The organism is Herpetosiphon geysericola, assembly GCF_001306135.1.
Taxonomy (GTDB): Bacteria; Chloroflexota; Chloroflexia; order Chloroflexales; family Herpetosiphonaceae; genus Herpetosiphon; species Herpetosiphon geysericola.
On the sequence record NZ_LGKP01000022.1, the window covers coordinates 459,043 to 516,553 of the forward strand.

General features: G+C 50.9%; 57 protein-coding genes (2 of these 57 running past the window's edge). 33 read left to right on the forward strand and 24 right to left on the reverse strand.

What is annotated here, in order from left to right:
* The 18 genes from SE18_RS14970 to SE18_RS28250 form a co-directional block, all read left to right on the forward strand.
* Positions 1–283: the final stretch of a minor capsid protein gene (locus SE18_RS14970; RefSeq protein WP_054535267.1), read on the forward strand. It extends 713 nt beyond the left edge of the window; 283 of the gene's 996 nt are visible here — the last part of the coding sequence; the start codon falls outside the window, past its left edge; its stop codon occupies positions 281–283.
* The gene (locus SE18_RS14975) at positions 280–558 is read left to right on the forward strand and encodes a hypothetical protein (RefSeq protein WP_152976666.1); all 279 of its coding nucleotides are present in this window, start codon (positions 280–282) and stop codon (positions 556–558) included. The genes SE18_RS14970 and SE18_RS14975 overlap by 4 nt, the downstream gene beginning before the upstream one ends.
* Before the next feature lie 31 nt (positions 559–589).
* Complete coding sequence (locus SE18_RS14980; protein ID WP_054535269.1) at positions 590–1,321, forward strand: hypothetical protein; 732 nt, start codon at positions 590–592, stop codon at positions 1,319–1,321.
* Positions 1,321–1,941, forward strand: a complete 621-nt coding sequence (locus tag SE18_RS14985) for a hypothetical protein (protein WP_054535270.1) — start codon at positions 1,321–1,323, stop codon at positions 1,939–1,941. The genes SE18_RS14980 and SE18_RS14985 overlap by 1 nt, the downstream gene beginning before the upstream one ends.
* 53 nt (positions 1,942–1,994) lie before the next feature.
* Entirely contained in the window at positions 1,995–3,080 is a 1,086-nt protein-coding gene (locus SE18_RS14990) for a major capsid protein (RefSeq protein ID WP_054535271.1), read from the forward strand.
* Positions 3,081–3,129: 49 nt separating this feature from the next.
* Positions 3,130–3,552 (forward strand): helix-hairpin-helix domain-containing protein, encoded by a 423-nt coding sequence (locus SE18_RS14995; RefSeq protein ID WP_054535272.1) that lies wholly within the window; start codon positions 3,130–3,132, stop codon positions 3,550–3,552.
* Positions 3,553–3,554: 2 nt separating this feature from the next.
* Entirely contained in the window at positions 3,555–3,947 is a 393-nt protein-coding gene (locus SE18_RS15000) for a hypothetical protein (protein WP_054535273.1), read from the forward strand.
* Between the two features lie 9 nt (positions 3,948–3,956).
* The gene (locus tag SE18_RS15005; RefSeq protein ID WP_054535274.1) at positions 3,957–4,361 is read left to right on the forward strand and encodes a hypothetical protein; all 405 of its coding nucleotides are present in this window, start codon (positions 3,957–3,959) and stop codon (positions 4,359–4,361) included.
* A 2-nt stretch (positions 4,362–4,363) separates the two neighbouring features.
* Positions 4,364–4,795 carry a hypothetical protein gene (locus SE18_RS15010; protein ID WP_054535275.1) on the forward strand — a complete coding sequence of 144 codons (432 nt, stop codon included), beginning with the start codon at positions 4,364–4,366 and terminating at the stop codon, positions 4,793–4,795.
* A complete protein-coding gene (locus tag SE18_RS15015) occupies positions 4,796–5,182 on the forward strand; it encodes a hypothetical protein (protein WP_054535276.1) in 387 nt (128 codons plus the stop codon).
* Positions 5,183–5,203: 21 nt separating this feature from the next.
* Entirely contained in the window at positions 5,204–5,803 is a 600-nt protein-coding gene (locus tag SE18_RS15020; protein ID WP_054535277.1) for a phage tail tube protein, read from the forward strand.
* A gap of 58 nt (positions 5,804–5,861) precedes the next feature.
* Entirely contained in the window at positions 5,862–6,260 is a 399-nt protein-coding gene (locus SE18_RS15025; RefSeq protein ID WP_054535278.1) for a hypothetical protein, read from the forward strand.
* A 35-nt stretch (positions 6,261–6,295) separates the two neighbouring features.
* On the forward strand, positions 6,296–6,583 hold the full coding sequence (locus SE18_RS15030; RefSeq protein WP_054535279.1) for a hypothetical protein: 288 nt from the start codon (positions 6,296–6,298) through the stop codon (positions 6,581–6,583).
* Between the two features lie 25 nt (positions 6,584–6,608).
* Positions 6,609–6,788, forward strand: a complete 180-nt coding sequence (locus tag SE18_RS15035; protein ID WP_054535280.1) for a hypothetical protein — start codon at positions 6,609–6,611, stop codon at positions 6,786–6,788.
* A gap of 286 nt (positions 6,789–7,074) precedes the next feature.
* Entirely contained in the window at positions 7,075–11,127 is a 4,053-nt protein-coding gene (locus SE18_RS15040; RefSeq protein ID WP_054535281.1) for a phage tail tape measure protein, read from the forward strand.
* A gap of 51 nt (positions 11,128–11,178) precedes the next feature.
* The gene (locus tag SE18_RS15045) at positions 11,179–12,543 is read left to right on the forward strand and encodes a hypothetical protein (RefSeq protein WP_054535282.1); all 1,365 of its coding nucleotides are present in this window, start codon (positions 11,179–11,181) and stop codon (positions 12,541–12,543) included.
* Between the two features lie 9 nt (positions 12,544–12,552).
* Positions 12,553–14,232, forward strand: a complete 1,680-nt coding sequence (locus tag SE18_RS15050) for a hypothetical protein (protein ID WP_054535283.1) — start codon at positions 12,553–12,555, stop codon at positions 14,230–14,232.
* Positions 14,233–14,914: 682 nt separating this feature from the next.
* Entirely contained in the window at positions 14,915–16,564 is a 1,650-nt protein-coding gene (locus SE18_RS28250) for a DNA methyltransferase (protein WP_054535284.1), read from the forward strand.
* A gap of 437 nt (positions 16,565–17,001) precedes the next feature.
* On the opposite strand, the gene SE18_RS15060 is transcribed toward SE18_RS28250, so the two are convergent.
* Positions 17,002–18,378 (reverse strand): PIN-like domain-containing protein, encoded by a 1,377-nt coding sequence (locus SE18_RS15060; protein WP_054535285.1) that lies wholly within the window; start codon positions 18,376–18,378, stop codon positions 17,002–17,004.
* A gap of 748 nt (positions 18,379–19,126) precedes the next feature.
* On the opposite strand from SE18_RS15060, the gene SE18_RS15065 reads away from it, so the two are divergent.
* The gene (locus SE18_RS15065) at positions 19,127–19,903 is read left to right on the forward strand and encodes an RNA polymerase sigma factor (RefSeq protein WP_054535286.1); all 777 of its coding nucleotides are present in this window, start codon (positions 19,127–19,129) and stop codon (positions 19,901–19,903) included.
* A 76-nt stretch (positions 19,904–19,979) separates the two neighbouring features.
* Here the strand turns inward: SE18_RS15065 and SE18_RS15070 are convergent, their stop codons facing one another.
* The 9 genes from SE18_RS15070 to SE18_RS15105 all read right to left on the reverse strand — a co-directional run bounded on the left by SE18_RS15070 (position 19,980) and on the right by SE18_RS15105 (position 26,509).
* On the reverse strand, positions 19,980–21,638 hold the full coding sequence (locus SE18_RS15070) for a DNA cytosine methyltransferase (protein WP_054535287.1): 1,659 nt from the start codon (positions 21,636–21,638) through the stop codon (positions 19,980–19,982).
* A 56-nt stretch (positions 21,639–21,694) separates the two neighbouring features.
* A complete protein-coding gene (locus tag SE18_RS15075) occupies positions 21,695–22,633 on the reverse strand; it encodes a replication-relaxation family protein (protein WP_054535288.1) in 939 nt (312 codons plus the stop codon).
* Between the two features lie 242 nt (positions 22,634–22,875).
* Positions 22,876–23,142, reverse strand: coding sequence for a hypothetical protein (locus SE18_RS15080; protein ID WP_054535289.1), 267 nt, complete (start codon positions 23,140–23,142; stop codon positions 22,876–22,878).
* Positions 23,143–23,742 (reverse strand): hypothetical protein, encoded by a 600-nt coding sequence (locus SE18_RS15085; protein ID WP_054535290.1) that lies wholly within the window; start codon positions 23,740–23,742, stop codon positions 23,143–23,145.
* 2 nt (positions 23,743–23,744) lie between these two features.
* Complete coding sequence (locus SE18_RS27535) at positions 23,745–23,888, reverse strand: hypothetical protein (RefSeq protein WP_160319517.1); 144 nt, start codon at positions 23,886–23,888, stop codon at positions 23,745–23,747.
* Positions 23,889–23,961: 73 nt separating this feature from the next.
* Positions 23,962–24,714, reverse strand: a complete 753-nt coding sequence (locus SE18_RS15090; protein WP_054535291.1) for a hypothetical protein — start codon at positions 24,712–24,714, stop codon at positions 23,962–23,964.
* Positions 24,711–24,923 carry a hypothetical protein gene (locus tag SE18_RS15095; RefSeq protein WP_054535292.1) on the reverse strand — a complete coding sequence of 71 codons (213 nt, stop codon included), beginning with the start codon at positions 24,921–24,923 and terminating at the stop codon, positions 24,711–24,713. Before SE18_RS15095 ends, SE18_RS15090 begins: the two co-directional genes overlap by 4 nt.
* A 200-nt stretch (positions 24,924–25,123) precedes the next feature.
* On the reverse strand, positions 25,124–25,624 hold the full coding sequence (locus SE18_RS15100; RefSeq protein ID WP_054535293.1) for a DinB family protein: 501 nt from the start codon (positions 25,622–25,624) through the stop codon (positions 25,124–25,126).
* Positions 25,625–25,732: 108 nt separating this feature from the next.
* Complete coding sequence (locus tag SE18_RS15105; protein ID WP_054535294.1) at positions 25,733–26,509, reverse strand: ArsR/SmtB family transcription factor; 777 nt, start codon at positions 26,507–26,509, stop codon at positions 25,733–25,735.
* Positions 26,510–26,765: 256 nt separating this feature from the next.
* Here SE18_RS15105 and SE18_RS15110 point away from each other — a divergent pair, with 256 nt between their 5' ends.
* A complete protein-coding gene (locus SE18_RS15110; RefSeq protein WP_054535295.1) occupies positions 26,766–27,323 on the forward strand; it encodes a pyridoxamine 5'-phosphate oxidase family protein in 558 nt (185 codons plus the stop codon).
* 53 nt (positions 27,324–27,376) lie between these two features.
* Here SE18_RS15110 and cmr6 read toward each other — a convergent pair whose 3' ends face one another.
* The 10 genes from cmr6 to SE18_RS15160 form a co-directional block, all read right to left on the reverse strand.
* Positions 27,377–28,375 (reverse strand): type III-B CRISPR module RAMP protein Cmr6, encoded by a 999-nt coding sequence (cmr6, locus tag SE18_RS15115; protein ID WP_054535296.1) that lies wholly within the window; start codon positions 28,373–28,375, stop codon positions 27,377–27,379.
* 9 nt (positions 28,376–28,384) lie between these two features.
* Positions 28,385–28,777, reverse strand: a complete 393-nt coding sequence (locus tag SE18_RS15120) for a type III-B CRISPR module-associated protein Cmr5 (protein ID WP_054535297.1) — start codon at positions 28,775–28,777, stop codon at positions 28,385–28,387.
* A 2-nt stretch (positions 28,778–28,779) separates the two neighbouring features.
* Positions 28,780–29,754, reverse strand: coding sequence for a type III-B CRISPR module RAMP protein Cmr4 (gene cmr4, locus SE18_RS15125; RefSeq protein ID WP_083469924.1), 975 nt, complete (start codon positions 29,752–29,754; stop codon positions 28,780–28,782).
* A gap of 2 nt (positions 29,755–29,756) precedes the next feature.
* Positions 29,757–31,046 (reverse strand): type III-B CRISPR module RAMP protein Cmr1, encoded by a 1,290-nt coding sequence (gene cmr1, locus SE18_RS15130; RefSeq protein WP_054535298.1) that lies wholly within the window; start codon positions 31,044–31,046, stop codon positions 29,757–29,759.
* A complete protein-coding gene (locus SE18_RS15135; protein ID WP_054535299.1) occupies positions 31,046–32,254 on the reverse strand; it encodes a type III-B CRISPR module-associated protein Cmr3 in 1,209 nt (402 codons plus the stop codon). The genes cmr1 and SE18_RS15135 overlap by 1 nt, the downstream gene beginning before the upstream one ends.
* The gene (gene cas10, locus SE18_RS15140; RefSeq protein ID WP_054535300.1) at positions 32,254–34,158 is read right to left on the reverse strand and encodes a type III-B CRISPR-associated protein Cas10/Cmr2; all 1,905 of its coding nucleotides are present in this window, start codon (positions 34,156–34,158) and stop codon (positions 32,254–32,256) included. Before cas10 ends, SE18_RS15135 begins: the two co-directional genes overlap by 1 nt.
* Positions 34,159–34,420: 262 nt before the next feature.
* Positions 34,421–35,182, reverse strand: a complete 762-nt coding sequence (locus SE18_RS27840; RefSeq protein ID WP_054535301.1) for a hypothetical protein — start codon at positions 35,180–35,182, stop codon at positions 34,421–34,423.
* 81 nt (positions 35,183–35,263) lie between these two features.
* Positions 35,264–36,232, reverse strand: coding sequence for an HNH endonuclease (locus SE18_RS15150; RefSeq protein WP_054535302.1), 969 nt, complete (start codon positions 36,230–36,232; stop codon positions 35,264–35,266).
* Between the two features lie 97 nt (positions 36,233–36,329).
* Positions 36,330–37,082: a response regulator gene (locus tag SE18_RS15155; RefSeq protein WP_054535303.1), complete on the reverse strand. Its 753-nt coding sequence runs from the start codon at positions 37,080–37,082 to the stop codon at positions 36,330–36,332.
* Positions 37,079–40,963, reverse strand: coding sequence for a HEAT repeat domain-containing protein (locus SE18_RS15160; RefSeq protein WP_054535304.1), 3,885 nt, complete (start codon positions 40,961–40,963; stop codon positions 37,079–37,081). The genes SE18_RS15155 and SE18_RS15160 overlap by 4 nt, the downstream gene beginning before the upstream one ends.
* Before the next feature lie 169 nt (positions 40,964–41,132).
* On the opposite strand from SE18_RS15160, the gene SE18_RS15165 reads away from it, so the two are divergent.
* The 5 genes from SE18_RS15165 (at position 41,133) to SE18_RS15185 (ending at position 45,854) form a co-directional block, all read left to right on the forward strand.
* Complete coding sequence (locus tag SE18_RS15165) at positions 41,133–42,032, forward strand: oxidoreductase (RefSeq protein WP_054535305.1); 900 nt, start codon at positions 41,133–41,135, stop codon at positions 42,030–42,032.
* A gap of 63 nt (positions 42,033–42,095) precedes the next feature.
* Positions 42,096–42,461, forward strand: a complete 366-nt coding sequence (locus SE18_RS15170; RefSeq protein ID WP_012188143.1) for a response regulator — start codon at positions 42,096–42,098, stop codon at positions 42,459–42,461.
* Positions 42,462–42,703: 242 nt separating this feature from the next.
* Complete coding sequence (locus SE18_RS15175) at positions 42,704–43,480, forward strand: hypothetical protein (RefSeq protein WP_054535306.1); 777 nt, start codon at positions 42,704–42,706, stop codon at positions 43,478–43,480.
* A 49-nt stretch (positions 43,481–43,529) separates the two neighbouring features.
* Entirely contained in the window at positions 43,530–44,285 is a 756-nt protein-coding gene (locus SE18_RS15180; protein ID WP_054535307.1) for a GNAT family N-acetyltransferase, read from the forward strand.
* A 3-nt stretch (positions 44,286–44,288) separates the two neighbouring features.
* Positions 44,289–45,854: a M1 family metallopeptidase gene (locus SE18_RS15185; protein ID WP_054535308.1), complete on the forward strand. Its 1,566-nt coding sequence runs from the start codon at positions 44,289–44,291 to the stop codon at positions 45,852–45,854.
* On the opposite strand, the gene SE18_RS15190 is transcribed toward SE18_RS15185, so the two are convergent.
* The 4 genes from SE18_RS15190 to SE18_RS15205 form a co-directional block, all read right to left on the reverse strand.
* A complete protein-coding gene (locus tag SE18_RS15190; protein WP_054535309.1) occupies positions 45,819–46,790 on the reverse strand; it encodes an MBL fold metallo-hydrolase in 972 nt (323 codons plus the stop codon). The genes SE18_RS15185 and SE18_RS15190 overlap by 36 nt on opposite strands.
* Positions 46,791–46,813: 23 nt before the next feature.
* Positions 46,814–47,101, reverse strand: a complete 288-nt coding sequence (locus tag SE18_RS15195) for a (2Fe-2S) ferredoxin domain-containing protein (RefSeq protein ID WP_054535310.1) — start codon at positions 47,099–47,101, stop codon at positions 46,814–46,816.
* 200 nt (positions 47,102–47,301) lie between these two features.
* A complete protein-coding gene (locus tag SE18_RS15200) occupies positions 47,302–48,495 on the reverse strand; it encodes a hybrid sensor histidine kinase/response regulator (RefSeq protein ID WP_054535311.1) in 1,194 nt (397 codons plus the stop codon).
* Positions 48,496–48,519: 24 nt separating this feature from the next.
* A complete protein-coding gene (locus SE18_RS15205) occupies positions 48,520–51,153 on the reverse strand; it encodes a sensor histidine kinase (protein ID WP_054535312.1) in 2,634 nt (877 codons plus the stop codon).
* A gap of 587 nt (positions 51,154–51,740) precedes the next feature.
* Here SE18_RS15205 and SE18_RS15215 point away from each other — a divergent pair.
* The 8 genes from SE18_RS15215 to SE18_RS15250 all read left to right on the forward strand — a co-directional run.
* Positions 51,741–52,916, forward strand: a complete 1,176-nt coding sequence (locus SE18_RS15215) for a hypothetical protein (RefSeq protein WP_054535314.1) — start codon at positions 51,741–51,743, stop codon at positions 52,914–52,916.
* An 8-nt stretch (positions 52,917–52,924) separates the two neighbouring features.
* Positions 52,925–53,755, forward strand: a complete 831-nt coding sequence (locus SE18_RS15220) for a universal stress protein (protein WP_054535315.1) — start codon at positions 52,925–52,927, stop codon at positions 53,753–53,755.
* Between the two features lie 21 nt (positions 53,756–53,776).
* Positions 53,777–54,376 (forward strand): anthranilate synthase component II, encoded by a 600-nt coding sequence (locus SE18_RS15225; protein WP_054535316.1) that lies wholly within the window; start codon positions 53,777–53,779, stop codon positions 54,374–54,376.
* Positions 54,377–54,692: 316 nt separating this feature from the next.
* On the forward strand, positions 54,693–54,905 hold the full coding sequence (locus SE18_RS15230; protein ID WP_054535317.1) for a hypothetical protein: 213 nt from the start codon (positions 54,693–54,695) through the stop codon (positions 54,903–54,905).
* Positions 54,902–55,300 (forward strand): type II toxin-antitoxin system death-on-curing family toxin, encoded by a 399-nt coding sequence (locus SE18_RS15235; RefSeq protein WP_054535318.1) that lies wholly within the window; start codon positions 54,902–54,904, stop codon positions 55,298–55,300. The genes SE18_RS15230 and SE18_RS15235 overlap by 4 nt, the downstream gene beginning before the upstream one ends.
* Complete coding sequence (locus SE18_RS15240; RefSeq protein ID WP_054535319.1) at positions 55,297–55,713, forward strand: type II toxin-antitoxin system death-on-curing family toxin; 417 nt, start codon at positions 55,297–55,299, stop codon at positions 55,711–55,713. The genes SE18_RS15235 and SE18_RS15240 overlap by 4 nt, the downstream gene beginning before the upstream one ends.
* 77 nt (positions 55,714–55,790) lie before the next feature.
* Positions 55,791–56,402 carry an RNA polymerase sigma factor gene (locus SE18_RS15245; RefSeq protein WP_054535320.1) on the forward strand — a complete coding sequence of 204 codons (612 nt, stop codon included), beginning with the start codon at positions 55,791–55,793 and terminating at the stop codon, positions 56,400–56,402.
* A gap of 30 nt (positions 56,403–56,432) precedes the next feature.
* A protein-coding gene (locus SE18_RS15250) for a GAF domain-containing sensor histidine kinase (RefSeq protein ID WP_083469927.1) crosses the window boundary here: on the forward strand, positions 56,433–57,511 show its 5' portion. Its footprint extends 676 nt past the window's final position; 1,079 of the gene's 1,755 nt are visible here — the first part of the coding sequence; the start codon lies at positions 56,433–56,435; its stop codon lies off the right edge, out of view.

The following is a 57,511-nucleotide window of genomic DNA, read 5'->3' on the forward strand; positions in this document are numbered from 1 at the left end:
GGTGTACCCAACCAATGTGATGATGCCGCTGCACCCGCAATGCCGATGTGCTGTACTCCCAATTTTAAGGAACCGCGAGCCGCTGGCGATGCCAACAGGTAAGCAATGGTTTCTGGAGCAGAGCGCAGACACGCAACGGAAGATGCTTGGCCCAGGTCGGTATGGGCTATGGGAACGTGGCGCGTTTCAATTCGAGGATTTAGCGACGGTGCACAGCGGTGGGGTTTGGGGCGCAAATGCCCAAGTTACCACGGTGGCCGCACTGCAAAGGATAGGACGATGATGGAACCTAATGATCTCATGCAGGCACTACGTGTAGCGATTCCAACAGAACAGGTGATTCATGAATCACTGCGTGAATCGTTTCAAAAATTGAGCCACAGCCTTGAAGGGTTTGTGGTACTCAATCCACCACCGCAACTATTCGATGATTTCATGCATCCACGCATCCATCCATCCCGCGTTGGTGATCCACCAGCGCAAGGGTGTGACGCGGCACCAAATCGCAAACCAAAACCATGGGAATCGGTTCGCTGGCAGCCACGCCGGAAATACTAAAAGCAGTCTAGTCATACAGGAGTAAATCGCAATGGTTCGCTTTTTTCGCTCAGTCAAACTTTTTACCGCTGATAACGGTGGCGGCGGCTCTGGCGGCGCTAGTGGTAATCCAGCACCAGCAACCCCGCCTGCCAATCCACCGGCGAACCCGCCCGCTAGTGGCAGTGGTAATCAACCCGATATTGCGGGGCAAATTGCCAATCTCGTTGCCCGCCAAGGTGGCCCAGATGCAGCGCTCATGCTGTTGATGCAGGAGAACTATCAATACCGCGATCAGAATCGCCAGCTGCGCGAGCGCACGCCGGAGGGTTCTGTAGTACTCAGCGGCGATGATGTACAGCGCTGGCGGGATTATCAGGCACTTGGGCAGCTCGATGAATTACGCATCCGTTTGACCGAGCGCGAGCAAGCCCAAACCGAGCTCGCCACGTTGCGCACCCAAGCGACCATTCGCGGCGTTGCCGAAGCGATGCAGTGGAAACCAAGTGTCTTAGAGCGCTTGGCAGGCAATGTCACCTTTGTCACCAAAACCGAGGGCGATACAACCACGATCAGCGTCAAGGACGGCGACGTGGAAACCTCACTCCAAGCCTATGCCGACAAGCACTGGAGTGAATTCATGCCCGCCCTCACGACTGATACAGCCCCTGCACGGAGGGGAACGAACTTTGTCCAGCAAGGTGCTGGCAATGTCAAAAAGACCGATGTTATGACAACCCATAACCAAAAGATGGGTTATAGCGTCCCAAAGCGAGGTAATTAATGGCCGACGTAAACACCTATGCAAACCAACTGACCAGCCCAGCATGGGCGGGCGACTTTCTCAATCGTGAACACCTGATGCCTGGCGGTGCAAAGGTCGATGCAAACCAGTTCATGGCAACCGATGGCGCTGTGGTCACATTGACCGCCAACGCCTTAGTCAATGCTGTGAGCATCGCGGTTTCAGCCTTGGCGAACCCAATCCCGAGCGGCACGCAGCTGCGCTTTGGTGCTGGCAAGTATGCCTACACGACTGCCAATGCAACGGCGGGCGCAGTGACCATTGCGGTCGAAGCGTTGCCGGTGGCGCTGACCAACGGCGATAAGGCCACCTATAAGGGCACAGGCATGAAGCCCGTCACCATCGTGAGCGGTACGTTGCTTGGCCGCACGTGGGCCGAGCGCGATGCAGGCACGGCCTTTGGCCCCGCTGCTGATATCGATGAAGATATTTTCTTCTTGGCTCAAGACATTACCGATGCCAGCAAAAACAATGATGCTGACTTGTATCGCCATGGTGGCATCGTGAAAGAAAACTTTGTACCAGGCTGGGCGAATCTGAGTAGCACGTTGAAGGCGTTTGTGCGCAGCCGTTACCAATGCACCGTTGGCAAAGCCTAAGCAGGGCGAAGGCAACCTAGTTTATTCATCAATCTGTTTAGGAGTTTCGTTCGATGGATTTAGCAACCTTAATTGCTCAAGCTCGCGCTGATGGCACGCTCATCAATTTAGCGCGGAATGTGTTGGCCCAGTTCGGGCGGCCACAACGGCGCTATCTTGGCGCGGAGTTATTGCCCGAGCGTACCGTGGAAGAAAACCAATATACCGAGGATGCGATTCGCTATCGCACCGTCGTGGCCAATGGTGGCACACGGTATAGCCCCGCGCAAAAGAAGGGGGGCGACCTGATCGGAACGTTCGATGTCAAACTGGCCCATAGCGATATTGCCCGCGAATTGACGGGTCGCGACTATGACATCCTGTTGCGCTACTTGGGCCGCAATGCCTCGATGGAAGCGATTGCCGCGCTGACGAATTGGGCTGAAACCACCATTAACTTGGCGTTGATTGAGGTCAACGAAGTTTGGCGCTGGCAAGCGATTGTCGATGCTGCTGTGGTTATTGAGGGTGATAACGCCTTCAAAGAAACCGTGCAATTTGCCAATCCTGCTGGTCATCGGGTCAACGTGGCGGGCGATTGGGCCAATGATAGTTACGATCCCTTCCAAGATATTTACGCCATGGCGAATTTGCTGCAAGGCAAAGGCTACACCGTGGGTCGGATTATCACCGGCACGCCCGCGCTCACCAAGTTGTCGCTCAACAAAAACGTGCGTGCCCGCACCAGCCACTATGTAACCAACAATGGAGGCGCGTTAGAGTTGGCCGCTGGGAGCGCGAGCTTGGCCGGAATCAATGCGGCCTTGCAATTGAATAATTTGCCGCCAATTGAGCGCTATGACCTGCGCTATCGCACCCAACAAGGCGATGTGCGATTCCTGCACGAACAAGCCTTCGTGATGGTGGCCCTCACAGGGCAAAACGAAGAACTTGATTTGCCGGATGCTGAACAAAACCTCATCACCGACACCTTGGGCTATACCGCGATTGGTCGGGCCGCTGGCCAAAGCGAGCCAGGCCGCGTGATTCGAACTGAGCACTTTGAAAACAAACCACCGCGGATCGAAGGCGAAGGCTGGCAGTCCTCGATGGTCGTAATCACCGACCCTGAAGCAATCGCGGTGTTGAAAAACATCTAGGTAGAGCGGAGAAGGTTTACTAATTCAGTTCTTTCAAAGGAGCAATCTCATGGCTGATGTAAAACTCACCTTAACCGAGGCGTGGATTCTGAGCGGCACGACCTATGAGCCTGGCACACATACGCTCGATGAATCAATTGCCAACATTTTGATTAAAGCCGAAGCGGCGAAGAATCCAACACCCGTTGAGCCAATCCCCGTCGCAGCCGTGCAGCGCGCCAACAATCCTGCAACACCCAACGCCGACGGGAATGCTGCATCGGGCACACCCAGTGGCGAACAACCAAGCGGCGAGCCAGAAGGCACACCAGTGCTCGAAGCAATTGTTGGTAGTAAGGCTGCCGCCAGCTTGGCCGCAGCGGGCTATACCAGCTATGGCGATGCGATTGCCGCTGATGATGCCACATTGAGCGCCATTGATGGCATTGGCGAAGCCACGATCAAGAAATTGCGCGAGCACAAGGCGGCCTAAGTATGGCACACACGGACGCTTCGATTAAAGAAGTCATGCAGGAAGAGTTACTGGAAACCGCGACTGTCCTGAACTGGACGGACGTGGAGAACCCAGGCTACAAAAGCGCATTACGACGCACATTGCGACGGCTGAATCTGCCAAATGTCGCAGCATCAGCCAATGATCCGCTGCTCGAAACCGTGGCCATCATTGAAGTCTGGCGCAGCGTGGCCAATGCGACCGTCACCGCGATTAATTACGAAGCCGACGGCGGGTCGTTCAATCGCAAAGATATGCACGACCATGCGGTGCGCATGCTGCGCCAGCTCGAAGCCGAGTTTGTCACTAATCAACCCGTTGTCGTCGAAGAAGCACCGATCAGCGGCACGCTCGATACCTTTAGTCGGTGGTAGGAGAACCCAATGTTGCCGATGCACCCCAATGAAGTAGCAGCAATGCAGCAACCGCACATCGATGCGATGCGCGACCAGTGTGTGCTCATGGAGCCACAGAAAACAGCGAGCCGCTACAACAAACCTGTGACTGCCTACATCGATGCAGGGTCAACGGTGTGTGGGTTCAACCCGAGTGCAGCCAATGGGAGTGCAAGCGACGAGGTGTTAGACACCACAGCGGTTGTGCTGACGAAGCCAACCCTGCGCTTGCCTGCCGGAACTGTGATTGCCGCGTCATGGCGCGTGCGCATCACCCATCGGAATGGGCAGGCACTGACGACCGCTTTATTGTTCGATGTGGTTGGCGATCCGGCGACGATTGGCACGGCCATCGTTGTGGAGCTGGCCACCGTGACTCGCGAGGAGGTGTAGCCATGGCGAAGCGCGGCAAGGGCACGGCCCACTATCAATCCTTCGCCAAGCAATTCCGCGTGCGCATCGAAGATGCGACTCGTGATCTGTTGAACGAAGCGGCCATTGCGGGTGCTGGCTATGCCCAGCAAAACATGGTGGCCAACGATTCGATTGATACAGGCTTTGCGTTGAATAGTATTCACGCGGTCTTGGTCAATGGGCAAGCGGTTGCGGCATCCAGCGTGGAATTGACCGATAAACAAGGCGAGCTGGTGCAGCGCACATCCGCTGGGCTGCCTGCCATGGGCGACAACACCAGCGCGGTCGGCTGTGCTGCCAGCTATGCCATCTTTATTGAGATTCGCGAGCCGTTTTTATTTCCCGCTATCGATCAGGTGAAACAAGACTTTGGCGGGATTGTGCAGGTCGTGCGCCGGAAGCGAGGCCGCTAAATGGTTGATCTATTCGCCGCGATTATCGACTTCATGGGCACGCCTGCTGTGACCGCCATCGTTGCAGATCGGATATGGCCTGGTCCAGACTTGCCCGAAGGCTATACGCCGGATGTTGGCCCAGCCATTCTGTTCGTGGTGCGCGGTGGTGGCTTCGATTACAACCGCCGCGTGCTCAATCCATCGTTGTATGTGCGCATGTATGGCAAGGATGATGGCACGTGCATCGACCTGTGGCAGGTGTGCTGCGATGCGTGGATGGATAAAGGCAATGGCGTAACGCGCTGTAGGCCGGATAGCACGGCAATGCCGCGCCTGCTCCGCACGCAAGAAACCCACTGGTTGTTCGCCCTCAGTGGGTGGACGTTTCACATCAAAAACTATTAGTTCATGTAGAAGGAGGCTGCAATGCCAGTCGATGTTGCCGCAATTACCATGACCAATGCGGTGCTGTATTACGCGCCCTTAGGCACAACCCTGCCTGCTGACACGCTTGTCGCTGGCGGCACATGGCCTGTGGGCTGGGTGCGCTTGGGTTTATCCAGTGCCCCGCTCGTGTTTGCCTATAACTACGAAACCAAAGCACCCGAAATCCAAGAAGCCATGGGTGCAGTCAAGCGCAAAAAGGTCAGCGAAGAAGGCACGCTCGAAACCACCATGGCCCAACTCGATTTTGCTGGTTTACCCCAAATCTGGGGCGGCTCCAATGTGGTGACTGCACCTGGCGTTGGCCAAGTGGGCAAAGAAACCTTCAAAATCGGCGGCGCGAGCCAAATGCCCGTGCGCATGTGGGGCTTTGAGGGTGAGCAAGAGGACGACAACGGCCTCGTATTCCCCGTGCGCGGTTTTATCTATCGTGGCACCGGTGAAGAAGGTGGTGAGTTGGAATTCAGCAAAGAAGATTGGCTGGGCGTTCCCTTCAAAATCTCAGCCCTGGAAGATTTATCGAAGCCCAAGGGCGAGCGCCTGCTTCAGCTCGTGCGCGTGACTGCACCCGCAACCGTCTAGTTCGCAGGGAGCGTGAGAAGGTTTTTGTTTGTTTTCTAGCATATAAAGGATAAAGACCATGGCTCAGGTAATGTTGTCGTTAACCATTGGCCGCGAAGTCAAAGAGATTCGCAAGCTGCCTTTTCGAGAGAATCAGGTATTCAAAAAGAAACTGATCGAGGTAGCCAAAAAGGTCATGCCCCAGATCGGTCAGATGGGCAAACCGCCCGAAAAAGACGAAGATGGCAACCAATCAGGCGAAGCCTTGACCGCCTACATTGTGTCGATGCTGGAATCCGTCGATGGCTTGCTCGAAGAGGCCTTTAACCTTATCGTCGATTACGGCAGACTGCCTCAGTCAACGGGTGATGAAATTCTTGATGAAGAAATTATTGACGCATTTCTGTGTGTAGCAAGCGCAGCCGTACCGTTGGGAAAGTTGAAAGTTTTGGCAGCGGGCTTTTCGAGCATTGGCTAAATAAAGCGACGTATACCAGCGATGTCATTGAACTAATGTATGCCGTGTATGGAATTCCGCCCGATCAGCTCTATGAAGAAACCGTGCTGGAATTACTCCCATCCTATTTAAGCCGAACCTATAACGAACGCGAACAACAGGCTATCTTGGTTGCGAATAAGGTTGGGACGATGCTGTTTGGCGATGACAAGGGGAAAGGAAAAGGCAAAAAGAAAAAGGGTACAACAACCCAGTCAACCCAATCGAAAACCCGATCGGATGTCACCTATATGAGTGCATCGCAGCTCATGGCGAGTATGAAAGCGCGATCGGTCCAAGCGTAATCAAAACCAATTGGAGAATTGCCCAATGACGACAAAACAACGATTTTTGAATACCATCGCTCGCATGCTAATTATTCTTGCAACAGCCATCATCGCGCTTGCGAAGAGCATCACGACGAAGCCAGCCCCGCGTCACCATGTCATCAACTATATGACTGCGCGCCAACTGATGGCAAGCATGAAAGCCCGCTCAGTCGAAGTCTAAACACGAATCGGAGAACAAACTTTATGGATGCAGATACCACGATGTGGATCGCCATCCATCGCGCGTTGATAGCCATTGCCAAAGCGATCGACACCTACAAAATTAAGCCTGGTCGCAAGGCACAACCCAAAACCAAATAGTTCTATGCAACCCGCGCACCTGCGCCGCTTCATAGGAAACAAAGCCGCCGCGATGGATTAGCCCACGCGCCCGCTTTTCACGATTCAGTCAGTAATCGTGGGATGGGCGCGTGGGCGTTCTATTCCCCCAGTAAAGGCGGACGGCTATGGCCGATGAAGAAGAACTAGGGCGTGCCATTATTAAAATCGGCGCGGATGATGCCGAGCTTGACCGCTCAATCAGCAACGCCGAGAACAAAGCCAAAGGCTTCGCGCAATCACTGGCGGAGAGCTTAAGTAGCGCCATTACCACGGCGGTGACTGGAGCCGTGGCCGCCGCCAGCGCTGCGCTGGCAGCTCTGGCCGTGACCGGCGTAAACGCCTTCGCCGGATTCCAGCAACAAATGAACAGCGTGTTCACGCTCTTGCCAGGCATTTCGCAACAGGCCATGCAGGAGATGGGCGAGCAGGTCAAAGACTTTGCCGTGGAGTTTGGCGCGCTGCCTGAGAAGGTGATCCCCGCGCTCTATGAAGCGTTGTCCTCAGGCGTACCCAAAGACAATGTATTTTCCTTCCTTGCTACGGCGCAGAAAGCGGCTATTGGCGGCGTAACCGACACCCAAACCACGGTGGACGGCCTGACGAGCGTGGTTAATGCCTACGGCGCGGACGTACTCAGTGTGCAAGCGGCGAGCGACCAAATGTTCACCGCTGTAGCCTATGGCAAAACCACGTTTGCAGAGATGGCAAGCACGCTCTACAACGTCAACCCCATTGCGGCCAGCTTGGGCGTATCGTTCAGCGATGTATCAGCCGCCATTGCCGCCATGACCGCGCAAGGCGTACCGACCGCGCAAACCACCACGATGCTGCGCCAGCTGTTTGTGGAATTATCACAATCCGGTGGCGAAGTCTCTGATTTATTCCAGCAACTGTCTGGCACCTCGTTCAAGAGCTTTGTTGCCAGTGGCGGCGATGTGCAGCAAGCACTCCAGCTGCTGGAGCAGCACGCCAATTCCAGCGGCGTGGGCATCAATGATCTGTTCAGCAGTGTCGAAGCAGGCAGCGCAGCGCTCACCTTAACAGGCCGTGGCACGGAGATGTTCACGGGCGCACTGGAATCCATGCAGAACAGCGCAGGCGCAACCGAAGCTGCCTACCAGCAAATGGATCAGGGCTTGACGCGCTCGATGGATTACCTCAAAGCCGAATTCAAGGTTTTGCAAACCGATGTGGGCAATGCCCTAGCACCCACAGTGCAGGCCTTCGCTGATTGGCTACACGAGGCCATGCCCCGCATCAGTGCTGTGGTCGTGGGAGCCTTCGAGCGCATTGGTTCAGCGGTGCAAACCGTTGGCCCGTATTTCGCGCAATTTGCCAGCACTGCCAGCGAAGCCTTTGGCCTGTTTATCGATTTAGCATCGAGCGCAATTCAGTGGGGCAGCAACATTGCCACGCAGTTGGCCAATGGGATTATGGGCGGAGCAGGAGCCGTCGTCGATAGTCTTTCGTACATTGGCGACCTCGTGACCTACTGGCTCGAACCCCATTCGCCGCCCAAACTGTTGCCCAATATCGACACATGGGGCCGCGATACGGCGCAAGTGTGGATGGATGGCTGGAATGATGCGCGGCTGCCCACCGATGGGCTACTGGCCTACCTCGAAAGCGAACTGAAATCCATTGAGGATGCGCAGCAGCGGGTCAAGGAAGCGGCGCAAGAAAAGCAGCTGTTGGCCATGATCAACAGCACCGGCGGCAAAGACAGCGACCGCGAGCAGGCCAAGCTGGAGTTGGCCGCGCTGAAGCTGCGCCAAAAGATTCGCGAGGAGCAGGCCAAGGCCGCTGAACAAGAGGTTAAAAAGCCCAAGGCAACCGGTGGCGGGGGTGGCGGCGGTGGCAAATCGCCCATGGACGACGCGGCCAAGAAAGCCGAAGCCGCTGCCCGTGCGCAATGGGAATACAACTTCAGCGTGGCCGGAACGGCTGACCGTTTGCAGATGCTTAAGGACAAACAAGCAGGCTATGCCACGACTGACGCGGAATACTGGCGCTTGCAAGGCCAAATCAATCAGGAGGAACAAAAACGCCAAGCTGAGCTGGACAAACTGGCCAAGGAACAACGCGAATACGAATTGAGCCTCATGTCCACCGAGGATCAGCTGGCACGCTTGCGCCAAGAGCAGAGCCAGTACGCCGAAGGCAGCGAAGAATACAACGCCATTCAGAAGGATATCAATAAGGCCGAGCAGCAACGCCAACGCGAGCTGGATGAAGTCAAGCGCAAGCAAGAGGAAGCGGCCAAAGCCGAGCGTGATTATCAGTATGCCACGGCTGATACTGCTGGCAAGCTGGCAATCTTGCAAGGTGAGCTGGCCAACACCAATGCCGACCAATCCGAATACTGGCGCATCAAAACCCAAATCTCGCAGCTCGAAGCCCAGCAACAAAAGGAGTTAGAAGCTTCCGCCGAGAAGATGAAGGGTGTGGGCGGCGCGGCCAAGGGCGCAGCCAAAGGCGTGGGTGCATTAATTCCACCGTTGGGTGGGATCAAAGACAAAGCCGAGGAAGCCAACCAAGCGCTGAACGATGCGTCGAACGGCGCAAGCGCTGCCACTGATCGCTACACCGACCTGAAGGATCGCCAGCAAGAATTCGTTGCGACCGCTGCACCTGTGCCTTCGCTGATCGACCGGATTCGCAGCGCCTTTACCCAGGCAGCGCCCTTCATCGAATTGGTAAAAGGCGCATTGGGCGGGATTGCGGTGCTCTTCACTGGGATGCAGCTCGTATCGCTGTTCCAAGGCTTAGGCGTAGCGGTGGCCGCACTCGTGTCACCGATGGGCTTGCTCGTGGCTGGCGCGGCAGCGCTTGGGCTGGCATGGCAAACCAACTTTGGCAATATCCGCACGATTACCACCGAGGTGTTCACATCCATTCAGACCACGGTGCAAACCGCGTGGGGCATTATCACCGGCTGGTTCCGCGAGAACGGCGAGCAGGTGGTGACATTCCTGCGCGATGCGTGGGGACGGATTGAAGGTATTGTCAGCACCGTGCTTGGCGCGGTTGGCACGGTCATTCAAACCGCGCTTGGCGCCATTAGAACCTTCCTGCAGGAGCATGGCGAGGAAATCAAGGGCACGCTCTCGCTGGCGTGGGAGACGATTCAAACCGTCATCGATGGTGCACTCGACATTATTGATGGCGCGATTGTTCCGGCATTCCAAGGCATTGCGACCTTCATCAGCGAGCATAAAGACCAGATCACGGGCGTGCTGAGTGGCGCGTGGTCGATTATCAAGGGTATCGTCGAAGCCGCCATGAGCGTGATCCAAGGCGTGATTAAAACCGTGAGCGCCGTGATCAAAGGCGATTGGTCAGGGGCATGGACGGCGATTAAGGATATGTTCGCGGGTATCTGGAATGGCATCGTTGATGTTGTGACCGGAGCGCTCGAAGGTATTTGGAATCTGCTGGTCATTGCGTGGGATCTGATTGGCACGGGCATCAGCACGGCGTGGGACGGGATCAGCGGCTACTTCAGCACGATGTTCGGTGGCGTGCTCGACAACCTGAGCGGGTTCCTCACCAAGTTCAAGGACATGATTGGCGGCGCGTGGGACTGGGTGAAAAAGGCCTGTGACTGGCTCTGGGAGAACATCGCAGGCGGGATGGTCAAATCCTTTGAGGGCATTCTGAATGACTTGAAAAAGCCCATCAATGCCGTGATTTGGGCCGTCAATAAGTTGATTGAAGGAGCCAATACCGTCAGTTCGTCCCTCGGCATGGGCACGATTCCGCTGATTCCGACCTTGGCCGAAGGCGCGAAGAACTGGGCGGGGGGCTTGGCCTTCGCGTCCGAGCCGTGGCTGGGCGTGGAGGCGATGCGAACGCCAAGCGGCGACTTTGCATTGCTCCCGCCGGGTATCAGCAACATTCCCCGTGGCGCGGAGGTATTCACGGCTGAGGAAACCCGAGGCATGGCGGCGCGCATGCGTGTTCCGCAAGGCGGGATGGTTGGCGCACACGGCCTTGACGGAGCAGGTGGACCAACCATCATCAATAACTACTACACCTACACCACGAATGTCGATGCACGCGAGGCCATGAATCCCGCAGCTATCGAAGCCGCCGCCATCCGTGGCGCTGAAAAGGCCATCAAGAAATATACCGAAAAAGCCACTATGCAGAAGAAAACCAATCCATTTGGCAAATAACCAATCGACCTATTAACCAAACCAAAACCCCGCCTAAAGGAGGCGGCCTGTATGACCACAATGCAACTGTTACGCAATGGCAGCGTCGTGATTGACCTCATGCCAGGCGTGAATCCAACCGAAGGAACGACCAGTTATTGGCTCGTCGATGGCTCGTGGCAACCCCACGTGCCCCAACGCGATCGGCGCTTGATCTCCAATGGCGAACAATTCATGCCCAGTGTGCAATCGTTCGCCGTGAACATCTTTGGCGGCACGAATGAAGATCAAGCGTGGACAGCCTATCACGCGCTCATGGCGTTGCTCGATGATGCTGAGCGCTTCTATGAAGAAGGCTATAGCAGCGCGGTGGTATGGCGCACCAAACCAAGCGACAACACGGTGCATAGCGACATGCAGGTGATTGGGCGCGCTGGTGATACACCGATGGTTGGCACATCGCCATCCTTGATCCAAGACAATGATGCCTGGTGGATTCTCAACGTGCCCGTGACCTTCTTGGCGCGCCCGTTGCGCTGCGCAGCGGCAGCAAGCACGAGCAGCACCACTGCCAGCGCGGATGTTGCGCTGATTCACCAACCAAACTTTAGCGGCAGCGCCGCACCGCTCGAAAGCCCAACCAATCTCACGTTTAATGTGGCCGCAGCAGCGTCTGGGGGTGCAGCCACTGGCCTGATTGCCATTGCCCCACGCGGCAAAATGGTCAAAAGTGCCGCATGGAATTTTGCCGATAATTCGGCCAACTGGGTGCAACAAAACCAAGCCGCAGGCGTGTATGCGATGAACAACCGGCTGCTCTTCTATAATGCGCCGTTCGCAACCTATCAAACATCGCCGAACGTGATGAATGATGTTGGCATACTGAATAGCCGCTCGATTATCCAATGGGCCAGCATTCGCACGACCGCACCATTTCTGATTACGCCGATTATCCGCAGCAATGGCGCATCGATTGAAGGCCGCGCCACGTTGGTGGATAGTGCCACACCCATCATTGTGCCCTTGGGCCAAATCAGCTCGCCAACCGTGATCACGGCCCACCACCTTAAGCTGTTGAACCTGACCAATTCGGGAGCCATCTACATCAATGCGATTCTTTCGATTGCCGCCGATGCAGGGGGCTGGGGTGTCATTCCATTTGCATCAATTCCACTCCCAACCGCAGCCACAACGATCAGCGTTGATGCGCGCTACCTCAGCAATCCCGATGCGAACCTGACATACACCAGCGGCGGGGTAACGCAGCCTGTCGCAACCGATACCAACCCGCTGCTCTTAACCAAAGACCTGCAGCTCGATGTGAATCTGTTCGCCGTCAATGGCAGCTCGTGGAGTCCAACCGGACTGAACGCTGCCAGCGCCCGTACCATGACCGTCCAAGCATCACGCCTCAACAGCGCGATCGTTCCCTGTTAGGAGGCTGGAATGCAGTATGCAATTGCTCTTTATGATCCAGCAACGAACGTGCAGGTGGCGCGCTTTGATCGCCACGTCACCGATGCGCAGCTGAGCACCAATGGCTTAACCGCCAGCGTGCGCCTTGCGCCATTCACGGCCAAAACCTTGTATGCCCAATCCCGCATCCTGACCGCGGTCGTCTCACGGAGCGATGGTAAAATTCTGCGCTATCGCACTGTGACGTTGCGCCTGATTGACCAAGGCTTAGCCATCGAATGCCACAACCTGATTGTCGCACTCGATGATCTGGAGTACGATGGCTGGTGGTCAGTCACCAAGCTCGATGGCTGGCTGCCTGTGGAAACCGCCTCATCGACCCCCGAGCGCTGGGAAATGCGGCACGACGATGGCACAATCAGCATGTCACCGCGCAAAAATGAACAATTCAGCAACGCCAAAGGCATTGGCCGCCAATCCTTGTTTATTCCGGCGAATCTCAACAGTACCGGCTTTCAGGTGATCCAATTCGATTGGCGCGCCAAAGGCCCAACCAACTGGTTGGCAACCTTTCTGGCTGCTGAGCGGGACTACACCAGCCAAACGGGCGTGACCACCATCTCCAGCGGCAACAACGTCGCGCAAACAGGCTCGATGTGCTTTACGTTTGGCGCGCGGCCACTCGTCAGTTTTGCGATGTATTTCAACGCGGCAGCGGCGCTCTACATTGGCGAAACGGGCGACGATTATTTGAAGATTAGCAACCTGCGCGTGGCCACCACGTTTGCAAACATGGTCAACACGACCACGAGCGGCGCGATTGCCGTTGGCACCGCCTTCGTCACCGTGGCCAGCACCGCCAACATCAGCGTGGGCCAACGCCTGACCATCGAAAGCGGCGGAGCCAATAGTGAGAGTGTGATTGTCTTAGCGGTTAATGCGACCCAATTCCAAGCAGCATTTACCAAGACCCACGTGCTGGGCGTGACCGTGCGCGGGATTGTCGTGACCGATAAAGAGATCGTCGAAGATGTGGTGATCAAAACGCTGGCAACCAATCCCAATACGGGCATCAAGCAAAGCACGGCGCGCGTCAGCAAGAGTGGCCGTGATTGCCAAGAGGCGGCATGGTCAGCGAAATCGGGGTTAAGCGTCGTGCAGGAATTGGCCGACTGTGCACGCTTCGTGACCTATGTCGATGATGCGCAGTATTTCTACTATGGTCTCAAAGAAGTGGGCCGCACCTTCGCGCTCGTCGATGGCGCGATTGAGCTTGAAAAGGAGCTGGGCGACGCGACCAATCAAGTGCGCGTGGCCTACAAGAACGCCAGTAACCAGCCCATCTATACCGCCTTTGCCGAGAATACCAGCGAGCGCTATGCTCTAGGCACAGTCCGCCAACGCACGATTGCGAGCGAAACCACCGACGCAACCGAAGCGGCCACGTTGCGCAGTGTGGCCTTGCTCGATGCTGCGCCCACCATTCGCTCAAGCCTGACCGTGCGCGCCGTGCGCAACGAATACAACGTGCGCGAGCCGCTCGACATCCTTGCACGGGGCGATACGATTACCGTCGGCGATTTTTCCGGCGCAATCAATAAGCGTAGCTATACGCTCGCGGAAACAGCGGTTAATCTCATCAGCGGCGAAGTGACCGTGACACCCGAGGCCCCGATCAAGCAGCTCGACCTGTGGCTGGCGCAGGGCTAAAACAAGCGAGCACTTGGGAATTTCCCAAGTGCTCCAGCCATTTGCTCAATCCCCAACTGCATTGCACTACCGTTTCACTACCATTGCAGTACCGTTGCACTACGGCTTCACTACCACAAACATCTATCAACCCACTGCCAGAGCGGCCTAGACGGTCATTTAGTACCCCCAACACTCTTAATAGCGACTCATGACCACACCTTGACCGAATCACGTCCTTATCTTGTCCGAATCATACGAGTGTGTGAGCCTGCTGCCAGAGTGGCTAGTCGGCCATTTCGTGGGGCCAACACTCTTAATAGGGCGCTGTTAGGGCTATCAGGCTGGAGGAAACCAAAAGCGATTCTGGTATCCAGTAGGAATATCAATATTTAAATTATCTCAGTGATTAAAAATTTCAATCATCATTATCAAATGCTTTTTATCGTTATTCTTTATTCAAAGTAATCAATAATTTAATCAAATAAGAACATTTGTTCTATTATATCAAGTATAAAATCATTGAAATACAAATATACATTAGTCCTATTTCTTAATAGGACTTGAATAATATCTATTGCTATTTCGATATGTTTCCTATATAACCATACTAGACCTCCTTTCCCTAACATAGAAATCCCGTCAAAACATTTGTTCGTTATTCCTTACCTCGTTGTAATCCTTTTGAATTATGGGAGTGATTATGCAACTTGGGGAATCTAACATCCTCTATTACGGTGATAACCTTCATGTTCTGCGTAAGGATATTCCCGATGCAAGCATCGATCTTATCTACCTTGATCCTCCATTCAACTCGCAGCGAAATTATAATGTTCTCTTTAAAAATGAGTCAGGCTTTGATAGTGAAGCTCAGATTATGGCATTTGAAGATACATGGCATTGGTCTATCTCTGCTGAACAAACATATAATGAAATTGTACAAAATTCCTCGTTTCTTTTATCATCATTCATGACATCATTACGCCAAAGCTACGGAACCAATCAAATGCTCGCCTATCTTGTCATGATGACCGCTCGACTTATTGAGCTGCATCGGGTGTTGAAGCCAACCGGAAGTCTCTACCTTCATTGCGATCCAACCGCTAGCCACTATTTAAAGATTATTTTGGATATGATTTTTGGGGCTGAAAACTATCGTAATGAAATCGTCTGGAAGCGACGGCAAGGAATGCACAATACCTCACGCCGCTTTGGTTCTGTAACGGATACCATCTTTTTCTACACCAAATCAAATAAGTATGTTTTTAATAAGCAATTTGGGGAGTATAACCCCGAATACATCAAAAAGTTTTTTCGTTTTGAGGATGACAAGGGTGTCTACGCGCTAGCCGATCTTACAAACCCAGCAGACAGACCGAATTTAAAATATGAATATAAAGGCTATCCGTCGCCCCCAAAAGGATGGGCTGTTTCTCGGGAACGAATGGAGCAAATGGATCGAGAGGGAAGACTCTATTTCCCGCCCGATCCACAAGGAAGGATACGGCGCAAGCGCTATCTTGATGAGTTAGAGGGTCAACCGATTGAATCGTTATGGGATGATATTCAACCAATTTCCCCTCATTCAGCCGAAAAACTTGGTTATCCTACCCAAAAACCATTAGTTTTGCTCGAACGAATTATCCAAGCAAGCAGCAAAGAGGGTGACGTTATCCTTGATCCGTTTTGTGGCTGTGGCACCGCTGTTGCAGCAGCTCAGAAACTTGGCCGACGCTGGATCGGAATTGATATCACGAGTCTTGGTATATCCTTACAAAAATATCGGCTCCAAGCGATGTTCCCCGGCATCGAATTCAATGTTGAAGGGTTTCCCAAAGATGTTGATGGCGCAAAGACCTTGTTACAAACGGATCGCTATCAATTCCAGTGGTGGGCGTTATCGCTCGTTCGTGCCCGGCCAATGGGCGGGGAAGAAGGCAAACCCGGGAAGAAAGGGCGCGATCGCGGGATTGATGGCATCATTCATTTTATTGAAGAAATCAATGGGCAACCAAAAACAGTCATCGTTCAAGTAAAAAGTGGGCATGTGAAAAGTGGCGATATTCGCGATTTACGCGGCGTTATCGAACGTGAGCAGGCTGCCATTGGCGTGTTCCTGACGTTCGAACCTCCAACAAAGGAAATGCTTAACGAAGCACACAAGGCTGGCGTTTACGAAGCTCGTGGATGGTCTCTTGAATGCCCTCGTATTCAAATTCTGACCATTGCAGAGCTGCTTGATCCCAAAAATAAACGGCAGGTCATCATGCCACCATCATATCGAACGTTCCAAGAAGCTCCTCGCGTCATGGCGAAGCCGCAGGTTGTGCAGCATGCCCTAGATATCGCATGAACAGGTTTGATATCTAAAGTATACTGCAATCGTTCGTAGGATACTGCGCAGGCACACGAGCAAAATGACAATTCACACCACACCCCTGATCGATTGTACAGCCTGAATCAGGGGTGTGGTGTTTTAGCACTCAAATTCCAGTATCTTGAGGGATAGTGGACAAATGAAAAACCCACGCCGTGTGGTGTGGGTTTTGTGATCCCCGCGAGAGGATTCAGGTTTTTCGACTGGTAGTTGTACCTGCCCAGCAGGCGAGAACAAGCGCTACTGGTTTTAATCCCCCAACGAGGATACCGAGACTATACACGATGCGCCCAGCTGGCGCAAGCCCCGCTAAAACCACAAACGGCTCGCAAAACGGAGCCGCTTGTGGGAGAGAAGAGAGAGGAGAAGGTTTGGCCTAAGTTTAGCAAAAATAGGCTAAATGTCAATTCCAACTATCTATCATATAGATTAATCACCTCGTCAAATTGACTCCTGATACTTTCCAATTTTATTTCAAGACCATCTGACATATTATGCAAATTTCTAAAATAATCTATAGAAATTTCATATTTATTACGTGTATGGAATAGACTATAGGAAATCTTTTTATTTATATTTTGATTAAAAAAATTATGATCATCTTTTACTATAGTATATAAATCTTTCATCATATATAAAACACCATTTACCCTATTCAATATATAATGTATATTTTCATCGATTATAACTGGGTTATGTGTTTGCGTAAGTTCTTGTAAAATACTTACTTCATTATCAATATAACCTAAACTTGAATCAATAACGGAATTTATTGATGGTGACTCATTTTTTCTAGGCGGAGAATGAGTTAATTGATTTCGATATCTTCGTTCAATCTCCATCATTCTTCCAAATGCTGTATCTTGCTTCTTATCCAGAATAATTTTTTCATTAGTTGATATATCTTGTAAATCAGATAAATCTATGTTTAAGTCGAAATATTTCTTTGATGATTTAGAGAAGTCATCAAAACTATATATCATAAAGTAGTTAATACCTTTATTACACACCTCTTCAACTAGCTCTCTCCTTGCTCGTTTTTCATCCATCCAATCACTTTTATTGTCATCTGTTATCAATATAATACTATGTATATCACTATGAAATGATTCAACATGGTTAAGTATTTGTTTCCATATAAAAAAATCACCATACTTTGTAGGATATTTTTTACCATTAAAGGATAGGAAATCACCAATACTATCCTTTTTATCATCGTTGAATCCCGGTGGTATCTTTTCCGTGAAACGCCCTTCCGCCTCCCTACAAAGCGGCTCTATATCACTAACAGAAAAATTACCTCCAATATTAGTAAATATATCAAGTATTTTATTCAAAATATTAGTATTTCGTTGAATATGAGTTTTATTTTTCCGAAATTCATTAATGTCATTTATTGATTTATCGATATTAGATATCAGGGATGATAATGTTTTATCTTTTATAATCTTCAAGTTTCTTTTAGATAATTCATCTAATTTATTTTTAATATCGGATTTTGATTTTTCTAATAAATTTATAAAGTTTTGAATATCTTTTTTCGATATATTTTGATTCATAGTACTATGTATTGCTGAAAATTCTAGAGCAACATGATGTGGTATCCATAATCGACCCGCCTTATTGAGATCCTCAAATAATTTCAGATATTTCTCTAGTGTTTGATCTGTCATATAAAAAAACTTTCGTAAGATATTAGTATCGACTATAAATAGGCAATTTTCCCATACCGCATCGATTTCATCATCACTGTATGAATAAAAGCTAGGGAATAGTGATCTCATTGTCATTCTGCAATCCTCCTAAGAACCAAAGATGCCAAATAATCTTAGCAATCCCTTCGCAAGGATTAAGAACTGTATATACATATTGGCTGATGAAAAACCTTGATAGTACCAACAGGGGAAGATCCGCTGCAATCCCCTCACAAGGATGCACCTACTATAGCGCATTGGATTACAGCATGCAATATTCATTTAACATATTCAGTTTGAGTTTAAATAAAAAAGCGCCCTAGCCAGTCACGGCTAGGGCTGCTCTAGCATTTAATCTTCAAATTTGATCGTTGACTTTTACATACCACATTGTTAGGATTATCTGCAATACAAAGAACCACCTATAAAGTGGCTTTTGCGTAGAACGATAATTTGTTTATCCCTCACCGTGCTGAACTTTCCTAGGGCCAAGCACGGTAAGGGAGGAGCACAGCGTCATGAATGGTTCACCGTCCACGACCGCCAGTGATGAGCAGCTAACGCCACCCGAAGATCTAACGAACCCAAAACACCGTAACTGGATGCAAAAGGTACGTGACTTTTTTGCTTGGCTCGTACCAATTGTTACGGTTATAAAATTGCTTTGGGATCTCTTCAAGTCCATTATAAAGTAGATAGACTTGTCAGCATCTGTGGGTCTGTACAATCCACAGATGCCTCTACTTATATTAGATGCAAACGATCTAGATTTTTCCAATTGTTCTCCAGTATTTAAGCAAACTCAAGGTTAAGTTAAGGTTATAGTAAGAGTTTAGTGAAATTTATGAGTACACCATATCACAAAGATAATGACCAAGATAATATACTGGATGCAACATCATCCAACAATGTATCGAGCCTGTCTCCATCTGAAATTGAAGAATATTCTAAATCTATTAATATTCCTCAAAATTTCAATAAAAAAGAAATAGAAAGAATTATTATGAATTATCATCGTGAACATAAAATGATAGAGTCATTGATAAATAGAGATAATTATGATCATTTACAACAATGGAATAATTTATATATAATGTCAAAAAATTTTGTTGATAAATATTATAATGAAATCTTTGATTTGAATGAAATTAGGCGTTATTCTGAAGATATAGTACAAGATATTATGTTAAATATTTATAATGGATTAGATGGCTTCAGATATTATTCGAGGTTTAAAACGTGGTTTTATAAAGTTTCTATTAATACCATTTTGCAAGATTTCAGAAAAAGAGGATCTATTTCAAGAATAGGTGATTATAGATATTTTTATGACTCAGAGTATATATCATACCCAGACAATTCTGATGAAATTATAGATAACATATTTATGGATAATATATTATCTTCCTTAAAGGAAGCTCCTGATGAGAGGTTGCAGCAGGTCGCTCGTCTTTATTTTATAGAGGACAAGAATATTTATCAGATATCAAGTATACTCAATATAGGTAAAAGTCGAATCCATCAATTGTTGCAAATGGCTAGATCACTTTTACAAGATCAAGTTCGATTGAATTATACCGATGATCTTGACCTTGTAAAATTTGATCAATCTAATGAGTAATTAGAAAGAATTTCTAATTACTTCTAAATCCTTGTATCAAGTAATGCACGACATACACAGCAATCATCGCAGTAGATTAACTTAATGATGCCATCACCTGACCAACGATCCACTGCATGACTGGTGGTGTGACGGCATTGCCGTATTGCTTCACCTGCTCGCGCGCATTGCCCAGCACCACATACTCACGCGGAAAGGCCATCGCTGCACCCACTTCATGCGGCTGCAACATTCTGAACCCACAATCATCAACACTTGGCGTTTGCGGTTGCGCCAAATAATGCACGGCCATGCCAGGCACGGTTGGCAGAGCCTTGCCTAAATCATTGGTGCGATGGTCGCCATCACCACCATAGTATGAAACCGTGAAGGGTTGCGGTGAAACAAGGCCATATTGGCCGCTGGTGGTTTGGGTTGGGTGTGGGCTATCAATGCTCACATCAGGGCGAAAATAATTCACTGAAGTCAGGAAGGGTGGTACAACCACGGCATGGCGATCGCGCGTGGTCACTGTGCCCAGTGCATCACTCTGATGGTTGGTTGTATCATTGCCATAGTAGCTGGTAATGAACGGTTGGACTAAAGCATGATGGACACCACTGACACACACCGTTGCTAATGCTGAATCAACACCACGAGCAGTTGAGTTATTGTGTAGCTCGGCAATGAATGGCGGAACAACTAAGCCCCGATTCCATCCAGCCGTTTGCGTTGGCATGGCATCGCTCACATTGGTTGCGCGCAAGTCACTGTGATTTGGGCTAACCATAAATGGCGCGCATAACCCAAGCTCTTGGCGGGTACTTTGGGTTGGTAGAGGCTCGGTGCTTGACGTGCTACGGCGATCATGAGTTTCGTGAGTATAGCCCATTGGGATAAATAAGGCGTTCGGCGCAAAGGGGTGGTTGGCATATTTTTCAAGCCCATAGCGAATACGCGCCATGGTCTTTTCTTTGAGTGGCCGCTTTCGATCGGCAATGCGGGTGATGGGCAGTGACCAGTCAATAGCGTTGGCGGCGCAAAAGTAGAAGGGCTGCACCGCGCTGGCACACTGTGGGCACAAGTAGCGATATTGGGCTTTGTATTTCCCGAAGGGCTTAGCGGGATTCTTCCAGACCTGTACAGCTCGCACGTTGGTAGCGCATTTTTCACAGCGTGCCACGGGGTGATAATCCAAAACAGGCGCGCGGTTGCCTTTGCGCCAGAACACGACATACATGCGATCGCGCGATTGTGGCGTTGGCCACACAAACATGGAATTCAAGAAGACTTCTTTATGCGCATAGCCCAAGTCGTGCATGGCCTTGAGCCATGCGTCATAGAGAATCCATGAGCGTGCATCGGGCACGTTCTCAACAATCACCACCTTATATTGGTGATGCTCGGTGAACCGCACCACGTCCCACATCGTGGCGCGTGAGCGCTCTGCCGATGGGTCAGGCTGGCCATTATCCAAGAGCGAGATTTGGCGTGTTGGGCGCTTCACACCTTTAGCAAGAGAATGGTTTGTGCACTCAGGGCTAGCAATAAGAATCGTCGTGCGTGGGTAGCGTCGTGGATCGCAGGCTTGAATATCCGTGCAATCGTGGTCGGTGTCAGGGTGATTGGTGTTATGGGTTTCGATTGCCAGCTTCCAATGGTTCAACGCCATGCGCACGTTGGCCCCAGCGTTGACCGCGCCTGTGCTTGAACCGCCAGCACCACAAAACAAGTCCGTCACGGTAATATCGCTCATTGGCTGATTGCTCCTAAAACAAAACCGCGCCTCGGAGTGAAGCGCGGTTGGTATATTTATGCGATGATCTTCTCAAACCACGCCGCTCGTAAAAAGCGATGTGGTTGCTGAATGCGTTGCCCTTCTTTTGTATATTGGGTTGTCCAGATCGGTGCAAGCACCTCCGATGCACGAACATCGTCGATAGTGGCAATGAGTAATTGACTGCCAGGCCAGCCCATTTCCCACGCATCAAGCACGGCCCTTTTGCGGCGTTCGCTCGGCACCGTAAAGGCAATCAATGGCCAGTTATAGCGCCCTTCCCAATAGCGCGATCGATATAATTCACGATACGAGTTGGCTTTGCCAGTAATAATGCTCAGTTCCTCGGTGCCACGATCGATTTCAATCGCATAGAGTTGATCAATCTGCCCTGGCTGTTGGCCAAGACCGAGCCACGGATACATAGACGAGCGCTCACAATCGGGCAGTGTCGCATCAGCCCAGCGGCGCACCACCACAATCCCGTCAGCACGTGGCCGCGCGTTTGGGCCCAAGTCCATCTCAATATAACTACTCATGCCGACAATGCCAGGCACATACGACAGCGATTGAATCAAACTGGTGATGACCTCGGCATATTCAATCTGGTGTTCAGCTTGATGTTGGGGATTGAACATCGTTGGAGCCAAGCGTTCGATCCCTTCCTCTAATATTGGAAAGGCCTGTTTGACGATCTCCCAACCCAAGGGCGTGAGGCTATACAAGCGGCCATGGCGCGTCCAGCCGAGTGCACCACGTGGGTCATAGCCGTGGGATTGAAAGTGTTCGCAGTAGGTAATAAGTTTGGCATCGACGAGTTTCGCCAAGGTGCGATTAACCGTCTGGATGGTCACCGTAAACGGATGGCCCCATGCCGTGCCAAGGTGGCGCGAGAGTAAGCGCCCAATGCGGGCAATCAAGAGTAAGACCTGCATCTCGATCGAATTAAGACCAATCGATGTGGAATGAGCCATGGAATACCCTCCTCAGCATGAGAACGGTGGCTGTGCAGCCTGTTAAAGAATGTCAGCACGACTAAACGGCCATTTTAGGCCATTCTGATGGGCTATTTTATTTTTGGCGGTTTGTGTGTGGTAGCAATGCAGAAAGAACACGGAATGAACACGATTTGAATGCGTCTATTCCATCAATACCAAATGACAGCGCTCAAATACGAAAACCGCGCCTCGTGCGCTGAAGCGCGGTTTTGCCCCATTTAATTGTGGGAGACGGCTACTTGTTCACAGCGATACTGATGGTAGAGCAAGAGCATGAACAATTTCGTATATTCTTGTTGATATTGCTGGTGGATGCGCTGGGTTCGTTTTAAATACCGACGCTTCATCATGCGAATGTTGATTGGCTGGCGTTTGATTGCTGGCTTGTGGCGCTTGGGCGTAATGAATGGCTTTTGGCGACTATTGATCACCACTACTGACGCAATAAGTGCGATCAGCGTGGTGACAATGATGAGTCCTTGCATTTATGCACCGTTCCCTTTCAGCACATCGCGAACCCCACGCACGAATTGTCGGATCATCGGCTCGGCGCTCAATGCCACCAGTGCGGCCAGCAATCCGCTCATAATCGCAAACCACCAATGAGCACCAAATACAGCATGCAAGAATTCATGGATGTACCAGCCGGTTGCGGTCGCGTCGAGTGAGCCAACGATGACCGCATAGGTCAACCGCATGCGATCGACGTGCACGAAAAAGTACGCTATTTGTTGATACCAGGGTAAATCCCTTGGCACCTTCACCCCACGCCACAAATGTTGGCCCACGAACGAGATCACAATATGACCAAGACAGCCAATAAAGAACCAGTCGAGCACCCCAGCTTGCACCCAAATGCCGTGGTATTTCAGCCAAAGGCCGCCGAGTACAACTGCGCTCGCTGTTGCCAAGCCATTGGCAATCCATAACACGATCCAAATCAAGAGCATGCTCGCTTCCGCGATCAAACGGCTGCTGCTCACAAACTGCCAGCGTGTTTTCACGGTCGCGTTCTGTGGCAAGCCACGCGCAACTCGCACGCGGCGACGATATTCCAGTGGCCCTAAGGGCGTTCGTGTTGTCATAGTTATGCTTTGCTCCGCTTCCAGGCGAAATGAACAATACAGGCTGCAATGATCATCAGCTTGATCGGAGCTGGCACATACTGGTAGAGACCATAACCCAAAAGAGCGCCAGCGATAGCAGCGAAGATTACATAATGCTTTGGCATACATTGCTCCTAAAAATGAACGAACCACGTCAACCAAGAACGTGGTTCGCTGTCAACTTCAAATTGGTCGGTGTCAACCAAGACTGGTTGACACTGTTTCGCGGTAGCGCTTGACGTGTCGCCCGATGTGTTGACGACTTGGCTCACCACCGAGCAGGTCACTGATCTGTTGGTAGCTCATGCCTTGAGCATTCATGGTTGACCATTCGGCAGCGCGCTTATCAAAGGTGGTTGACGGCTCAAGCGTCTGTGATTGATCGGGGTCGTGCTCAATCAACAAGGGCGTGTCAACCGATTCGTGGTCTGGTTGACTGTCAACGTTGACAGGTTGCGGCGTGATTTGCAGGCCAATCTTGTCATCTTCGAGTTGTCCACGCTCAGCGGATGCGACAGCGATACAGAGCGGAATGAAGAGCGCGAACGCAATCGCAATGCACCAGCCAATCCACGAGGGAATGGTTGACGGCATGTGGGTGACAAGGTAAATCAAGTTCAGCCCAAACGAGATAACCAGCGCGACACCGAGTAAGAGCGCAACTAATTTGCCGCGCTTGAGTTGTCGCCGCTTGGCGTAATCGTAATAACCAGTAATCACCCATGTCGCACCGTCAACCAACAATGTCATCAGGCCTGCGACAATCTTGCCAATGACGGAGCCATCGCTGAACAAGGCCAGAGCACCGACCATATGCGCGAAGCTGACAATGATGGTGCCGAGCGACAACCAGAAAAAGCGTTGTTGTTGTCGATCAATCGCTTCAAGCTCTACCAGCTCGGCAGGCTTGCGTGACATTTGCACGGCGATCTTATCAATCTGATAACTCACGCTGCTCCCTTCTGCTTGACCACGGTCAAGCGTGTGGCATGTTGCCAGGCAGCTACGATTGGTAACTCAATCAATGCCATCGGCTGAGCGGTTGGGTCATGCTGTTCGCCAGTCGCTGGGTGGGTTGCTTTATGGGCCTTATAATCATTAAGTGTGCTGGAGCTATGGGGGCAGACGGGACAATACCAAATAGCGGTTTTTGTTGTCATCGGTTGCTCCTAAAATGAAAAACCACCAGTGCGCTACTGGTGGTTGTGGGTGGTTATATTGCTACGTTTCTGACCAGTGGGGTTCGATACGCAGTCCATATTTGGGGCATGGTGAAGTTACAGGTTGGTGGTTGGCTGCCCACCCGGCTCACCAACCAGGGCTGTTGCTGAAAAGCAACAGCCCTTTTGTTATGCCAAAATTAGGCTTTGCCTCGGGCTTGCTGGCCAAGAACCATGTGCAGATGTGCACTATGCTCTTGGACATGGCGTAGGCTATAGATCATCAGCTCGCCAAATGGTACTTCGCCCCAACTAAATGAGCACAGCCGCTGAGCTTGTTCGATGCTGAGATTCATGATTGTGCTTTGGGTGGCTTGGCGGCAATGCTCCAAATACCCCAGCAACTCGCTGGGCGTATAGGTGCGCGGCAACGTTTCATTATCGCGCATTTCTACCAAGGCAAAGGGCGCTGGTGGCATAAAGCCTTCTTCTGTGCCAGTTAAATAGAGATCGATCCAAAAGAGCGTGTGATAGGCCAGATACCAAAAGTTGGAAAATCCGGCAGCAACCCACTGATCTGGCTCATCTGGCCAGAGTTGGCTTTCCCACAAGTGCTCAGGGCAAGCACGAATGGCTTGTTCAAGGTTGGTGATTGCAAGATCAAACTGCCGCCAGAGCATGCTTTGGTCAATAATCCCCATTGCGATCAATCCTCAGCTAAATTGGCTAAAACGCCAGCAACGGCTCGCAAAACGAGAGCCGCTGAGGCGTGAAACATGAAAACTCGTCAGTCGTGCCGAAGCGAATTTCTAATATTGTTCTGGTAACGACTCGCCGGTTTCCAGTAAGGTCTTGAGGTTGCTGAGAATCCACGTCCAGCCACCACTGTTGAGACCTTTATAGGTTGCGGTTTCGCCGTCGAAATCTTCGTGTACAACGGTAACTTTAGTAATACCATTGGGCATGGCTTCAAGCTCCCAAGTTACTTTGGTTGGCGCATCTGCATTCATTGGCGGAAATAAAGAGTGGTAACTATGCACCAAGCGGTTCGGCGCATCGGCCACCAGCACTTCGCCTTCAACAATCGCCGAACCATCATACATATTGTAGGTAAAGGGCGAACCAACGCTTAAGTCGGTTTGGAGCGTCGTGCCATAGTAATAGCGGCTGGTAAACTCGGGCTTGGTAATCGCATCCCACACTTGTTGTTGTGACGCTTTGATAATTGTTTGATAGACTAATTTTGGTTTTGCTTCACTGGTCATGCTGTTACTTCCTCCTTCAAGTGCCATTTTTAAATCGATTAGTGCCATCGCTCTGCCTGCGGCATATTTGTTCATCCAACGGTCGGAAATAAGCTGGATTGGGACTGGATTGAGATAGTGCAAGCGCTCGCGACCCACCTTGCGCGTCACAATCAGTCCAGCTTCTTCAAGTACGCGCAGGTGTTTCATGACCCCAAATCGGCTCATTGGCATTGCCGACTCCAACTCTTTGAGCGTGCGGCCATCGCGCTCAAACAGTAGGTCGAGCAACTGCCGACGGGTTGGGTCTGCAAGAGCCCGAAAGACAAGTTCTTGTTCCATAGCTGTATTATATGTGACTAAATGGTAACATGTCAAGCGTTTTTTAGGTCAAATTGGAACTCTTGTGCGAAATTGCCTAGGCTAAACGTGCAAACCTTCACATACCTTGCCTCCTGTAAAAATCTAGAAGCTTGCTGCACATGGAACAAGTAGGATTCAGCGTGCTAGCAGCATTCACCATCCCAAGACGCGCTGCCAATTGCCTAATAACGTATGATGTTTCTAATCGTTGAATTGCTCGTTGATGGAGTCCAAAATGGCAAAATTGTACCCTGACATAACTGCTGAATTGCAAGCATTTATTGCTCAGCAACCCTTGTTTTTTGTGGCCAGCGCGCCACTTGCAGCCGATGGTCATGTCAATCTCTCGCCCAAAGGCCTCGATTGCCTGCGCGTTCGTTCGCCGCAGCAGGTGGCTTATCTGGATTTGACTGGCAGTGGTAATGAAACATCAGCGCATGTGTTGGAAAATGGCCGGATTACCCTGATGTTTTGTGCTTTTACTGGTGCGCCGCGAATTCTGCGTTTATATGGCCGAGGGCGGGTCATTGTGCCCACAATGGAGGCGTGGGCAGCAGAAAGTATGCAGTTTCCAGTCTACCCAGGCATGCGCCAAATCGTCGTCGTTGAGGTCGAGCGGGTGCAAACATCGTGTGGTTTTGGCGTGCCCCTGATGGATTTGGTTGGGCAGCGCGATACGGCCTTGCGCTGGGCCGAAGCCAAAGGCGAACAAGGCCTAGTCGATTATCGCGCTGAGAAAAATATGGTGAGTATTGATAGCTTGCCAACCCATTTGGCATCTGAGGCTGATTAATTAAGAACCAATGGAGCCACATGAAGTTATTATGTGGCTCTATTGGTTCACATTTAGGAATGTTGATCAATAAATGTGATTAATTCGCTAAACCATGACTTGGCTTGAAAATCTTTTTCACGCATGACAACCCGTGCCATTTTAATGATGGTTTCGGCAGCCTCACGTTTTTGCTTAATACCTTCGAGTTCTCTCCACTGTTGGATATAGCGGCCAATTTGACTAGCAAATTGATTGGGCCTCAACCGATTGAAATCAGCCAAAAATTGCTCTAAGGCATCTTGGTTGGTGTCGCGTGGTGGTGGCTCTAACTTCAAACGGCCATAACCACTAGACGTTTTGGCGCCGATACCATATTCCTGCAAGGCTTTTTCCAGAATTGCAAACGCTGCTGTGACCCACGCTTCTTCGCCACCGATGGCAAATAAATAGCTGCCCGTTGCACTCAAAAATGCGACCGGATTGGGCGAGTCGAAGTCGGTTGGTGCTTGCAACGAACCACCCTGTTGATAATTCATATGATGTGGGGTCATCACATCAATTGCCAAGGGCTGACTGCTATTGGGAATATACAAGGCATCAAAGAACGTCAAATAGCCTGCGCTGCTCGGATGCCCGAACATCGTTTGGTAGGCATTCAACGGGTTTTCTGGCTGGGTTTCTGAGCCTTTGGCCCAATCGTCGCCAAGCTGCTGGCGCGCATAGGCCGCGACGAGGCCCTTGATCGCGCTGCCTGGAATATAGGGCACGCCATAGGTGTGGTGCAAACAGATTGAGGTTTCGATTGGGCTGGCATTCCCCAAGCCCACAATCATGCGCCCTTGGACTATGGCTTCGCGACAAATAATATCAGGCTGGTTAAGACTAGCTTTCCAACGATCAAAAAAATAATTGTAGAGGGCTGGAACTTTCAACCCAGCTACTTGCTCAACCAGACTGGCTTTGGCTTTGGTTTCATCATCAGCGCCAGCTTCGGTTAAAAACCGATCCAGCCATAAACCTGCATGCGTTGTGGGGGCTGGCTTGATTTGGGCTAATGCTGTTCTACGCATCACAATACCTCACTCATCAGTTTGATTGGTTACATCGCTGGCATCAAGATCAAGGATCGATTGGGCAAAGCGCTTGAACCACACTAGCACTGCTAGGGTTTTGCGCGTCAGTTGCATATATTCAGTAATTGAGGCTTCTCGACTAGCCCTAAGTAAATCCTGCTCGCCAAGCACTGCCGCGAGATCGCGCAGAAAATCTTTTTGGCCCTGTTTTTTGCGGGTGCTGGCAAAATGGAGTGCTTGCACCAGCCCGGCACTCCGAATCATTATTGGTAAGGTGAATGCCATTCCACCATAATTGTCTTTTTTAGTTTTGTCTTCATTTTTTGAATAGGCCTCAACCTTCGTATGCACCGCAATCGCGTAGCGCTGTTCAAGCGTTTGGCGTTCTAACAAGCTCATGTTTACGCTCCTTCTGCCAAGGCTAAGCGGCATAGTCCGCGCCCAACAGTGGCATTACCGCCAAATTGAATCAGGTTTTGATTTGCCACTTCCTTGATTGCTTCATAAACAGGATCTGGCTTTTTTTCAGCCTTTTGGGCATTTGTCTTGGTCTCTTTTTGATCATTAATCGCTACAATTCCGGCCAGGATGCTTTCGGCTGGCAAGGCTTCTTCATACCATAAGCCACCTTTTTCCACAACCTTGGTATCATCGTTGAGTCGAATGCGGGCGGTAATTTCGGTGGCGGTTGTCACCAAGAAATTAAAAATCTCATCATGCACAATACATAAGCGTTCGTGCAAAATTGTTTTCCATGTTTCGTCTTGGGCAAAAATTTGTTCACCGAGCCATGCTGCCCATTCATCTGCTAGCTTGGTTTCGGCTGGAATATCCAAATCTTCTAGGTAAACAGTAGCTTGTCCACTCAAAACGCTTTGTTGGGTGATTAATGCAAGTGCCTGATCTTGGCTGGAATCGTTCGCCTGCTTGCGGATTGTATCGGTGGCTGCAATTGTTGGAAAGTTATCTGAATTTGTAAAGCAGGTTTTGGCTTCGCGAGCAAATCGATTAAGCACATAGGGTGAGGTTACCCATGCAAATGTGCCATATAAGCTGCGAATTGGCAGTAACAACAGGCGTTGATCAGCAAAAATCGCATCCCCTGCCTGGTCTTGAGTACCAAATAGGCGATTCTGCTGATCTTCCAATGGTTTGCGTTGAGTTTTATCTGCTTCGGTAAGTTCTTTTTTATTCCAATTGGGTATGCGCAGACCATTTGAAATATCGCGAATTACCCCTTTGACCGATGAACCAGGAATATAGGGCAAATTGGTGGCTTTTTCGCGAGCAATCGGCATATCAATGACATCAATGCTTTGGCCAGTGCCCGCATGAATTGGCGAAAGTGCATGCACAAATAGCAAATGAGTTTGCATTCTTATTCCTCAATAGTTGCCAGAAAGCTGGTAATGACACTCTGGTTTGTCAGCAAAGGACGACGATTTTTATCAACAATGGTGTTAATTTGCTCAGGTGGTAGGTGAATCGCTACTGGAGCTGTATTGATGCGGCGATTTTTGATAATTGCCTGCCGACCATTAAGTGAGCTGCCTTCAAGCACTGCGATTAATCCAAAAAGCTGGCCATTTGAGGCAACTGGTTTCAGTAGCATCGGACTAGCAAAGCGATCGCCTTTCTGTTGGCTTGCTATTGGGTCGGCTTGTAACCGTAATTCTGAATCAACAGGGTCATCGCTATCTTTGAAATGAAAAATAATCGGCAAGCCAAATTCACCCCGTGGGAAGGCGTCAAGCTCGCTGATTGGGCGTTCATGCAGCCGTGAACGTTGACGCGTTAGCCTTCGCAGGGCATCTGGCTCGGGCCAACGGCTGCGGCCTGGACGATTTGGTTGGTTGCCCTCGTTACGCTGTTGGCGAAATTTTTTATAACGATCAAGCAAATTGGCCCAAATAGTTAGCGGATTTTGACTGATGTTCAATAGGCGCAATTGCATATTTGGGGCGAGATGCGGCACATCGTTGGGCCAATGGATGCGGTCGTCGATAATCTTTTCAATGTGGTTTGCTAGCTGTGCTCTAGTGTTAAATGCCAAATTCTCAGCTGCTTTATCAAGTGCTTGCAGCACCCCAAAGCCACGCCGCGTGCGTGCGCCGATGCCGCCAAAGGTTTGCCACGCCCACAGCACTTTTTCTATCTGATCGCGCTGTTCTGCATGCTTCAAGCGTAGCGTTAGTCGAAATTCGATACCCTCGCGCACGCTGGCATTTGGTTTATCTTGCAAGGGAAAGGCGGCATAACCATAGGGCGAGTTCATGGCGGAAATTCGCACTTCTTGGCCGCGATTGGTTGTTGCGCGAAATGGGCTGCCGATATTGGTTACTTCTACCTCAACCTGAATGGCTGAAGCTCCGCTTGATTGACTATCGGCGGCTTGGCCAAAAATTGCCGCTTCGCGCTTAAACATATCAGCTAATAAGGCCTCGTTTGATTGAGGCTGATTGCTACCGCCAAAACAGGCGCGCCACCAAAAACGTAATTGGCCGCGAATGCTGCTGGGGCGAATGAGAAAACTCGGATCGTTCTCGCCAGCTTTAACCCCGCCACCCATCAAGGGCGTAATTAAACGATAGTGGCGCTCAATCGTGATCAAGGTTGAGTTGCCAATTTGAGGTGGGGTTTGCTTATCAGGGGGTATCCGCTTAAACATCACGCTAGCTCCTGTAAATAGCCATCGTTCCACGTCCCCAACACCGCCAAGCCAAAGCCATCGTTGTTAGCTTGGTCGTCGCTACTACTATTGCTAAACCAGAATTGGTTGGCCCATTGTTCAATCGCGTCCTCGCTACCAGCAAGTTCAACAAACAGCACAGTTCCAGCAGGCGCGAGGCGGCGGGTTGGTTTTGGTTTCTTTTCTCTCAAATCCCAGCCTGAAACATATTCTGGCCGAGGGTTGACGATAGCTTTAACCGCAACCTCGATTGGCAAGCCAAAGGTATCTAAGCTACAGGGATAAAACCCTTGATGCCAAATTGCTGGAGTTAACAGTACAATCCGACAGCGTTTAGCTTGCTTAATCGCATCTAAAATAGCTGGATGGATGCTTGTAAAATAGGGCGAGATTGGGGTTGTTGGCTGCTGCCAATTCACCAAGCGCCGTTCAGCCCCAAGGCTGGCAGGTGCAGCATCAATTGGCGTTTCGCTCCACATCCCTAAACTATAGCTAGCATTGAGCGTATGAAAATTTAAGCCTTGGGTTTGGAATAAGCGCCCATCCTCAGCAATTTGAGTACTTGCTGTAATCCCCACATGCGTTCGCGTATCGCGCTCTAAATCAAGCATCTGCCCATCGGCTACCTGTTGTTCAAGATTGAAGCGATGGATATGGGGATTGATTAACCACGGTAAAAACAATCCATCCCAATTCCAAAAGCGTGGCAGGTTTGCGGGCGCTTTGCCTTTGGTGAATTGTTGACTGCCCACTAAGGCAAAACTTGGCTGATCAGGGTGCTTTCCAGCTGCAAGATCAGTTTGTTCGGCAGGGAATTTTTTTGGGTCGAGTGGCTGCAAGCGATAGCAGGTAACATCGGCCCCATCTTGGCGAATCACGGCATCGGCAGGCAGCGCAACAAATGGAATCAACAGATCAGCAGATTCTTTGAGCAAAATCGGGCCATAGACCTGCATTGCCATGAGATTGGCATATTGGGATTTGTTGAATGAATCGGGATCGGTTTCCTTGGCCGCAAAATTATAGCCTGCTTTAACCCCAGCCCGAGCACGAAAGCCACCAGCAGTCACTGACGGTGGTGGGAAATTGAGACTTTTCGCCCGCGAGCCTGGTTGGTTTTCAAATGGCCGGCCATCGGCAACAACTAAAGAGTTAATTGGCTGAATCAGCCAGAGATCTCGTGGCATTATTGGATTTCTCCTTGGCGTTGCGCCGCTTCAAATAAGGCTTGAACCGTGGCCAGTTCGCGGGCAACCAGATTCATGGCAATAAAATCACGCAAATATTGATCTGGTTTGGCTGGGTTTGATGAGTGGCCAAAACAATAGGCAATTATCGTTTGCAGCTGATCAATAATTTCTTCAGCCAGAAATGTTGCTTTGCCAGCTTGCTGGGTTTGTTTGCGCTTTAAAATTCGCCTTGTCTCGCTTTCAATAATCTTAAGCGTTTGTTGCAGTTTTGCTGAATCGTTGATAAGCCCAAAGTCAAAGCGCTTGAGCAATTCATCAAGCTCAAAAATAAAGCCATCAGGAATTGTTTGTTGGCAATGGGCAGTAACTAATGCTTGGAGGTGAGGATAAAAATCACAATCCCACTGACCAACAATTGTTTTATCGGAGCCATTACGTTTGCTCAAAATAATTGCCAGTGCATTGCGTGGCTTTTTGGCAATTTTTTCAGCTTTACGCGCCAATTGAATTGAATCTTGCAAGGCTTCAAGGTGATGCACAATTGCCACGCCAACCGAGAGCGTTGGTACAGCAACCTGTTGGTTGGCTAATACTGGCGTATTTTTGATAAATTCCTGCATTCTGCTGCTAAATTGGTCGCTAATTGCCTTGCTAGCTTCTAAAAGCATATGCAATGGCACGATTGCTAGCACATCATCGCCACCAGCATAAATAACTGCTGCTTGATATTTTTCCTCTAAAACATTTGCCGCATCAATGGCAAATTGGCTAACTGCATCAGATAAACGGCGATGATTTTCGAGATCGGTAATTGAATTAATTAAATCGCCCATTTTATCGCCATCGGCGGCAAGAATGGCATAATAGGGAGGAATTATTCTATTACCTACGAATGTATGTAAGGCCTTGCGTGCCTTTGTAAGGTCTGAATCATATTTTGCTTTTTTTTCTTTATCATTTTCCTTTGGTTTTAGAATATCTTCGCCTAAACGCGATTCATAGATTAGCGATCCATCATAAACCCCAAAGAATAATTGCTGGTTACGAAATCGCAGCGGTAATCGCTCAAATTCAGTGAAATATGGATTAATTTCTTCTAATCTAGCGATATATTTAGCCCATTCTTGATTAATGTTTGCTGGATCTGTATGCTGCATACTTTGGGCAAAGGCCAGCGCAGCCATATGCGACGTGCTTGGAAAACCATTAAGCCCTGTATCGTAGGTTGGATCAATCTGTTCAGGCTTTAATTCACGTTTGAGCAAATCGACAGCTGAAAGATTTTCGCCAGATTTCTTGCCGCGAGCTACCATGGTACGCCAACCATCAAGCGACGATTTATCGGAGCGCCTAGCTTGTTGTAAGCCTTGTTGCCATTCAATTGAGCCAAAGTTGCGGGTATTTTTACGCGCTGTGTACAATTGATAAAGTTGTTTGCGCTGGGCTGCATAGTCCTGATCATCAGGTAAATCGACATAGGCATATTGAAATTCAAACAGATCTTTTAATTGATCAGCGAGTTGCTGTTTGCGCTGATTGTCCGACATGCCCTCGATCCAATCGATCTGTTTAGCGTTCAGCAGAATACTTACAAATTGGTCAATTTCTTGATCAAAGACGGCCTTTGCTTGGCTAATTGCTGCCGTAGGATCTGGCACAACCGCTAGAATTTGGTTGCTATAGCTGATTCGTTCATCAGCTAAATCAGTAGATTTGCTCTCAAGAGAGGGCAAGCTCTCGCCTGTTGGAAAAATCAAGCCTTGGCGTGGCAGGGTTTGGGCGACCTTTTTGGAAAGATGACTGAGCACCCACGAACCAAACCAAACATCGCGGGTACGCCGCGCCTGTTCAATAAATTCCTGAACTGGCCCTAGGGCGAGCAACAACAGCGATCGATTCATTTGCAACACTCCTCTAGGCAAATGGGGAACTCTGGGCTATTATAGCAATGCAACTCCATGCTAGGCAAGAGTGGTTTTTGGGTTTCTGCGTAGAGCTTGGTATCAACACAGATCATTCATTTTAATCTTGATTGCAATTGATACCAAGTCCTTCTTCAACCTCGAATCAAATCAATCCATCCGCCAGCCGTAATTGAAATAGCTTAGGGTCGCTAGCATGAACAGTAGCCCGCAGATCAATCGCGATCTGCGGGCTTTTGATTTATTTGAGGCTAATTGTCCAAGCGCCATCGGCCTGCACATCCCATAAACATGGGCCTTCGCTGAATTTGACAATTGCTGAGCCAGCAACCGTGCCAATTTCGTTTTGGGCATAATCCATGCCGCCTTGGCAGGTGACTTGAACGATAAAGTTGCTATCGCCATTATGGGTAAACTGGAATGGAATTGGGCCTTCTTTGCTTGGCATAAACAGGCCGCTGACCAGATCGCCTGTGCCGTTGAAGCCATTCGCTGCCGCTTGATCAAGGTTGATGGGCACAATTTCAACCGTCCATTCGCCATCTGCATTGATTTCCAAGAAGCTGCTGCTATCGCCGTAGAGCACGCGTGAACCAGTGTAGCGGCCAATTTCGTTGACCAAATAGCTTTCATCCCCCTCAGCGTTATAGGCTTTGACAATAAAGTTGCGTCGCCCAGTGTGGGTTAATTTAATGATACTGACTGGACTCGGCGGCATAAATGGATCAGTTACCGTTTGACCTACCCCACTCAGCAACACTGGCTCTGGAATGGGTGTGGCGGTCGCGGTTGGCCGTGGTGTGCGCGTTGGCTTGGGCGTGGCAGTTGGGCGTGGCGTATTGGTTGGGCGTGGTTTGGCTGTTGGCTTAGCGGTTGGTTTAGTCGTTGGCGCTGCTTGCACCACTTGCATTTCATTCGCCGCTGATTCAATGTTTTGGGCAGTTGTTTGACCACAGGCCAGCAAAAGCAAGCTAATGAACATAAAACCAAGAAAACGTTGCATCGATGAACTCCTTCAATACTTCAACTGATTGCTGGAGTTACTTTAGCAACGCTCTAGGGCACAAATGTGAACAAATTAGAGTTATTTGCGATAAATTTTTTGATTATGCCAATTGAGCGCAGCCTGATCAGGATACAAGTGCGCTTGATTGGGCAATTGAATTGGCTGGCGGGCGAATGCAATGAGTGCTTGGTTGGCTGCTGGTTGATCATCAACAAGCGGGGAGATTTGCACTTTGTAGCTTGGCGTGATCGTCAATAAGCCTTGATCGAATACCCAATGATGCAAGCCACACAACGCAACCCCATTGCGCGGATCATCGTTGTAGCTCTGGCTCCATGGAATAATATGCGCGGCCTCGGCTGCACTTCGCCCCTCGGGAGTAATAATGCGGATGCCACAAATTGCACAGCAATGGTCATAACTCGGCACGACAATCTGGCGAAAGGCACTAGAACGGACTTCGACTTGATAGGGTGTATCAGTTGCAGGAATTTCGCGAAACGTGCGCTGACTTTGCTGGATTAAAAGTCTGCTATAGTCGAAAATTTCGGTATTAATTTGGGCAATCATGCCTAAGGCTGGCCATAATTCTGGCGCAAAATAGGTTTGAATTAAGCTTTGGCGTAATTGTTCGCGGGCATAGGTCTGTTGCAACAATTCAAATAATGCTTGATCAAGCCTGGCACCAAGGACAAGCTGATTTAATTGGCCGATCGTTTTGATGTCGGTTGTCGCTGCTAAGCGCTGCTCCATGCCTGGCTGGGCTTGCAAATGCCAAAAGCCCTCGCTCTTAAGGTAGAAAAATGGCTGAATTGGATTGGCAAATTTCGGCGAATCAAACAAAATCTGCCAATAGCGATCGAAGGCTTCAAGCAATGCATCGGAATACTCAATAAAATTCTGCGCGATTGTGCCTGTTGCAATCAAATCGCTGACGGCAAGCAGCATGAATGGCTTATAGGGCGCCCGAAAATTGGTGCTTTCTGGCCACGATTGGGCTGGCGAGAGCCTGAGTTTTGCAAAAGCCTGTTGATACGATCCAAGCATCCATACTTCCTCAATGCTACAAGCGCTTTGTGCTTACTATGCAGCTTAGAGCGCAGCTTGTCAATGCTTTGAGGCTGGAATACGATGCTTGGTGTGCTTACCACAACATCACAATCACAATCACAATGATGCAACTGACTGCTACCAGCCACTGCCAATTGCGGCGCGGATGATACTCTGGCGAGGCTAAATAGACTTGCTGCGCATGAGCAAAGATTGGCCGGGCATCGACCTGCAATAATTCGCAATATTGCAGCAGCAAGGGCTTGATTTGTTTCAAGGGAATTTGCATAAATGAACCTTGTTCGATCGCTTGCAAATAATCCCAGCGAATGCCGGTGCGACGTTCGGCGGCGTATAAGCTGAGGCCAGCTTTTTGGCGCGCTTCGCGGAGCAGTGCAGCACCGCTTGGGCTGTGAATTGGCGCTGCTTCTGGTTGCTCAATCAATACACTTGATATTGGTTGGGCTGGCTCAAGCAGGGCTTGGCGCTGAATCAGGCGTTGCACGCGAGCAATTAATTGGGCTTGGCTGAATGGCTTGGTCAAATAATCATCTGCGCCCAGATTCAACCCGCGCACCACATCATCGTCGCTGGCTTTGGCGGTGAGCATTAAAATTGGCACGTTGCTTTCAGCCCGAAATTGTTGGCACAATTCCCAGCCACTCAAATCGGGCAACATCACATCCAATAAGATAATTTGGAAGCAATCGCTGGCCCATAGCCGCAGCGCAGCCATGCCCGTGTTTGCCAGCATGGCTTGCCAGCCAGCCTCGCGCAAGTGCATGAGCAACAAACGCCCAATCGCTGGATCATCTTCGACAACTAAAATGTGGGCCGAGCCCTTCACGCTGCCTCCTGCAATAACGGCAGATCGAGCAAGATTGCCAAGGCCCATGCGCTACTGGCTGGATCGGCGCTTTCGGCCAGCTGACTTAAACTGAGCATCGTGGTTGGCTCGTTGCGCCAAGCCCGCAAGCCAGCAATCGCCCGCCGCCGCAACATCAGCGGTGTCGTTTGATCAGCTGCTAAGGCTTCGACGTCGCCTAACACTGGTATATAACGAGCTTGACATAAACTACTTAGAGCAAGGCTACGAATTGCCAATGCTTCGCGGTCGTTGTGCAGCAATTCGGCTAAATGTTGCAAGGTGGCTTCGTCGTCGGCCTCGGCTAAGGCTTGAGCCACCCGCAAGCGCAATGGCAACGGGTTGTGGGGCCGCAAAAATTCCAATGTATCAAGCGGCGTTTTGGCTGCTGCCAACAAAATTTCCAGCGCCAACAAACGGGTGCCAATCGAGCCGCTTTTGGCGAGTTCGCGCACCAAACCAAGATGAATCGCGCCTTCAAGCTCCAACAACACCCGCAGCGCATGCAGCCGAATCCGTGTGCTTTTGCCGCCAGCTTGGGCCAAGCGATTGAGCAAGGCAATCGCGGTTGGCTCCTGCAAAAAGCGCAAGCCATCCATCGCCGGAATTGCCAAACTTGGGCTGTCGTGCTGGGCGTAGCGCAAAAACAAGGCAATCGATTCGCGATCGGCTACGCGGCCCAAGCAGCGCAAGGCCGCCGCTGCTACCTCGACGATTGGCCGTGGGTCGCGCAAAATCTGGCGCACCATGTTCAAGCTTGCCTCAGAAACTGGGGCAACCAAGCAATCTAAGGCGGCAACATGCAAGGCTGGCTCGGCATGGTTTGATGTCAACAATGCTAACATCAACCCTTCGCTATGGGCCATATGCAATTTATGAAAACTATGTACTGCATCAACCCGCAAACTAAGCGGCGTATGATCATCGACAATCATCGTTTCGAGCAATGGCGCAAGATGATTATCGCCGCTCAGCGCGGTGAGCATTGCGCTACGGGTTTGCGGATCAAGCTGATTATTGATCAACATTTGGTGCAAACTTGGCTTTGGTTGGGCTTGTTGGCTCAAGGTATTGGCTGCAACCCAGCGCAACAATGGCTGGCCTGTGCCAACGGTTTGGGCCAATTCATACTCAGCATCGCAATTGGCTAATTGCGCCGCTACCACTGGCGCGACGGTGAGACTATAGCGATCAGGATTGCCAGTCAAGGCCTCATACAAGACCGAGCGCGCCGCCGAGCCACCAATGTTGCTTAGCGCTTGTGCTGCTGCTGAACGGACATTATGCACTTCGTGGCCAACTAATTCGGCAAGGCTGGTTGGCGGGTCGGCGCTGGTATTGCCAACCGCCAAGGCTTCGGCCCAACGCCATTGCAAGGCGGGCGAAAAACTGGCAACTGGCCATTGCTGCGGTGCTTCGTGCAAATAGCCCATTGGCAATTCTTGTTGCCAAGCAAGCTCTAATTGCTGAGGCAAATCGCCAATGATAATCGTGCGTAAAGCCCAAATGCCACTTTCATCGTGGCGGGTGCCAAGCCCAACAATTGCCGCGAGCAAGGCTTGCAGATCGTGGCGTTCGTGCTCGACAATCCCCGCCAAAACTGCTTGGGCTTCGTCGTTTTTTAGATTTGCCAGTGTACTGATTGCCGCAGCCCGCACCATAAACGCCGTTTTATCACAGGCGAGGCTTAGCAAGCGGGGCAGTAATAATGGTTGGGTTTGCGGATCGCTGCGATAGATAATTCCGCTACGCAACGCATTGCCCAGCTGTGGCTGTTCAAGCAGCCGAATCAAGCGCTCGCTGGTTTCGTTTTGGCGTTGCATAATTGTTTGGGCTGCTTCCAAACGGGCAGCCAAGGGTAATTGCGAGGTGACAACCCGTAGCAATAACGGATTCGCGCCGCTACGCTCGAAGCGCATGAGTTCGTGCAAGGCCTCATAGCGCGCTGTCCAATGTACATCGTCGCCTAGCACCAAGCGCCCCAAAGCGCGCACCGCCAAACTTGGTGTTGCTTGCAACAAGGCTTGCCGCGCCGCCGCCCGCAACGGCGCGCTGGCAGCAGTACAGGCATTCAACAAGGCTGGCGCAGTGCGTTCGGTTGCACAGCCCTGCAAGGCCAGCGAGGCATGCAAATGCACCTGCTGATCCAAATCATGGTCATCAAGCAAGGCGCTGGCGGTGGCCACGACAAAGCGGGCACCATTTGGCTCGCAGTGCAGATAGAAAATAATTCGCCCTGCGTGTAATTGATCTTGTAAGTAGGTTCGGCCTGTATGGCTGTTGTGGGCGAGCAAATAATTAACCAGCAGTTGGCCCCAATCATCGTGCTGGCGTTGGGCCAAGCTAATCAAGCGTGGCGTTAATTCAGGATCGTGCATGGCAAACAGCTGTTGAGCTGCACTTTGGCGGGTGGCATAGCTCAGTCGACTATCGCTCAACATATCCAATAAATAATTGAGCGCCAGATGGCTGGGCATGCTGCGCACGACGTTCAGTGCCCAAGCCTCGCCTTCGGGGCCGTTGCTCAGTTGCTCGGCCAGCGTGGCACTGACGACGCTTTCCATACTTTCAATCAATCGCCAAATCTGCTCGCTATAGGCTAACTCATGGCGCGCCACATGGACTAAGGCCCGAATAATTGCCGCGCTCCAGCCTGCAATCGGCACATGATGTTCGCGTAAGCAGCGCCCAAGCAACACCACCCGTTCGCTGGTCAGCGGGCTTGTGCCACGAATTGCGTTGTACAGCGGAGCTGGGTCGGCCAAAAGGCCAGCGGTCAAGGGCAATAATTCATGCCACAACGGATTATCCAAATCGAAATCGTGCCAAGCGTGATGGGCTGCTAAGTGCAAGGCTGCACAAAACAAGGCAAACAACGGCGAGCGAAAACGCACCAGTCCGCGTTGATCAACCTGCACCAAGCCATTGAGCGCCACCAAACTTGGCTGCAACCAATAGACTGATTTAATCTGTTCGCCTTGGAGCCAAGCATAGCCCAAGCCTGCCAAGGCCGTGCGCACTTTGGGCAAATCGCCACCAGCCACTGGTCGCAGCGCGCGATCAACAGCGGCGGCATACATGCGCACGCGATTGGCCGAAAAACCATGGGTTGGGTAGGTTGCTGCCAAAATGGCCACATCGGCAAAACGCTCGGCCACCAACCGCCCACGACCATCATTCAATAATGGCGGCAGCAGCAAGGCCGGCTCCTCGTTGGGCAATAAGTGGCGTAACCATTGCTCCAAAATTAGCGCATCAGGCGTTTGCACCTGCCATGTTTGCCAACAATCCCAGTTTGGGTTGCTACTATGGTCGGTCGCAACCACCGAGAGCGCCGGATAACGCTCAGTCAAATCAAACAACCAGTTGCGCCAATGCTCAGCGATGTGGGGCTGCGCTTCCTCAAGATCATCAAGCAGCAACATCCATTTGCCAGAAGCTAAGCCGCGCTCAATGCCCAAGCGATCGTTGGCAAAGCCTGCTTCGGCCAAAGTGCGGGCCAGCGTCGCATCAGGCGATTCGGTGGCGCTGGGCACATGCAGCAAAATGGGAAACAAGCCTGGCAAGCGTTCTTGGGTGGCGCACCAGTGCAAGAGCATATTGATTAATACCAACGAACGCCCGCTGCCCAAGCTGCCAACCAAGCGAATTCTATGGTCGCGTTCGAGCGCTTGCCAAAGATTGGCGTGTTGGCCAGTGGCGGGAATGGGGCTGAGTTGTAGCACCAAACTGCCGATTGTTGGCAGAACGCGGGCGGGAAAACGCTCGGCCCAACGTGCCTGCACATAGCGAGCATAGCTACGCTGGCGTTGGGCACGCCGGAGCCGAGGTAACAACAATCGATCAAATGGTGCAATCGCCATAATCTGCCACTCCTTGCTTGGATAGTTCTAGGGTACTCGTTTGGAGCGGCTGGCTCAATTAAGATAAATTACAGTTCGGTGACACTCGGCTATTTTAGCCGTTTTTTGGGCCTAAACAGCTTGTCAAAGCCGCTTGCTTCGGCGCACAATAGCAGCGGAGGTTTTGACCATGCTACGTCTTTTTTCAGCGATTCAACTAGGAACACTCGCCTTAACCAATCGCTTGGTCGCTACGCCTGGCCCAAGCCGATTTAGCCATGGCGGCGGCTTTCTCAATCGGAGCCTGATTTTAGAATATGGGCGCTGGAGCAGCTATGGAATTGGCTTGATCATCAGCGAGCCAGTGTTGGTTCAGCCAAACCCAAAGCTAGCCAAACCTGCCTTGAGTGCCGACGCACATATTCAGGCCTTTCGTACTTTGAACCAATGTTTGCACGAATACCAAAGCCAGTGCTTGCCACTCTTGCAGCTTGCCAGCCAACCAGAGCATATGCTTCAGCCAACCTATTGGCCTGGCTTGCGCGAACAATTGCTGTTTGCTGCGTGGCGCGCTTATGCTGCTGGTTGCCCGGGCGTGGTGATTGATGCTAACGCTGGCTCGTTCTTTCATCAAATGCGGGTCAGCAAACAAGTGCCGCCAACCTCGCGCAGCCAGTTATTGCTCGAAAGTATCGAGGCGATTCGCGGCTGGCTCGGGCGCCGCTTTGTGGTTGGGGTGCGCTTGGTCGTCGATGATCTCGTGCCCGATGGCGTGAGTTTGCAGGAAAGTCGAGTTTTGGCCCACGAATTAGTGGCAGCGGGCGTTGATCTGCTTGATATTGTAGTTGGGCGCTCGGTTGCGCCAATTGCCCAATTTCCTGGCTGGCAAATTCCGTTGGTGGCGGGCATTCGCAGCATTGTTGATGTGCCATTAATTGCCCATGGCATGCTTGGCGACCCATGGATTGCTGAAGATATGTTGCGCGAAGGCTGTGCCGATTTGGTAGGCCTTGAAGCAACAATTTCGGCCACCCCACATTGGCCAATTTGGGCGCGCCAGCAACTCGAACGCGGCGTTGAAGCAGCATGACGGGAGCCAGCCTGCGCCATGGTATAATAGCCAAACCATGGCGCTGAAAGAAGGATCGAAGATATGGCAAAAACAATCTTCATCATGGATGATGATCTCGCACTCCAGATGGTGATGGAGATCGCCCTGCGCGAGGTCGGCTATGAAGTCGTGCTGGCGAATAACGGAGTCGAGGGCATTGCCCAACTTGAAACCTTAAAACCTGATCTGATTATTTCAGACATTATGATGCCAGAGATGGATGGGGTTGAGGCATTCAATCAAATTCGCGAGCGGATACAGGATGAAGGCATTCCTATGGTGATCGTCACGGCGCTTAATCGTAAGCCATGGTTCAGCGACCTTGAAGAAGAGGGTGCTGTTATTTTACAAAAGCCGTTCGAGGTCGATACGTTCATCGACTTAATCAACACCATGGTGAGTGATTAGTGTTCTTTTTGTGCCGACCAGTGCGACCATGTTCGTCGCGATGGTCTCATTCTCCAATGTAATTCGCCTATTTTTACGACGATACCCCTTGCGGTTAACCAAACCCAAGGGGATTTTGCTGCCCAAAATGGGCCAATTGTGAAAATTGCTCAATTTCTCATCCAAAATTCTTTTGATTTTTGCCCCTGAATATGATAGCGTAGCAAGCGACGAACAAACACTCGCCCTATGGAGGCTTTGCGATGAGTGATCGCCCAAATGAAGATAAGAAATTGCACGATCCAAAAGCAACAGTGCAGTTAACCGCTGACGATTTGGCCGCCATGCGAGCCGAATTGCAACAAGAAAAAGATAAAGCTAATCAATTTGCCACCACTCGTTTGAACGAGGCCGATGCTGCTCCGGCAACCAACAAAAAGTTGGAAAATCCGTATGCAACTGTCCAACTCAACCCTGAGGAGATGGCAGCGTTGCGTGCTGAAGCATTGCGGGTGAAGGCCGAGGCCCAAGCTGCTCAGGCTGCCCAAGCGGTTCAAGCTGCGCCAGATAATGTTAGCTCAATGCGCGGCGGCGCGGTAGCGAACACTCAATCAGCTCCCGCCAACCATCAATCGTTCCCTGATCAAACGGTGATTATGAGCCCAGGTCAGGCCCGCGCCCAATATGGCAATGCGCCAGTTGATCAATCGTATCCAGCCCAAGCGCAAAATCAATATGCGCCACCAGCACAGAACCAATACGCGCCGCCAGCACAGAACCAATACGCGCCACCAGCCCAAAATCAATATGCGCCACCAGCACAGAACCAATATGCGCCGCCAAGCCAACAAGGCTATGGCCAAGGCCAAAACTATCAAAATGTGCAGCAAAGCTATAATCCGCCAGCCCAAAGCGGCTTTACTGCACCACCAGCGCCGCTCAACAACGAGAATTTCTTGCAAAAGTATGGAATTTATCTGTTGATTGGCTTTGGAGCAACTTTGATCGTTGCCGCTATTTTGTTGCTGGTGGTTGGTTAATTGTTCTAAGCGAGCAGTTTAAGCCTGCTCGCTTTTTTTTAGGCGTTGCATGATTGAGCTATTGCAGTCAATTGAAGCCAGTGTGCAGCAGGTCGCTGCCGAAGTTTGTACCCTGATTCAGGTTCCGCCGTTTGTGGCCTTGATTCACCCCGCTGATCCAGCGCCATGGTTTAATTATGCTATGCCCGTTGCGCCGCTCAATCCTGCTGCTGCCAATTTGCCAGCTTTGCGCCAGGTGTTTCAGCAACATCAACGCCAACTGCGCTTCGAATGGACCCGTGAGCTGTGGCCAGAATTAGAATCAATGCTGAAAGCTGCGGGCATCAAGGTCGATCATAGTAACCCGCAGATGATTTGCCCGCCTGCGCAGTTTAAGCCCTACCACAACCCAACTATTGAACTGCGTTGGCTGACAACCGCCGATGATTTGGGGTTATATCGTCAGGTAACGCGGCTTGGCTTTGGCGATTATTCAGCAATTGGCCAAGCTGATGTTGATAGCTTGCACGAGGCTTTGAATGCTGGTTGGCGCTATGCTATGGCGCTGATTGAGGGCGAATTGGCAGCGGTTGGTGGCTATAAACCAACCAGTTCTGGCGTGGTCGAATTGGTTGCGATTGCAACGCTGCCTGTTTGGCGCAGACGCGGGGCGGCAGCGAGTTTAACCAGTTTTTTGGTTGCCGACCATTATGCCAAGGCTGGCAAATTGGCATTTTTGTTTGCCGCCGATGCGATTGCCCAAGCAACCTACGCCAAAATTGGCTTTCAACACATTGCCACCCATTTGGCAGCAACCGAGGAGTAGCCCATGCGTCGTTGGCTTTATCTGGGGCTTGTATTGATAGTGGTTGGCTGTGGCCAAGCGCCGCCCGCGAACAGCAATCAAGCAGCGCTTGCCAACCCAACAATTGAGCCAACGCTGGTTGATCTCAGGGCGTTGATTACGTGGGAGCCAGTGCCTGCCTATACGCCACCAGTTCCAACCCCAACCTTGATTCCGCTGCCAGTTCAACCAACGCCAATTGCTGATGCTTGGCCAAACGAGCAAGCAATTGCGCTACGCCCAGCATTTGCCAGCGATGCCGCTAACCAGAGCATGCCACGTTATGCCATGCAGATCACGCTTGATCCGGCGGCAGGCAGTTATAGCGGCAGCCAAGTTATTACCTATACCAACACGACGGGCGCAAGCATTGATAGTTTGGTGTTGCGTTCGTACCCTAATTTTCCGCCCGATGTGCAAGGCGATGGTGGCGACACAACCCTGAATGTAACCAAGGTGTGGAGTAATGCTGGCGAACTCACGATTAATCGCGAAGCCGAAAATACGGCCTTTCGGATTAAGCTTGCCAGCACGCTTGCGCCCAATCAGCAAGTCGTGATCAACACAAGTTTTGCTGGCACGATCAAGGCTTGGCCCGACGGCTCGTATCCCTTGCTTTCGGCCTACCCAATGCTGGCGGTTTGGGATGCTGCTGCCAACGATTGGCGTATGGATGTGACCCGTTTCCCTGATCGGGTGTTGGCTGAAACAGCGCTTTATCTGGTCGAACTAACCTTGCCCGCCGAGCTTGAGGTGATTGGCGCTGGCAGTTTACTGCGCCAAAATGCCGATCGCAGCGTTCGCACCTATGTGAGCGGGCCAGTTCGCGAGTGGGCTGCCGCAGTTGGCACATTTTCAAGTAGCAGCACGCTGCTCGATGAGATTGAAGTGACCGCCTATGGCCCCGAGTATCTTGACCTTGAGCGAGTGCGCGAGATGGCGGTGGGGGCGTTGCGCAGCTATCAAGCCAAATTTGGCGCCTATCCCTATCGCAAGCTCGATGTGCATGTGATGCCATGGGATAGTCGTGGTGGGATCGAATATCCCGCCTATACGATTATTCTGGTCGATTCGGTGGTTAATCGCGAGATTGATTATGTGGTGTTTCACGAGGTTGCGCATCAGTGGTGGTATGGCATGCTGGGCAATGATATTTATCGCGAGGCTTGGCTCGACGAGGCCTTGGCCAATTATCTGACCTACGTTGCGACTCAAGCTGTGCTTGGTCAAGCAGCCGCCAATAGCTATTACGCAGGCGAAATCGAGCGCCTAGAGCGCAGCAATCAAGCCAATGGCAACTGGCCAGCAGGCTTAGCGATTAACGAATATCCCTCATTCAATAGCTATTATCGCGCAGTTTATGGCAAAGGCGCGGCGATGCTCCATCAACTCCGCATCAAGCTTGGCGATCAAGCCTTCTTCCAAGGACTTGGCCAACTCCACACCCAGCAACGCTATCAGATTATTAGCCGCAGCGATTTTCAAGCTGCCATGGAGCAAACCAGCGGCCAAACGTTAGGCGAGTGGCTGGATCGCTGGCTCGACTGGTGAGAACGACTGGCCTTGCGAGCGTTCGTTGATTGTGGCCAATAAATCGACCTGCATGCCTTCGCGAGCCACAAATGCCAAGGGATACACCGCTTGGGCATCGGCCTCGATCTGGTCGATTTGGCTATCGGTGTGGGCTGGCTCGTGATGAAACAAGGCAATTTGCTTAATATTCGCGACGTGGGCCAATTCGATTGCCATTTCCCAGGTGCTATGGCCCCAGCCTTGGCGGCTGGCCTTGGGGTTGGCATATTCGGTTGGCGTATAGTGGGCATCGTGAATAATTAATTCGCTATCCCGGGCAAAATTGGCCAAGCGTTGATCGGTGCCAATGTACGATTCAATATCGGTGGCGTAGACCGCGCTGACCCCATTTTGCTCAACCCGATAGCACATCGAGCCGCCGCGAGGGTGGCCTAACGAATGATAGGCGCGAATTTCCACCGAGCCAGCAGGACATTGCTCATGCTCATCGTTAGCAATGCGCAGCGGCGTAGGCGCGTCTGCATTCCACCATAAGCGCTCGCCACCTTCGATTAACAAGGTGCGGCGGCGGGCCAATAAGCCTGGCCGTTCAGCCAACATTGAATGCGATGAAGCGCTAGCCAACAATTCCCAAACTCGATCTTGGTACAGATTCCACGGGGCTACGATATAGATCATCTGATCTTCGCGATAGAGTGGGGGGAAATGCGGCAAGCCTTGAATATGATCATGGTGATAATGGGAAAGCAAAATCAAAATTGGGCGGGGATTGACTTGGTTTAATAATTGATGCCCAAGCTCCACAATGCCAGTGCCAGCATCAAAAATCAATTGCTGGCCTGCTACGCGCATTTCAACACACGAAGTATTGCCACCTGTTTTGCTAAACTCAGCGCCAGTGCTAGGATGACTGCCGCGCACTCCCCAAAATTGGGTTACAAATTCCTGCGTCATGAGTGCCCTCGATGTTGCAATGCTTACTCGTCACGTAATTCTACGATTGGGGTATTGGTTAAGAGATGTTCATGCACAATTCGGTTAATCGCTGTGCCATTAAGTTGGCAATAGACGACCCGTCCGGGCTGAATGATTGCGTTTGGGCCACGTTCACAGCGACCAAGGCAGTTGCTCAGACGTACTTCAACGGTTGCGTGTAAATCGGCAGCAGCAAGTGCATGCAGAAAGTGTTGTTGCACCTCGGCCAGTTGGCTTCCACAGTGCAATCCATGACAAAGATAGATGCGATACGTTGATTGCTGATTCATTCAGTGTGCTATTTCACCCGTTCTCTATGGGTATGATAGGCCAGCGCCTAGCTGCTGTCAACAGCAATCTCCGCCTATTTTGGGTATAACCACGCTTTTTTAATTTTAGCCCACCGCCGATAATCTGTTAGGCTGGCTCGTTCATTGCTGCTTAAATAGCCAAGCTCTCAGGCGTATTTGGCCTTGAGAGCTTGCAGAATTTATTGATGATTAACTGGCAGTTGCAGGGTGAAGATGCTGCCAACGCCAACGGTGCTTTCGAGCGCAATCGTGCCGTTGTGAGCCTCAGCAACGTGTTTGGCAATCACCAAGCCTAATCCCGCCCCGCCAACGCTGGCCAAGGTATCATCCAAGCGTACAAATGGCTCGAAAATCCGTTCAAAGTCGGCTTCGGGAATGCCCACACCGTTATCGCGAATCGAAACCCGCACCAATTGATCATCTTGATAGACCGAAACTTGAATCACGCCGCCAGCATTGGTGTATTGGCTGGCATTCTCCAACAAGTGGCGCACTGCATTATCAACGCCATGCACATCCATATTAATCATCAAGGGCGTTTGGATGCCACCAACGTAGATATTGCGCACCAAGGTTTGGTTTTTCTCGCCAAAGGTCGGTTGCATATCGTTGCAAATCGATTGGACGAGGCCGCGCAAATCTGCTTGGGCAAAATCCATTTGGTTGGAGCGCACTTGTTGTAGGTAAATTAGGTCGTTGATATGGCGTAACAGCCGCGTGCTATTGCGTTTCATCAATTCTAAGGCTTCGCGTTGACCTTCGTTAACTGGGCCAAGCGCTTGCATATTCAGTAAATCAAGGTAGCCGTGAATGACGGTTAATGGCGTGCGTAGCTCGTGCGAGATCGTCGCCAAGAAATCGTTTTTAGCCTGATCGAGCCGCGTTAGGCGATTATTGGCGTTCTCCAACTCGCGCACATGCGATTCCAAGCGCCCGACCAGTTGTTGGCTATATTCGCGCATCACAGTGGGGGCATCGCTGCTGGCTAGCACTTCGCGCGTGCCGCCAATATAACTGGCCACCAAATCGGGCAAGGCGCGAGGGTCGATTGGCTTGGAGATATAGCCATCGCAGCCAGCAGCCAAGGCCCGTTCGCGATCGCCAGGCGTGGTGTTGGCCGTCAGGGCCACAATTGGCACATCTGCAAGTTGTGGCGTGGCTTTGAATTTGGTGGTTAATTCATAGCCATTCAAACCTGGCAAATTAATATCCATCAGAATCAAATCTGGGCGATCAGTTTGGGCCGATTTCCAACCTTCGTTGCCGTCATTGGCGATGATAATCTGATAGCCACGGGTTGCAAGCACCCGCCGAACCAAGCGTTGATTATCGTGATTATCTTCAATGTAGAGAACCCGCGTCGAACCTGCCATGACGGTTATTTCCTTCTAACTAGGTTATTGCTGCTCAATTGGAGCTTGGGCGTGGGCGGTAGCAATCGCAAATGAGAAGGTGCTGCCAACCCCAACTTTGCTATCAACCCACAAATCGCCATCGTGCAAATCGACCAAGCGGCGGGTAATTGACAGCCCCAAGCCCGACCCCAAAATGCCTCTGGCGCTGGCATGCACTTGCTGAAACTCTTGGAAGAGTTTGCCCAAGGCGTCTGCATCCATGCCAATGCCTGTATCTTGGACGCTAATCACAATCCAATCACCGGGCAAAAGATAGTGCGAGCCAATTGGTGTGGCTTCGTGCACAATTCGTCTGGTTGCACGCACCACAATTTGGCCGCGATCGGTAAATTTTACCGCATTTGAAATCAGGTTAATCACGATCTGACGTAAACGAGTTGGGTCAACGTCCATCGGCGGCAAGTCGGGTGCAATGTCGATGCGCATGGTGACGGGCTTGGAATTAAGCCCGTGCATAATATCGACAGCCGATTGCACGACTGGCAGCACGGCGGTTGCTTCGCGGTGCAAGGCAAATTTGCCAGCTTCGATCCGCGCCATATCCAAAATATCGTTGATCAGATCGAGCAAATAGCGCCCGTTTTTGTTGATTGTTTCTAGGTCTTCGCGCTGTTCTTCGACGATGACTGGCGAAAGTTCATCGATCAGCACGGTTGAGAAGCCAATAATTGCATTCAACGGCGTGCGTAATTCGTGCGAAATGCTGGCCAAAAACTGCGATTTCAGGCGATCAGCTGCTTGAGCACGGTCGAGGGCTTCGCGCAACTCGCCAGTTCGTTGGGCTACCAAATCTTCCAAGTTTTGGAATGAGAAGGCGTTTTCAATCGTCAAGCCAACCATGTCAGCAAAGTTGAGCAACAAGGCTGCATCTTGAATTGTGACCATCCGACCTTGCTCGTAGTAATCGGCGGAAATCAGGCCCAGCACTTTTTCACGGCCAAGAATTGGCGCTTGCACATACGAATCGCCGCCAGAAATAAATTGCTTGGACTGAATCACTTGCGGGTGTTGCCATGGATTATCGACAATCACCGCTTGGCGCGATTTGATCACGCTGGCTTCGATCGTGTCGCTTTCAATCGTGATTGGGTCAGAGAGCGCCGAGCGCATAAAATCGGATTCTAATTCGTAATTATTTGGCCCAAACGAGGCCGCCACAACTTCAATCAGATCATCGCGCAGCAAATAGAGCACAGCCCGATCAAAGCCTAAGCGTTGACATAATAATTGAGGGATGTGATCAAGCACTGTATTTAACGAACGCAAGCGTTTTAATTCGTTGCTGGTTTCGTTGATTGCCGCCATTTGTTGGGCATTAACTTCCAAGGCATCGACTTTTTCGCGCAAGGCCGTGCTCATCTGATTAAACGAAAGGCTGAGGCGACCAATTTCGTCGTTGCCATGGACGACCAATTGTTGATCAAGCTGGCCTGAGGCGATGCGTTGGGCTCCAACCTCAAGCTCGCGTAATGGTCGGATGATCGTGCGCGCCAAGCCTGTGGCCAAAATAATGATCAAGCCTGAGGCAATCAGCAATACGGCCAAGAAATTGCGGCGTAATTGCTGTTGCTCGCGCTCGATGGCCAAACTTGCATCGCGAGCAGGGCTAATCACATCGTCGATCGGTAGCACCAAGGCCACCACCCAGCCAACCGTGCGCATTGGCGAGTAGGCCAAATAGCGGTCGCCGCCATCGAGTTGCAAGCGGGTTACACCAGGCAAATTATTGCGAATATTCTCGCGCAACGAGGCAAAATTTGGATCGTCACTCTCAAACAGATTTTGCTTTTGAAAGGTTTCATCCCAGCGCGTGTTGCCAGCCTCAAGCTCTGGCCGAATTAAAATATTGCCATCGTGATCCATCACAAAGGCGTAGCCCGAGGTGCCAGCATCGATCCGCAGCACATCGGATTGAATCGTAGTGAGTAGCAAATCCATGCCAATGACGCCAATTAATTGCTCATTGACCTTAACTGGTGCCGAGACGGTGATATTAAGTTGATTAGTGACTGCATCAACATACGTACCAACCCATGTTGGGCCGTTGGCAGATTCGGCGGCCTGATACCATGGACGTTTGCGCGCATCGAAGCCATCGGGCAAAACGCTGATCACCCGCACATCATCAAGCACCATCACGCCTTCCTTGGTGGCCAAATAGCCCAAGGAAATTAATGGGTTCAGATTGACATTGCTTTGCAGTGCGCCAGTGATTTGGCGGGCGCGGGCTACGGTGAGCCGTAGTTGATCGGGGGGAATCAAGGTCGGGCCGCTGCCAGCCAGCCAAAACGGATCGGGCCTGGTATCCGCCAGCCGATCGAGTGGGCGGCTAAAGGCCTGCTGGGTGATGTTGACCATGGTTTGGACTTGGCGTTGCACACTCAACAAAGCCTGGTCATATAACTCGGCTTTATCGATTGCCCGACTCATGAGCATATTTTCTGCTTGGAGTAAAAGGGTGTTTTCGCTTTGCTTGACTGCTGCCGAGCGGGCTTGGGAGATGCCATTCAGGCTCAACCAACCAACAATAATCAGCGCTGGCAGCGAGACTCCTAATGCCAGCAACAAAACCCGCGCTTGAACCCCAAAACGGACATTTCGTGGTTGTGATGTCATAGGCCAACGCCCCGTGTATTGCTGGAAGTAGAGTCAGATCTGTAGGTATTTTTGGTGGCCTTAGTGTAGCATAAAATGCTCGATTGGTGGATGGATGTTTTGATCCACGAAGGCCACGAAGGCTGTTTTTTGATCCACGAAGGCCACGAAGCGCACAAAACACGAAACCACGAAGCACGCGAAGCGCGCGAAGGGAGCAGGACTATAGGTGATCGGCTGGTGGCTATGGGCTTTGAGTTTTTGCTTTCTGCCTTTTGATTTTTGATTTGGCCTTCATCCCTCATCCTTCATCCTTTATTTTAGCCACAGATTGGCACAGATTATTAGGATTATGTTCGTGCCAGTCCAAAACCTATCGCCTGATCTCCGACCCCTCGGCTATTGGCTTTCATCCTTCATCCCTCATCCTTCATATGTTCTATACTCTCTTTTGACTTTTGCTTTCTGCCTTTTGACTTTGCCTTCATCCCTCATCCTTCATCCTTCATCCTTTCTCTATGTTCTCTGTTCTATGCTCTTTGTGATTTTTGCCTTTTGACTTTCCTGTATACTTTAAGCTGATTCTCTGGTGCTTTGGGAGGCATTGCATGAGCGAACACCAGTCGGAGCAAGCGCTTGACGTGGATAATCCGGTCACGCTTTCATTATTGCAACGCAATCGTTGGTTGCGGCGCTTGATGAAAGTGGGCTTTGTGGTAGTGGGCCTGTTCTTCTTTATTTTGGCGTTGCGCTTGTTGAGCAAAGGTGCAGGCGGCTTGGGGCCGTTTCTCACCAAAACGTTGGGGATTGAAAATGCGCTCAATACGTTGGGCTTTGGCTGGCTGTTTGCCTATGGTGTGCTGAGTGGCTCGCCAGTGGCGGGGATTGCGCTTTCGTTTCTCGACAGCAAAGTCATCGATCCGCTGCAAGCCTTTACCATGATTACTGGTTCGCGGCTTGGCGCATCGTTTATTGTGTTGGTGATTGGCTTCATCTACTTTTTGCGGGGCCGAGAAAAAGCCGCCTCGCTCTCGATTGGCGTGCTGGCGCTGAGCGTCACTGCCACCACCTACGTTCCTGCCTTGGCGATTGGCTATTGGCTGTTGACTGATAGCGGCCTCGACCAAGTGCGAATTGCCTTGCCTTCAGCAATTTTCGATTTTGTTGAGCAGGTGTTTGACCCGATTGTGGCGTGGCTGTTGCGCACAATTGATACTGGAATTATCAATATTTTTGGGGCAACTCCAGCCTCTAGTGGTGTACTGCCTGCAACCAGCGTGATAATCTTTATTATTGGGGTTGGCACGCTACTATTTGCGTTTAGCCTTTTGGATAAAGCGTTGCCGCAAGTTGATGCTGAACATAATGCCTTTGGCCGAATTGGCGGCTTGATTTATCGGCCTTGGGCGATGTTTTTGCTGGGCGCGTTTGTAACCTCGTTGACCTTATCGGTTTCTGTATCGCTCTCAATTTTGGTGCCACTTTCGGCGCGCGGTTTTATTCGCCGCGAAAATACCTTGCCTTACATTATGGGCGCCAACATCACCACCTTTATTGATACCCTGGTGGCCTCATTGTTGATCAAAGATCCATTTGCTTTTACAGTGGTGCTGGCCGAAATTATCAGCATTAGTGTGATCTCATTAATTATTCTGCTGTTCCTCTATCGCCCGTATGAGCGGTTAATTCTGCGCTTGCTTGATCGGGTGGTCAACGACACGCCCATGTTGGTGACATTTATGGTGGTGATGGTCGTGACTCCGATTCTGCTGTTATTTATCTAGGATCAACTATGAAGCCTTTTAATTTGATGATTTACCTTGATGGCTCTTCGGCGGCGCGACGCATGGTGGCCTATCTTGCCCCCTTGGCCCGCCAATCCCACGTCAAAACCACTTTTTTGGTCGATGAAGCGCATCAAGACGAAGCCGAAATGTATTTTTTCAACGCTGAGCAACTGTTGCAAAGCGACCATGCGCCAACCAGAACTATGCGCGGCGCAACCCCAGAACGGGCGATTGTGCTTGAAACCCGCGCCAGCCAGCCCGATTTGGTGGCTTTTGGGCCGTTGCGCAAAGAGGGCTGGCGGCGCTGGCTTGGCCAATCGGCAATTGGCTCGTTGGCGCGGCGCTTAACTTGCTCGATGTTGTTGATGCAAGGTCGCCCTAATGAACTGCGTCGCGCATTGGTCTGCGCCGCAGGAGGGCCAGCAACCTTGCACGATGCCCAAATGACGGCCTCGATTATCGGGCCGCTTGGTGGCCAGGTCACGATTTTGCACATTGTTTCGCAATTGTCGCTGACCTACAAGCCCGAGGAGCGCGACCCTGAGCGTTTGGCCGATTTGGTGATGGAAAAACAGGGCGAGGTTGCGCGCAACATTGCTGCCGCCAAAACGATTTTGACCGAGCGCGGCGTGGCGACCAGCGTGCGGATTCGCGCGGGCATGGTGCTCGAAGAAATTCAAGCAGAGCTTAAAACTGGTGGCTACGATCTGTTGGTGATTGGCGCTCATCGCGCGCGCACGCCACTTGATCGGGTGTTGCTTGAAGATGTTAGTGCTGAGATCTTGTTTAATAGCCCAATTCCTGTTTTACTTGTACAAAATACCAGCGATTTCTAAACCACGATCAAGGAGTGTGCCATGGCCGTCTTGCTACTCGATAACTACGATTCCTTTACCTATAATTTGTATCAATATTTCTGTGAACTTGGGGCTGAGGTTGTGGTTAAACGCAACGATGAAATCGAGGTCGATGACATTCGCACAATGGAATCAATCGACCGGATTGTGATCTCGCCTGGGCCGTGCACGCCAGCGGAAGCGGGCATTAGTGTGCCGCTGATTCGCGAATTGTGTATGGAATACCCAATTTTGGGCGTGTGCTTGGGCCATCAATCGATTGGCGCGGCCTTTGGCGGGCGAGTGATTCGTGCGCCGCAATTGCGCCACGGCAAAACTTCACCAATTACCCATTTGAATGTTGGGATTTTCGCAGGTGTGCCATCGCCATTCACCGCCACCCGCTATCACTCATTGATTGTCGAAGAAGCCAGCTTGCCCAGCGACCTTGAGGCAACCGCTTGGAGCGATGATGGCTTGATTATGGGTTTGCGCCACCGTAGCTTACCAATCGAGGGCGTGCAATTCCACCCCGAATCGATTATGACTGAGCATGGCAAAGCCTTGCTTGCCAACTTCCTGAGCATTCCCAAGCCCGAATTGGCCGAAGTAAGAGCATAGAACATAGAGCATAGAACATAGTGATCGGGGGTTGGGGTTGGGAATAAATTCCGTGAATCTGTGGCTAAAAACAGCTTCGCGATCTTCGCGTCCTTCGCGGTTCCAAATCGAGTGCCTAAGGGTCGGGATGTTAGTTTTAACGCAGAGGCGCAGAGAGGGATGAGGCTCTGGGCTCTGGGCTAACAGAAGCTAATCCAAACAATCTGTGCAATCTGTGGCTAAAAACAGCTTCGCGATCTTCGCGTTTCCGTGCTTCGTGTCCTTCGTGGATCAATAATTAATGTTCGTGGATGTAACTTGAACTGAGTTTTGCCCTATGCAACAATTAACCTTAAAACCAGAAGAAGTGCCCGCCAATTTAGCCGAATGGCTGCAAGCCAGCCAACAAACCACTATCTTATTGGCCGTCGAGCTTGATGCAGAGGGCTACCTTTCGCTGCAAGCGCTGCCCGAGGTCGATCCGCAGCTTGTGCCTCGGGTACGCAAAGCCATGGCCCAATATGCCGAAACCTTGCGGAGGCTGCTGTGACCCAGTATCTTGGCCTGACTGATGCTTTTATGTTACAAGCCATGGTTATTCAACATATCGGCGGTATTCATGGCATTACCGAGCAAGGCTTTGAGAAGCTAGCAACAGCTTTGGCTGTACCGCAACAAACCATGTTTGGCGAAGATCTATATCCTGATACATTTAGCAAAGCTGCTGCGCTGTTCGATGCGTTGGTGCATGGTCATTGTTTTAGCGATGGCAACAAACGCACAGCCTTGCTGGCGATGATTGAATTTTTGGCCCGCAACGGCTATGCCTTCAACACACCAGACGACGAGAGCCTGTACGATTGGATTTTATTGGTAGCGGCGGAACGCGGCATGGATCGCGAACAGCAGGCTGCGTGGATTGAGCAACGTTGTGAGCAGTTATGAGCGAAGAAGTCAATGTTCAATATATTACTTTAGAAGAAGCCTTACGCATTCGCGATGCAATTGCTGAAGAACATGGCGAGAGCTTCGATGTTTTGCGCTTTCAACAATTGCTTTCAGCCTTGGCCACGCCGTTTCAATCGATGTTTGGCGAGGAGCTTTTTCCAAGTTTGTGCGCCAAAGCTGGCATGCTGCTGGCTGGTTTGGTGCGCAACCACCCATTTTGGGATGGCAACAAACGCATTGCGCTAGCAATAACTGCCCGATTTTTGGCCTTGAACGGCTATGAATTGCAAGTTGATGCCGCTGAAGCCGACAAATTTACCACCGCCTTGGCCATGCACCGCCAAGATTACGAGACCGCAAGTAGTTGGTTGGCTCAACATTCGCGGCCAATTGGCCAAAATCAAGGCTAGAAAGCCAAAATGGCTGTGGTATAATGGGCCACAAGCGCCCACATTTACCCACACAACCATTTAGAAAGAATACCCAAATGGCAATCGCTGACGATCAACTACAATCAGAGCGAAGTGATGCTGTTTTGTTGGAGGCAATTACCGCCAACAACGATATGCTTGCGCTGCAACAATTGTTTGATCGTTATCGCCAACAATTGTTCCAGACAGCGTTGGGCATTACCCGCGATCAGCAACTTGCCGAAGAAGTGTTGCAAGATTGTTTCTATCGGTTGTATCGTCATGCTACAAAGCTCGATGGCAGCATTCCACTTGCCCCATGGCTCTATCGGGTGACGGTCAATTTGTGCTATAGCCGCATCAAGCGCCAACGCCCGTGGTACGAGCCTTTTCATCAATTGGCCGAGCGTTTGAAGGCCAGTTCGCGTTCTGCACCCGATGTGGTGGCCGAACGCCGCGAGATGCAAGACGTCGTGCGCCAAACCTTAGAGCGGCTTTCGCCGCAACATCGCGCAGTTTTGGTCTTACATTATTTTCATGATTATTCACTGACGGAGATTGCCGAAATTCTCGAATGCCCCGAGGGAACGATTAAATCGCGGCTATTTTACGCCCGTAAAATTCTCAAAGAGCAGCTGTATCAGGCTGCGATCGAGGGTGAACCACTGATTGACGGAATTTCCTTCTAGATAGTAGTTAGTGCCGAGGAAGATTCAACGATGTCTATCTCCGTCCCACGCATTACACCACGACTATTAATGTCCGGTGATCCACTGTTTAGCTTGGTGCGGTTGATTAGCCTTGGCTTGATTTTGGTCGTTGGCGCTCGCATCGACCAACATACGGTGGTTCCCCCAACCACGATCTTTGCTCTCACTTGGTGGGCTTATGCGCTCTATGGTTTGGTGATGGCTGGTTTGGCCTTTGTGCCGCGCTTTCGCAATCTGCCCTCGTGGATTTTCATTGTTGATTTTGGTTTCATTGGGCTGTTTGCCTTATTTAGCGGCCTGCCATTAACCTTGATGGTAGCGCTGATTATGTTGCCCACGGTTTGGGCTTCGACCAATCGCTCGCCAGCCCAAGCTGTTGGTACAGGCGTAATTGCCGCAGTTGTGTTTGCAGGCATTACCCTGCGGCGGCGCTTTGGCGATACCACCAACGTTGGCAGCGAAGAAATGTTTGTTAGCATTGCGGTCAATTGTACGGCCTTGATTTTGGTGTCGTGGTTGGTCAGCACGCTTTCTGGCCAATCGAGCGAAATCAATCGCGAACATGTGATTGCCGCTCGCCGCGATGTTGATACTGCTCAACGTGATGCAGAATCGTATCGCGACCGCATGCGCTCGTTGTATGAAGTGGCGTATAAGCTAAGCACGACCATGAATTTTCAAACCGTGCTTGATGCCACCGTGACTGAATCGATTCGCTTGATCAATGGCCGCAGTAGTGTCGTGCTCTTGCCAACTGGCGAGCCTGATGAGTTGTATGTGGCGGCTGGGGTTGGCGTTGGTTCTGGCGATCTCAATTTGCGGATTGCGATTGAGCCAACCGGCATTATGGCCTCGATTTTGGCCTCTGGCACGCCGCGCATTTTGACCGATCTGCGCCAATCACATGCCTTGAGCAGCGTCCCTTCAATGCAAAATTGTGCTTGTGTTTGTTGTGTGCCGTTGAGCGCAGGCCGTCGCAACTATGGCATTATCGTGGTCGGGGTTGATCGCACCGAAATCAACGAAGATGAATTGGGCATGGTTTCGGCCTTAGCCAATTATGCGATTATCGCCATGCTCAATGCCCA

What these genes read in the sequence shown, in the direction of transcription:
- SE18_RS15095 (WP_054535292.1), bottom strand. Translation starts at nt 24,923, where the DNA reads ATGACAACAAAAACCGCTATTTGGTATTGTCCCGTCTGCCCCCATAGC.
- SE18_RS15000 (WP_054535273.1), top strand. Translation starts at nt 3,555, where the DNA reads ATGGCACACACGGACGCTTCGATTAAAGAAGTCATGCAGGAAGAGTTA.
- SE18_RS15030 (WP_054535279.1), top strand. Translation starts at nt 6,296, where the DNA reads ATGTATGCCGTGTATGGAATTCCGCCCGATCAGCTCTATGAAGAAACC.
- SE18_RS27535 (WP_160319517.1), bottom strand. Translation starts at nt 23,888, where the DNA reads ATGCCAAAGCATTATGTAATCTTCGCTGCTATCGCTGGCGCTCTTTTG.
- SE18_RS15120 (WP_054535297.1), bottom strand. Translation starts at nt 28,777, where the DNA reads ATGAGCTTGTTAGAACGCCAAACGCTTGAACAGCGCTACGCGATTGCG.
- SE18_RS15025 (WP_054535278.1), top strand. Translation starts at nt 5,862, where the DNA reads ATGGCTCAGGTAATGTTGTCGTTAACCATTGGCCGCGAAGTCAAAGAG.
- SE18_RS27840 (WP_054535301.1), bottom strand. Translation starts at nt 35,182, where the DNA reads ATGCAACGTTTTCTTGGTTTTATGTTCATTAGCTTGCTTTTGCTGGCC.
- SE18_RS15015 (WP_054535276.1), top strand. Translation starts at nt 4,796, where the DNA reads ATGGTTGATCTATTCGCCGCGATTATCGACTTCATGGGCACGCCTGCT.
- SE18_RS15160 (WP_054535304.1), bottom strand. Translation starts at nt 40,963, where the DNA reads ATGGCGATTGCACCATTTGATCGATTGTTGTTACCTCGGCTCCGGCGT.
- cmr6 (WP_054535296.1), bottom strand. Translation starts at nt 28,375, where the DNA reads ATGCGTAGAACAGCATTAGCCCAAATCAAGCCAGCCCCCACAACGCAT.
- SE18_RS15195 (WP_054535310.1), bottom strand. Translation starts at nt 47,101, where the DNA reads ATGAATCAGCAATCAACGTATCGCATCTATCTTTGTCATGGATTGCAC.
- SE18_RS15245 (WP_054535320.1), top strand. Translation starts at nt 55,791, where the DNA reads ATGGCAATCGCTGACGATCAACTACAATCAGAGCGAAGTGATGCTGTT.
- SE18_RS15205 (WP_054535312.1), bottom strand. Translation starts at nt 51,153, where the DNA reads ATGACATCACAACCACGAAATGTCCGTTTTGGGGTTCAAGCGCGGGTT.
- SE18_RS15170 (WP_012188143.1), top strand. Translation starts at nt 42,096, where the DNA reads ATGGCAAAAACAATCTTCATCATGGATGATGATCTCGCACTCCAGATG.
- SE18_RS14985 (WP_054535270.1), top strand. Translation starts at nt 1,321, where the DNA reads ATGGCCGACGTAAACACCTATGCAAACCAACTGACCAGCCCAGCATGG.
- SE18_RS28250 (WP_054535284.1), top strand. Translation starts at nt 14,915, where the DNA reads ATGCAACTTGGGGAATCTAACATCCTCTATTACGGTGATAACCTTCAT.
- SE18_RS15060 (WP_054535285.1), bottom strand. Translation starts at nt 18,378, where the DNA reads ATGACAATGAGATCACTATTCCCTAGCTTTTATTCATACAGTGATGAT.
- SE18_RS15050 (WP_054535283.1), top strand. Translation starts at nt 12,553, where the DNA reads ATGCAGTATGCAATTGCTCTTTATGATCCAGCAACGAACGTGCAGGTG.
- SE18_RS15075 (WP_054535288.1), bottom strand. Translation starts at nt 22,633, where the DNA reads ATGGCTCATTCCACATCGATTGGTCTTAATTCGATCGAGATGCAGGTC.
- SE18_RS15005 (WP_054535274.1), top strand. Translation starts at nt 3,957, where the DNA reads ATGTTGCCGATGCACCCCAATGAAGTAGCAGCAATGCAGCAACCGCAC.
- cmr4 (WP_083469924.1), bottom strand. Translation starts at nt 29,754, where the DNA reads ATGCAAACTCATTTGCTATTTGTGCATGCACTTTCGCCAATTCATGCG.
- cas10 (WP_054535300.1), bottom strand. Translation starts at nt 34,158, where the DNA reads ATGAATCGATCGCTGTTGTTGCTCGCCCTAGGGCCAGTTCAGGAATTT.
- SE18_RS15165 (WP_054535305.1), top strand. Translation starts at nt 41,133, where the DNA reads ATGCTACGTCTTTTTTCAGCGATTCAACTAGGAACACTCGCCTTAACC.
- SE18_RS14975 (WP_152976666.1), top strand. Translation starts at nt 280, where the DNA reads ATGATGGAACCTAATGATCTCATGCAGGCACTACGTGTAGCGATTCCA.
- SE18_RS15220 (WP_054535315.1), top strand. Translation starts at nt 52,925, where the DNA reads ATGAAGCCTTTTAATTTGATGATTTACCTTGATGGCTCTTCGGCGGCG.
- SE18_RS15180 (WP_054535307.1), top strand. Translation starts at nt 43,530, where the DNA reads ATGATTGAGCTATTGCAGTCAATTGAAGCCAGTGTGCAGCAGGTCGCT.
- SE18_RS15045 (WP_054535282.1), top strand. Translation starts at nt 11,179, where the DNA reads ATGACCACAATGCAACTGTTACGCAATGGCAGCGTCGTGATTGACCTC.
- SE18_RS15225 (WP_054535316.1), top strand. Translation starts at nt 53,777, where the DNA reads ATGGCCGTCTTGCTACTCGATAACTACGATTCCTTTACCTATAATTTG.
- SE18_RS15085 (WP_054535290.1), bottom strand. Translation starts at nt 23,742, where the DNA reads ATGACAACACGAACGCCCTTAGGGCCACTGGAATATCGTCGCCGCGTG.
- SE18_RS15100 (WP_054535293.1), bottom strand. Translation starts at nt 25,624, where the DNA reads ATGGGGATTATTGACCAAAGCATGCTCTGGCGGCAGTTTGATCTTGCA.
- SE18_RS14995 (WP_054535272.1), top strand. Translation starts at nt 3,130, where the DNA reads ATGGCTGATGTAAAACTCACCTTAACCGAGGCGTGGATTCTGAGCGGC.
- SE18_RS14980 (WP_054535269.1), top strand. Translation starts at nt 590, where the DNA reads ATGGTTCGCTTTTTTCGCTCAGTCAAACTTTTTACCGCTGATAACGGT.
- SE18_RS15020 (WP_054535277.1), top strand. Translation starts at nt 5,204, where the DNA reads ATGCCAGTCGATGTTGCCGCAATTACCATGACCAATGCGGTGCTGTAT.
- SE18_RS15135 (WP_054535299.1), bottom strand. Translation starts at nt 32,254, where the DNA reads ATGCCACGAGATCTCTGGCTGATTCAGCCAATTAACTCTTTAGTTGTT.
- SE18_RS15070 (WP_054535287.1), bottom strand. Translation starts at nt 21,638, where the DNA reads ATGAGCGATATTACCGTGACGGACTTGTTTTGTGGTGCTGGCGGTTCA.
- SE18_RS15065 (WP_054535286.1), top strand. Translation starts at nt 19,127, where the DNA reads ATGAGTACACCATATCACAAAGATAATGACCAAGATAATATACTGGAT.
- SE18_RS15240 (WP_054535319.1), top strand. Translation starts at nt 55,297, where the DNA reads ATGAGCGAAGAAGTCAATGTTCAATATATTACTTTAGAAGAAGCCTTA.
- SE18_RS14990 (WP_054535271.1), top strand. Translation starts at nt 1,995, where the DNA reads ATGGATTTAGCAACCTTAATTGCTCAAGCTCGCGCTGATGGCACGCTC.
- SE18_RS15200 (WP_054535311.1), bottom strand. Translation starts at nt 48,495, where the DNA reads ATGGCAGGTTCGACGCGGGTTCTCTACATTGAAGATAATCACGATAAT.
- SE18_RS15185 (WP_054535308.1), top strand. Translation starts at nt 44,289, where the DNA reads ATGCGTCGTTGGCTTTATCTGGGGCTTGTATTGATAGTGGTTGGCTGT.
- SE18_RS15010 (WP_054535275.1), top strand. Translation starts at nt 4,364, where the DNA reads ATGGCGAAGCGCGGCAAGGGCACGGCCCACTATCAATCCTTCGCCAAG.
- SE18_RS15190 (WP_054535309.1), bottom strand. Translation starts at nt 46,790, where the DNA reads ATGACGCAGGAATTTGTAACCCAATTTTGGGGAGTGCGCGGCAGTCAT.
- SE18_RS15215 (WP_054535314.1), top strand. Translation starts at nt 51,741, where the DNA reads ATGAGCGAACACCAGTCGGAGCAAGCGCTTGACGTGGATAATCCGGTC.
- SE18_RS15035 (WP_054535280.1), top strand. Translation starts at nt 6,609, where the DNA reads ATGACGACAAAACAACGATTTTTGAATACCATCGCTCGCATGCTAATT.
- SE18_RS15040 (WP_054535281.1), top strand. Translation starts at nt 7,075, where the DNA reads ATGGCCGATGAAGAAGAACTAGGGCGTGCCATTATTAAAATCGGCGCG.
- SE18_RS15080 (WP_054535289.1), bottom strand. Translation starts at nt 23,142, where the DNA reads ATGCAAGGACTCATCATTGTCACCACGCTGATCGCACTTATTGCGTCA.
- cmr1 (WP_054535298.1), bottom strand. Translation starts at nt 31,046, where the DNA reads ATGTTTAAGCGGATACCCCCTGATAAGCAAACCCCACCTCAAATTGGC.
- SE18_RS15150 (WP_054535302.1), bottom strand. Translation starts at nt 36,232, where the DNA reads ATGCTTGGATCGTATCAACAGGCTTTTGCAAAACTCAGGCTCTCGCCA.
- SE18_RS15175 (WP_054535306.1), top strand. Translation starts at nt 42,704, where the DNA reads ATGAGTGATCGCCCAAATGAAGATAAGAAATTGCACGATCCAAAAGCA.
- SE18_RS15110 (WP_054535295.1), top strand. Translation starts at nt 26,766, where the DNA reads ATGGCAAAATTGTACCCTGACATAACTGCTGAATTGCAAGCATTTATT.
- SE18_RS15105 (WP_054535294.1), bottom strand. Translation starts at nt 26,509, where the DNA reads ATGGAACAAGAACTTGTCTTTCGGGCTCTTGCAGACCCAACCCGTCGG.
- SE18_RS15230 (WP_054535317.1), top strand. Translation starts at nt 54,693, where the DNA reads ATGCAACAATTAACCTTAAAACCAGAAGAAGTGCCCGCCAATTTAGCC.